Below are 57,671 nucleotides of genomic sequence, written 5' to 3'. Positions count from 1 at the left end.
GCCGCGGCAGCGGCACACCGGATAGGTTCGAGGGCGAGAAGCTCAGCTTCCATCAGGGCCTGCGCGAAGCCTATCGCAAGATCGCGGCGGACGATCCCGCGCGCTGCGTGCTGATCGATGCCAATTCCGATCCTGACACGGTCGCCGGGCGCGTCTGGACGGCGCTGCGCGATCGTCTTCTCCCGACACCTGCATCGGTGGTTTCCAGATGAGCCCGCGTCAGGCCGAACGCGAGTCCGCCATTCCGCATCCGCGCGAGACGAGTCTTCTGTTCGGCCATCGCGAAGCCGAGACGGCGCTGCTCGCGGCCTATCGCAGCGGGCGCATTCCGCATGCCTGGCTGATCGGAGGACCGCAGGGGATCGGCAAGGCGACGCTGGCCTATCGCATGGCGCGCTTCGTGCTTTCCAATGGCCAGCCGCTGGCGCCGTCCGTGCAGCGCGCGGAGACCCTTGCGATCGATCCTGATGACGCCGTGGCGCGTCAGGTTGCGGCCAGCTCGCATGGCGGGCTGCTGACGCTGGAACGCACCGCCAACGACCGCGGCGTGATGCGCACGGTGATCACCGTGGACGAGACGCGGGAGACGATCGGCTTCTTCGGCTCGACTGCTGCGGCAGAAGGCTGGCGCGTCTGCATCGTCGACACCGTCGACGAGCTCAATCCGAACGCCGCGAACGCGCTGCTGAAAATCCTCGAGGAACCGCCGCAGCAATCGCTGTTCCTCCTGGTGAGCCACGCGCCGGCGCGCGTGCTCGCCACGATCCAGTCGCGCTGCCGCAAGTTGCGCCTGCGCCCGCTCGGCACGGAAGACGTGATCGGCGCCGCAGCTTCGGCAGCCGACCTCGATCCGAACGATCCGGCGCTGCGCGAGGCCGCTGAGGCCTCCGAGGGCAGTGTCGCGCGGGCGCTGACGCTGCTCGGCGGCGACGCCCTGAAACTCCAGCAGCGTACGGCGGCGCTGCTGGCGCGCCTGCCGCAGGTCGATCCGCGTGAATTGCACACGCTCGGCGAGTCGCTCGGCACCAGCGACCGCGTGGCGCTCGCGGCCTTCATCGACGGCATCGATCGCTGGATCGCGGAGCGACTGCATGCCGACGAAGCGAACGCCAACCAGAACCTGCCGCGCCTTGCGCGCCTTGCAGAGGTATGGGAAAAGATCGTCCGCGCCGCGCGCGACACCGAAACCTACAATCTGGAGCGAAAGCCCTTGGTTTTCTCGGTGTTCGGCTGGCTGGCGGACGCAACGCGCTAGAGCATGATCCGGAAAGGTGCGGAGCGGATTTCCGACAGGATCATGCTCAAAACAATAACCTAACGCAGGTTCGTTTCCAAATTTCGAGAAGCCGGTAAAGGAATTCGTCGTGGCAACGCGAGCTAAGAAAACCGCCAAGGGCAAGAGCAGCAAGAAGAAGGCTGCCAACAAGGCCGCGAAGAAGGCTGTGAAGGCGCCTGCGCGCAAGGCTGCCAAGAAGGTCAAGAAAACCAAGAAGGCTGCCGCCAAGAAGGGCGTGAAGAAGAGCGCTGCGAAGACGGCAAAGAAGGTCGGCAAGAAGGCTGCGAAGAAGCAGGTCGTCGCCAAGAAGGCGGTGAAGAAAGCGGTCAAGAAGCCAGCCAAGACTCCCTCGAAGACTCCCGCGAAGAAGGCGGCCAAGAAGGCGAAGGTTGCGTCACCTGCCGTGATCGCCGCACCGGCTCCTGTCGCTACGCCGCCCAAGGCCGTGAAGCCCAGGGTGTCGAAGCCCAAGGCGCCGCCGGCGCCGAAGCCTGTTGCGGCTCCGCAATCCGCTGCTCCCGCAGCCGCACCCGCGCGCGACAACGTCTTCTACATCACGACCGCGATCGCCTATCCCAACGGCAGCCCGCATATCGGCCACGCCTATGAGGCGATCGCGACCGACGTGCTGGCGCGATTTGCGCGGCTCGACGGCAAGGAGGTGTTCTTCCTGACCGGTACCGACGAGCACGGTCTGAAGATGATCCAGACCGCGCAGAACGAGGGCCTGACGGTGTCGGCGCTGGCGGCTCGCAATGCCGGCCGCTTCAAGGAGATGGACGAACGCCTCAACGTGTCGTTCGACCGCTTCATCCGCACCACCGAAGAGCAGCACCATCGCTCCAGCCAGGAGATCTGGCGGCGCATGGACGCGAACGGCGACATCTATGCCGACACCTATGCCGGCTGGTACTCCGTGCGCGACGAGGCCTATTACGCCGAGGACGAGACGCGCCTGAACGACGACGGCGTGCGTCTCGGGCCGCAAGGCACGCCGGTCGAGTGGGTCGAGGAGAAGAGCTATTTCTTCCGCCTCTCGGCCTATCAGGACAAGCTGCTGAAGCTCTACGAGACGAAGCCTGATTTCATCGGGCCGGACTCCCGCAAGAACGAGGTGGTGAGCTTCGTCAAGGGCGGCCTGCGCGATCTCTCGATCTCGCGCACCACGTTCGACTGGGGCGTCAAGGTGCCCGGCGACGAAGAGCACGTAATGTATGTCTGGGTCGACGCGCTCACCAACTACATCACCGGCGTCGGCTTCCCCGATGAAAGCGACCAGAACTGGCGTTACTGGCCTGCCGATGTGCACATCATCGGCAAGGACATCATCCGCTTCCATGCGGTGTACTGGCCGGCGTTCCTGATGTCGGCCGGCATTCCCGTGCAAAAGCGGGTCTATGCCCACGGCTTCCTGTTCAACAGGGGCGAGAAGATGTCGAAGTCGATCGGCAACGTCGTCGACCCCTTCAATCTCGCCGACCAGTATGGCGTCGACCAGATGCGCTATTTCTTCCTGCGCGAGGTGCCGTTCGGCCAGGACGGCAACTACAATCACGAAGCCATTGTGGCGCGCATCAACGCCGATCTCGCCAACGATCTCGGCAACCTCGCGCAGCGTTCGCTGTCGATGATCGCCAAGCAACTGGGCGGCGTGCTGCCGGAGCCCGGCGAGTTCAGCGACAACGACAAGGCGATCTTGGCGATGGCCGACGGCATGATCGCCACATCGCGCGAGGCGATGGCGACGCAGCAGATCCATCACTGGCTCAATGCCGTGTGGGCCGTGGTCGCGGAAGCCAACCGCTATTTCGCGGGCGAGGCGCCGTGGGCGCTGGCCAAGACCGATCCTGCGCGGCAGAAGACGGTGCTCTATGTCACCGCCGAAGTCGTGCGCCAGATCGCGATCCTGGCCCAGCCGGCGATGCCGACCGCATCTAGCTTGCTGCTCGACAGCCTTGGCATTCCCGCGGACGAGCGGACCTTCGCGATGCTCGGCGGTGCCAGGCGCATCGCGCCAGGCTCGACGCTGCCGGCGCCGACGCCGGCATTCCCGCGCTACATCGAGCCGGCGGCCTGAGGCGCACGTAGCGATGCTGGTCGACAGCCACTGTCATCTGGATTTTCCGGACTTTGCGGAAGATCTCGACGGGATCGTCTCGCGTGCGCGTGCGGCCGGCATCACGCGCATGGTCACGATCTCGACGCGGGTGCGAAAGCTCAATCAGCTTCTCGCCATCGCCGAGCGCTTCGACGACGTCTATTGCTCGGTCGGCACTCATCCGCATAACGCGGATGAGGAGGACGGCATCGCGCCGGACGAGCTGATCGCGCTGACCGAACATCCCAGGGTCGTCGCGCTCGGCGAGGCCGGGCTCGACTATTTCTACGACAACGGCTCGCCGGAGGCGCAGGCGAGGGGCTTTCGCGCCCACATCGCCGCTGCCCGCGCGACCGGCCTGCCGCTGGTGATCCACACCCGCGAGGCGGACGAGGATTGCGCCCGCATCCTGGAAGAGGAAGCGGCCAGGGGATCGTTTCGCGCCGTGCTGCATTGTTACACCGGCGGGCGCGAGCTGGCGCTGAAGGCGGTGTCGCTCGGGCTCTATATCGGCTTCACGGGCATCCTGACTTTCAAGAAATCGGAGGCCCTGCGCGCGCTTGCCGCTGAACTGCCGTCCGACCGTATTCTGGTTGAAACAGACTCGCCCTATCTTGCGCCCGGCAAGTTCCGGGGCAAACGCAACGAGCCGGCCTATGTCGTCGAGGTCGCCAAGGTGCTCGCCGAGGCGCGCGGCGTGTCGTTTGACGAGATCTCGCGCCAGACAAGCGAAAACTTCTTCCGCTTGTTCTCCAAGGTGAAAGCTTAAGGTTGGGAGCCGCATGACGCTGACGCTGACGATCCTGGGTTGCGGCTCCTCCGCCGGCGTGCCGCGCCCGGCGCTCGGCTGGGGCGCCTGCGATCCCAACAATCCGAAGAACCGCCGCCGCCGCTGCTCCCTGCTGGTCGAACAGACGTCAAGCCACGGCACCACGCGCATCGTGATCGACACCTCGCCGGATCTGCGCGAGCAACTGCTCTCGACCGACGTTGATCACATCGATGCGGTGTTCCTGACGCACGAACATGCCGATCAGACCCATGGCATGGACGATCTGCGCTCCGTGGTGCTTCACATGCGCAAGCGCATTCCGGTCTATTTCAACCTGTCGACCGCGAAAGACATCATGGCGCGGTTCTCCTATTGCTTCATCTCGCCGGAAGGCAGCGACTACCCGCCGATCCTGACGCGGCATTCCATCGAGGCGGGCGAGAGCCAGACCGTCTTGGGGAAGGGCGGGGCGGTGACGATGACCGCCTTCCTGGTGGAGCATGGCAAGATCCCCGCGCTCGGCTATCGCATCGGCAACGCCGCCTACACGCCCGATCTCAACGACATTCCGCGCGAGAGCTGGGGCGCGCTGGAGAACCTCGATCTCTGGATCGTCGACGGCCTGCGCTACACCACCCATTCCAGCCATTTCAGCATCAACGACGCGCTGTCCTGGATCGAGCGCTTCAAGCCGAAGCGTGCCGTCATCACCAACATGACCGCCGACGTGGATTACGAGGTGATCCGGCAATCGCTGCCCGCGGGCGTGGTGCCGGCTTTTGACGGGCTACGGCTGGACACGCACTGAATCTGCGGTGGGAATTCCGGCAACAGCCGGCATACTCCTTGCTTGCGCCGGCCCCATCATGTTGATCTAACGTCTGAAAGACAGGCGCTGGACAGGGCGATATTCAATCAGAACCGGCGGCCGCCGGGCTGGTTGTATCGCCTCGTGTGAGGATGGGGATCGCGTTGGCAGGGGACGATGTAGCGACGAGGGGACCGGTGCGACGCGCTCTGGATCTCCTTTATCTCGGTGCGGGCTACGCCGCGGGCGTCTTCCTGGTTGCGATCTTTGCAATCATGATGATCATGTCGGTCGGGCGCCAGTTTGCGATCAACATTCCCGCCGGCGATGATTTCGCGTCCTGGTGCATGGCCGCGATGGCGTTCCTCGGTCTCGCGCACACCTTCAAGCGCGGCGAGATGATCCGCGTCGGTCTGCTGCTGGAGCGGTTGCAGGGGCGAACCAAGCAGATCGCGGAAATCGTGGCGCTCGGCATTGCGACGGCCTTCATTCTCTACTTCACCCGGCACGCGATTCAGATGACCTACGACTCCTGGCGCTTCAACGACGTGGCGCAGGGCGTGGTCGCGCTTCCGCTCTGGATTCCGCAGCTCGGCTTCGCCGGCGGCCTTGCGATCCTGTCGATCGCGCTGATCGATGAAATGGTCAATGTGATCGGGGGCAACCGGCCGAGCTATGAGAAGGGCTCGCCCGACGAGACGCCGGACGAATTCATCGAGCGCATCTCACAGGGCGGGGGAGGTTGATCATGGCCAATCTCGGCATGATCGAGCTGTCTTTCATCCTGCTCGGCGTCATGATCCTGCTGCTGGGAAGCGGCATCTGGATTGCGGTCTCACTGGGCCTCGTCGGCTTCGTGGCGATGGCGCTGACCACGAGCCTGCCGCTCGGCTCCGTGCTTGCGACCACGACCTGGAGCGCAAGTTCGTCCTGGACACTGGCCGCCTTGCCGCTGTTCATCTGGATGGGCGAGATCCTGTTCCGCACCAAATTGTCGGAGGAGATGTTTCGCGGCCTGTCGCCCTGGGTGCAATGGCTGCCGGGACGGCTGACCCATGTCAACGTGATCGGCTGCGGCATCTTCGCGGCGGTGTCGGGGTCTTCAGCCGCGACCTGCGCGACCATCGGCAAGATCGCGCTGCCCGAACTCGACAAGCGCGGTTACGACAAGGGGCTCAGTCTCGGTTCGCTGGCAGGTTCCGGCACTCTCGGCCTGTTAATTCCACCGTCGATCCCGATGGTCGTTTATGCCGTGACGGCGAATGTGTCCGTGCTTCAGGTGTTCCTCGGCGGCTTCCTTCCGGGCGCACTCGTGATGGTGCTCTATTCGGGCTACATCATCATCTGGTCGCTGCTGAACCCCAGCAAGATTCCGCCGCGAGACCCGCCGATGTCGTTTCGCCGGAAGCTGCAGGAATCCGCCAAGCTCGTTCCGTGCCTGCTGCTGATCCTGGCCGTCTTCCTCTCGCTCGTGTTGGGTTTTGCGACGGCAACAGAGTGTGCTGCCTGGGGCGTCAGCGGCGCGCTTCTGCTGGCATGGTGGAGCGGCACGCTCACGCGCAAGAATTTCCTAGAGAGCATTATGAGCGCGACGCGCCTGACGTGCATGATCATGCTGATCCTCGCAGGCGCCGCCTATACCACGGCTGCGATGGCCTATACCGGCATTCCTGCCGCACTCGCCACCTGGGTTCAGGGGCAGCAGCTGACGCCGGGCATGCTCGCGCTGTATCTGAGCATCATGTACATCATCCTCGGATGCCTGATCGACGGCATCTCGATGATTGTCCTGACCGCCGTCATCGTGCTGCCGATGGTCAGGCAGGCTGGCCTCGACCTGGTCTGGTTCGGCGTCTACCTCATCATCCACGTCGAGATGGCGCAGATCACGCCGCCGGTGGGGTTCAATCTGTTCGTGCTCCAGAACATGAGTGGTCGCGACACCTTCACTGTGGCGCGGGCGGCATTCCCGTTCTTCGTATTGCTGCTGGCCGCGGTGTTCATCATCACGGAGTATCCGCAGATCGTGCTGTTCCTGCCCAAGCTCGCTTTCCCAGACTGATCGCGCCCGGCTTTCAAATTGACTGTGAGGAGAAGTTCGATGATGTCACGTTTATTCCGCGCATCCTTGGTTGCTGGCGTCGTGCTGGCCGCGACGCCGGCTTTGGCTCAGACCAAATGGAATCTGCCGGCAGCGTATCCCGCCGACAATCCGCACTCCGAAAATCTGGTCGCTTTCGCCAAGGATGTCGAAGCCGCCACGTCCGGCAAGCTGCAGATCACGGTTCATCCCGGCGCCTCGTTGTTCAAGGCGCCCGATATCAAGCGCGCGGTCATGACCGGGCAGGCGCAGATGGGTGAGGTCCTGCTGTCGATCCACGAGAACGAGGACCCCGTGTTCGGTGTCGACGTCGTGCCGTTCCTTGCGACCAGCTTTCCGGACGCGATGAAGCTTTATCAGGCCTCCAAGCCCGCGATTACGAAGAAGCTCGAGGCACAGGGCCTCAAGCTGCTGTTCGTCGTGCCGTGGGCGCCGCAGGGCGTCTATGTCAACAAGCCGCTCGCGTCGATCGAAGACATGAAGGGCCTGAAATGGCGGGCCTACAATGTCGGAACCGCGCGCATTGGCGAGTTGGTCGGCGCGCAGTCGGTCACGATCCAAGCCGCCGAACTGCCGCAGGCGCTTGCGACGGGCGTTGTGAACTCCTTCATGTCGTCGGGCGGCACGGGCTACGATGCAAAGGCTTGGGAGTCGCTCAAGTACTTCTATGATGTGCAGGCCTGGATTCCGAAGGACTACACCTTCGTCAACAAGGCCGCGTTCGACGCGCTCGACAAGCCGACCCAGGAGGCCATCCTCAAGGCCGCCGCAACCGCGGAAACCCGCGGCTGGAAGGCTTGGCAAGACAAGAGCACCTGGTACATCGATCAGCTCAAGGCCAAAGGCATGACCGTCGAACCGCCGAGCCCGGCGTTGAAGGCCGGCTTCCAGAAGATCGGCGATCAGCTCACCGCCGATTGGCTCAAGAAGGCAGGGCCCGATGGCGTGGCGCTGATCGACGCCTACAAGAAGATGTAAGGACGGGAGAGGGCTTTCGCTCGCCGCGGTCCGGCGTACGGGCGGACGTCTTTCCCTCGAGCTTGAGGCAGGGTCACCACGCGTAACGCAGGATGGCCTTGCCGGTGTAGGAGCGCACCAGGCTCGACACTTCGCTGTCGAGGTTCGCCGAAGCCGACCAGCCGTTCAGGTCTCTCAGCTCGAGCGCTACGCCTGTCAACGCCGCGTTCGGCGCCAAGGCCGTGCCGCCGACGATGAAGCCCTGACCGGGGAGGGACTGGAACGCTGGCGGGATCGACTGCCCCGCGCTGAAATCATGCGCCCAGGCGAGTCGTCCGCGCAGGTTCATCATGCTTCCGAACAGCGCAAAGGACGTGCTCGTGCGCAGGCCGAGCTCGGCGCGGGTGTCGGTGAAACCGTCGCTACCGGGTGCCGCCGGAGATCGATCGACGGCGTAGGCCGGTTGCGCCGCATTGGAGGGCAGGCGGAAGGTGGTGATCTGCGCGGCCGCATAGGGCGTGATGCCGAGCCAGGGCATGGCAAAGCGATAGCCGCCTTCGAGACGGCCTGAATAGGCATTGGCGTTGACTGCTGCGTTAAGGCCGGAGCCGGCCGGCGTCACCTGATAGTCGCCGGTAATGGCCTGCCAGCCATAAGCGAGCACCGTCGCGACATAGGCCGGTCCGACCGAATGCCTGACGAAGGCGCCGGCCTGGAACAGGTCGGAGCGGCCGCTGGACAAATTGTTGGCAAAGCCAGTGCCGCCGCCGGCGAGCGCAAAGCCCATCCGCGTCTGCGGCGACAGCGAATAATCGGCACCGACGACCGTGCCAAAGCTCCGGCTGGCGGAGCCGCCGCCGGTCGACACCTGCGATCCGCCGAAGCCGGCGGCCCAGACATTCCAGTGCGCAGACGCGAGCGAGGGCTTGCCGTAGATCGCCCCATAGGCTTCGCGTCCGACCCCGCCATGCGTCTGGTCGTTGCCGAGATCGGCGTAGGCCGCGAGCTCTGCGTCAAACTCTGCCGGGCCGATGCTGCGGCCGTCGATGGCGGGATCGAGCAGGGTCTGCATGAATTGCGTCATCGCCAGAAACGTGGCCTGCGCCGTCTCGGGTCGGGAGGCACTATCAGCGCCGCCGCCAAAGGATTGCCGCATGCCGAACCGGGCTTCGCCGGCAAGGCCGGGTGGCTCGCCGTTCCAGCCATAGCCCGGCTGCATGCCGCCACCGCCGCCGCCATTGCCAAACCAGGCGCCAGAGAAAGTCAATGTCTGCGGCCCGCCAAATGGAGCACCGCCGAACGCGGGATTGGCGAAATTGTTGAAGCCATAGCCCGGCATATTCGGCCCGGCAGCCCCAGAGGCCGGCATGCCCGCGAATGCGCCAAACTCGCGCATCGTCTCCGCAGCGGCCGCGCCGGGTAGCAGCAGTCCAGCCGTCAACAGCAGCAGCGACAGACGCGCACGCACGTCCGCGCTCACGACACCAACCGCATGAAGCGCCCCAACAGCGCCGGTCGCCAGCCGCGCAGCCCGCGCGGCGAATCATCTGGAATCAGCGAATCCGACTGGAGCAAAACGTAAATGCGTCTCTAACGTTTTCCAATCTTTTCCTGTCGTGTCCCTGCGTGGTCAAATCCACACAACAGGTTTCGAAGCGACGCGTGATCGCCGCGCGGACACAATCTGTGTTTCCAAATATTTCTGAAGCTGAGACAGGCTCAGGTCGAGATCGCTTTCGCCGAGCCGATCTCGTTACGCAGCAGGAATTTCTGGATCTTGCCCGTGGACGTTTTCGGGATCGGTCCGAACACGACAGCCTTCGGCGTCTTGAAACCGCTCATATGCGAGCGGCAGAAGGCGATGATCTCGGCTTCGCTCGCGCTGGCGCCGTCCTTCAGCTCGACGAAGGCGCAGGGTACCTCGCCCCATTTCGGATCGGGCTTTGCGACGACGGCGGCGAACAGCACGGCCGGATGCTTGTAGAGGATGTCCTCGACCTCGACGGAGGAAATGTTCTCGCCGCCGGAAATGATGATGTCCTTGGAGCGATCCTTGATGATGACGTAACCGTGCTCGTCGAGCACGCCGAGGTCGCCGGTGTGAAACCACCCGCCCGCGAAGGCTTCCTTCGTCGCCTTGTCGTTCTTGAGGTAACCCTTCATCACGATGTTACCGCGGAACATGACTTCGCCGATGGTCTCGCCGTCGCGCGGCACCTGCTGCATCGTCTGCGGATCGATGACGGTGACGCCTTCCTCGAGCGGGTAGGGCACGCCCTGCCGCCGCTTCATGCCGGCGCGCTCGGCGGCGGGCAGATCGTCCCAGCCGGGTTGCTCGGCGCAGACGGAGGCGGGGCCGTAGACTTCGGTCAGGCCGTAGACATGCGTGAGCTTGATACCGATGTTTTCTGCGCCTTCGAGCACCGCGACCGGCGGCGCAGCGCCGGCGATCAGGCCGACGACACGGCGGGCGGCACTGCCCTTCGGCGCATCGGGCGCGTTGATCAGCGTGTTGTAGACGATCGGCGCGCCGCACATGTGGGTGACGCCGTGCTGCTTGATCAGCTCGAAGATCCTGGTCGGCTCGACCTTGCGCAGGCAGACATTGATGCCGGCGGCCGCCGCGATGGTCCAGGGGAAGCACCAGCCGTTGCAATGGAACATCGGCAGCGTCCAGAGATAGACCGGGTGCTGGCCGAGATCGCCGGCGAGGATGTTGCTGACGGCGTTGAGATATGCGCCGCGATGATGGGTGACGACGCCCTTGGGATTGCCGGTGGTGCCCGAGGTGTAGCTCAACGCGATGGCGTCCCATTCGTCGCCCGGAGGGTTCGCCGCGAAATCCGGATCGCCTAGCGCAACCGCCGCCTCATACTCGATCTCGCCGATGCGCTTGCCGCCGTTGAAGGCGGCGTCGTCGACGTCGACGACGAGCGGCTTCGGCCCCTTCATCTGCGCGAGCGCGTCGGTGATGACGCCTGAAAATTCCGGATCGACCAGGATGATCCTCGCGCCGCCATGATCGAGCTGAAACGCGATGGAGGGCGCATCGAGGCGGATGTTGAGCGCGTTGAGAACGGCGCCCGTCATGGGCACGGCGAAGTGCGCCTCGTTCATCGCCGGAATGTTCGGCAGCATCGCCGCGACGGTGTCGCCGACGCCGATGCCCTTGCTCGCGAGCCAGGACGCAAAGCGTTTGCAGCGCTCATGCGTCTCGCGCCACGTGAAGCTGCGGCCCTCGTAGACGGTGCTGACCTGGTTGGGATAGACGGCGGCGCTGCGCGCGAGGAAGCTCAGCGGCGACAGCGGCACGTAGTTGGCGGGGGTCTTGTCGAGGCCGATATTGTACTGGTTCTGCAGCTCGCTCATCGACACCCTCCTTGACGCCGCGCTTACAGGAATCCGATCGAGATCCAGGGGAAGATCGCGACGATGATCAATCCCACCAGCAGCGCCAGCAGATAGCCCCAGATCGGCCTGATGCCCTCGGCCGGATCGACGCGTCCGATGGCGCAGGCGGCATAATAGCCGACGCCGAAGGGCGGAGCGAATAGCCCGATACCCATCGCCAGAATGATCACCATCGCATAGTGCACCTCGTGCACGCCGACGGCACGGGCGATCGGAAACAGCAGCGGCCCGAACAGCACGATGGCCGGAATGCCCTCGAGCACGCTGCCGAGAATGGTGAAGGCCAGGATCGAGACGGCGATGAAGGTCATGGGCCCTCCGGGCAATCCGGTCATGGCCGCCGCCAGCGAGCGCGAGAAGCCCGATTGGGTGAGCCCCCAGGCCATGCCGGTCGCCGTGCCGATGATCAGCAGGATCGCGCCTGACAGCGCCGCGGTCTCGACCAGCATCGGAAACAGCCGCCGCCAGTCGAAACGGCGGTAGACGAGGAGGCCGACCAGGGCGCCGTAGACGATGCCGATGGTGGAGACCTCGGTCGCGGTCGCGATGCCCTCGACCACGGCGTAGCGGATCACGAAAGGCAGCGCGAGCGCGGGCAGGGCGATGATGAAGGTCTTGCCGATCTCGCCGCCCGTGGCGCGGCGGACATGGCTCATGTCCTCGTGGCGGTAGCGCCACCACACCAGCATGCAGAGCGTGATGGCGAGCACGACTCCGGGCAGCAGGCCGCCGGTGAAGAGGGCGGCGATCGACACGCCCGTGACCGAGCCGATCGTGATCAGCACGAGGCTCGGCGGAATGGTCTCGGTCTGGGCACCGGTCGCCGCAAGAAGCGCCACGAGGTCGCCGGGCTTGGCGCCGCGCTGCTTCATCTCCGGGAACAGCACGGGCGCGACAGCGGCCATGTCGGCGGCCTTGGCGCCGGAGATGCCGGAGACGAGGTACATGGCGCCGACCAGCACATAATGCAGGCCGCCGCGGACGTGGCCGAGCAGGCTTGCCAGGAACGCGACCATGGCCCGCGCCATGCCGGTCATCTCGATCAGCAACCCCAGGAACACGAAGAGCGGCACAGAGAGCAGGATGAGGTGGCTCATGCCCTCGTCCATCCGCCCGACCAGCACCATGACAGGCGTGCGCGTGGTCAGCGCCAGATAGCCGTAGATGGCGAGGCCAAACCCGAACGCAATGGGAACGCCGGCAAAGACGCAGAAGCCGGCGACGCCGACGAAGAAGATGATGAGGTTGATGTTGCCGAGCGGCCGCAGGATCGGCTCCGCCAGCCAGAACAGGCCGATCAGGACGGCGACCGACAGGACGGCGGCCGCGACCATCCGGTAGTCGGCCGCACGCAGCAGCCGCAACAGCGCGAACGCCGCCATGAGGCAGATGCCGGCCGGCAGCGCCGCGGCGCGCCACATATTGGAGATCTGGAGCGCCGGCGTGGTGATGTAGCTTTCCTCATAGGCATAGTCGCAGGACGGCCACACGATCAGCACCAGAAACGCCAGCGCCGCGCATGTCGCGACCAGATCGAGCCAGGCCCGCATCGCAGGCCTCGCGCTCGCGACGACCGCGGTCATGCGCATGTGCTCGGAGCGGCGGAACGCGACCGCCGCGCCCAGCATGGCGAGCCACAGGAACAGGATCGAGGCGAGCTCGTCGGACCAGATCAGCGGCCGGTGCAAGCCGTAGCGCGCGACCACGCCGGCAAACAGGATCACGATCTCGGCGACCACGAGGATGGCCGCCGGGATTTCGACGATCAGACCGAGCCCGCGTTCCAGCGAGGCCAGCAACGAAGATCGGCGAGGGGACTGAACAGTCGCCTCGCCCTCCACTCCGGTCGCCTCAACCTCGATATGAGCCATGACGGCCCCAACGCGTTACGACAGCTTGCCGACGGCCTTTTCCAGGAGGTCCCAGGCCTGGTCGCCATACTTGCCCTTCCACTCGGCATAGAAGCCGGCGGTGCGCAGCTTGTCGCGGAACGGCGCTACCGCAGGCTGGTTGAAGGTCAGGCCCTTGGCCGCGAGCTCCTGCTGCAGGTTGGCATTGAGCTTGGCGGTGTCCGCGCGCTCGTTGACGGCGGCGGCGTTGATGTTCTTGGCGACGACGGTGCGCACGTCCTGTGGGAGCTTTTCCCAGGCCCGGCGGTTGGCCAGGAACCAGAAGCCGTCCCACATGTGGTTGGTCAGCGAGCAGTACTTCTGCACCTCGTAGAGCTTGGCGGTCGAGATGATCGCCAGCGGGTTTTCCTGGCCCTCGACGATCTTGGTCTGGAGCGCGGAATAGACCTCGCTGAAATTGATCGAGGCGGGCGCGGCGTCGAACGCCTTGAACATCGAGGTCCACAGCGGCGACACCGGCACGCGGATCTTGAAGCCCTTGAGGTCGTCAGGACCGGTGATCGGCTTGCTCGACGACGTGGTCTGGCGAAAGCCGTTGTCCCAGATCTTGTCCATGACCTCGAGGCCGGCCTTCTTGATCTCGCCGCGGACATGGGCGCCGAGGTCGCCGTCCATGGCCTTCCAGACCGTGTCGTAGTCCGGGAACGCGAAGCCGATGCCGTTGATGGACGCCGCCGGAACCAGGGTCGACAGGATCAGGCCGGACAGCGTGAAGAACTCGACGCCGCCGGACCGGATCTGGCTCAGCATGTCGGTGTCGGACCCGAGCTGGTTGTTCGGGAAGATCTGAAGGTCGAACTTGCCGTTGGTCTCGGCCTTGATCGCCGCCGCCATCTCCTTGGCGCGCACGTTCAGCGGATGGGTGTCCGGCAGGTTATTGGCGTACTTGTAGGTGAACTCGGCGCTCTGGGCGCGGGCCACATGGGGCGCACTGAGACCGCCCAGGACCGCGGTCGCGGCGGAGGCCTTGAGAAGCGTGCGTCGGGAAAAACTCATGGGTCTGCTTCCTCGGAAGGTTTGTTGTTGTTCTGAGATGCAAACCTATACGGACGGAAGGCCTGAAGGTCATCTGCGATCTCGCGAGGTCTCGCTTATTGCAGCCGGACACCGTCGCGGCAATATCGGCTTTCGGAGACATCGGCCGGATTCAAAATCTGAAAAACAACCCCATGCACAGTAGCCGTCAAGAGCTGGGGCGACGGTCGAGGCGCAGATCGAAAATGGACGGCAAGCGAAGGCGTCATGGTAGGAATTCCGCCTAAATATCTGATCTGATTGTATATAAATATATTCCATAATATACCTTATGCGAATCATGGATATGGCTGTCCAGGTTGGATGCCGCCGGGCGTTTGGCCGCCGAAATCCCTCCTCGATGCTCTTGGCGAGCTGGCTGGCAGCCCGAAGCCGTCGCGGCGGATCGCCGCCGCGCGGGACCTCGGCTGGTGTCTTGGTCGACATGCGGAGCGCGCGCGACCGACATCACGGGATCGTCCGGCCGGCTGTCAGGACGGCGCAGCGAAGTCGTACGAGATGCGTCCGGCCGGCAGATAGAACAGCGCGATGACGGCGCCGCCACGGACCTCAGGATAGTGCCGGCTGCCGGGGTCGGGTGCGGTCCAGCCGGGTCCCTGCCAGCCCTGGAGCCCCTTCAGTTCGGCGCCCTTGTCCAGGGGCACGACCAGGTTCAGCTCGCCGTATGGGTGCCCGTGATACTGCCCGCGCAGCACGTCGTGGTCGTCCTCGTCCTTGAAGCGGCGCGGATCGGTGCTGTTCATGTAGACGGCCGTGATGCTGAACTGGAACGTCTCGGGGACCGGCTCCTGGATGCGGCTGCGCCGGTAGTTCGGACCGTCGACCTCCTGGTTCGCGGCCCAGCCTTCTTCGACCCCGCGCTTAATCAGGCGCGCCAGGTCCTGGTAGAGCGGGCTGCCCTCGCCGTATTTGTCATTGAGCCAGCGCTCCATCTCCGCGCCGGGCGTCATGTCCTTGACCTCGCGGAGAAACGGAATGCTGCACTGAATCAGCTCGTCTCGGCTTCCCATGGCCTTGTCCTTTCCATTTGGGTTGCACTTTGTTCTTCGAAGCCTGCGAAAGATGCGAACTCCGCGACGTCTGCGCGCGGCATCAGCCTTCGCTTGGTGCCGTCCTTGGCGACGTCTCTGGCGCGGCCAATCGAGATGCCGCACACCACCATTTGTTCCGCCGGGATCGACAGCAGCGGACGCAGGATCCGGTGGTATTTCGAGAATGTCTCCTGCGGACAGGACTGGAGCCCATGGCCTGCCGCGGCCAGCAGTACGTTCTGGACGAACATGCCGAGGTCGAGCCAGCTGCCGACCTGAAGGCGCCGGTCGATCGTGACGATCAGCCCGACCGGGGCGCCAAAGAACGCATAGTTCTTGGCGGTTTGGCCGCTCCTCGCTTCGATATCGGTCTGGGCGATGCCGAGCGAGCCGTAGAACAATCGGCCGAACTCCTGCCGTCGTTGCAGATATGGGGCAGGCAGGTCGCTGGCGTAATAACTGTATTCCGACACGTGCTCGTCGCGGGCGGTCTCGTGCGCCTCGCGCAGCGCCGCTGACACCTTGTCCTTGGCAGCGCCCGCCAGCACGTAGACGCGCCAGGGCTGGATGTTGGCGCCGCTTGGCGCAAACCGCGCCACGCGGAGAATCTGCTCGATGGTCCCTCGCCCGACCGGCGCGTCCGAGAAGTCGCGGCACGCAAAACGGCCTGCGATGATCTCGTCGATGCCGCTCTGTGCGGTTACGCCTGCGCCGGTCATGGCTTCTTCAGGAGCGGACATCCACCCTGCTCCATCGGCCGGAAAGCTTCTTCGCCCGGGATCGTCGCCAGCAGCTCGTAATAGTCGAACTTGTACCTGGACTGCTCGGGCGACTTGACGCGGAACAGATACATGTCGCGGACCAGCCGGCCGTCGTCGCGAATCCGGCCATCCTTGGTCATGAAGTCGTTCACGGGCATGTCGCGCATCCTGGCGGCGACGGTCGGCCCATCCAGCGTGCCTGCCGCTTGAACCGCTTTGAGGTAGTGCATCACCGCGCCATAGGTACCGGCGTGGATCATCGTCGGCACCTTCTGGGTCTTGGCGATGAAGCGCTTCGACCACGTCCGCGTGTCCTCGTTGAGGTCCCAATAGAACGCCGAGCTCAGCATCAGGCCCTGGGCGCTCTGGAGCCCGAGGCTGTGAATGTCGGCAATGAAGACGAGCAGCCCGACCAGCTTCTGCCGCTGCGTGATGCCGAATTCGCCGGCCTGCTTGACGACGTTGATGAAGTCGCCGCCGGTGTCGGCGAGCGCGATCACGTCCGCCTTCGAGGACTGTGCCTGGAGCAGAAAGGAGGAGAAATCCGGCGTGTTGAGCGGGTGCTTCACCGCCCCGGTCACCTTGCCGCCCATGGCGTCGATGACCTTGCGGCTGTCGGCCTCGAGTTGGGCGCCGAGGGAATAGTCGACCGAGACAAAATACCAGGACTTCGCGCCAAGACGCGACATCGCCCGCGTCGTTCCCTGCGACAGTGCATAGGTGTCGTAAGTCCAGTGAATCCCGGTCGGCGAGCATTCGTCGCCGGTCAGGCGCGAGGTGGCGGCGCCGGTGGCGAGGAAGAGCTTCTTCTTGTCGCGCGTGATGCCCTGTACGGCCAGCGCGACCGCGGAGTTCGGCACGTCGAGAATGGCCTCGACGTTTTCGTTTTCGAGCCAGCGCCGCGCGATGGTCGCTCCCACATCGGCCTTGTTCTGATGGTCTCCCGCGACGATCTGGATGGGGCGCCCGAGCACCTGGCCGCCAAAGTCGTCGACGGCCATCTGCGCCGCGACCACCGAGCCCTGCCCGCCATTGTCGGCGTAAAGCGAGGACATGTCGGTGAGGACGCCGAGCTTCACCGGACCATCCTGCGCAAGGACCGGCGCCGTGAGCAGCGCCAGTGCGACTCCAAAAACTCCGATCGACATCCCGCAGGATTTCATTGTCCGTCTCCTCCAAATCCGGCGCCGGGATCATGACGGGATCGCGCGATTGCGGAAGTGAAACTCTTGCAGAGTGATCCTGAACGGCCTTCAGATTGGTGAGGCGAACGGCCGGGCCTCGCGATCCGGGGGCCCTGCTCGGTTGCGTCCGCTGCGCGGTTGCCCTTAACTGGACGCGATCGCAGGTACGCAACGGGCGCGCGATCCGCCTTGAGACGGTGTCTGCGCGTGGCTGTTTCCTTCAAGACCCTGGACCTGAACCTGCTCAAGGTCTTCGACGCCGTGATGGAGGAGCGCAGTGTGCTGCGGGCCAGCCAGAGGGTTGCCCTCAGTCAATCTGCCGTCAGCCATTCGCTCGCCCGGCTTCGCGAGATGTTGGAAGACGATCTGTTCGTGCGCACGGCGACCGGCATGCAACCGACGGCGCGCGCATTGACGATGGCGCCGCAGGTTCGCGAAGCGCTGCGTTCGCTCGAAGCTGCGGTTGAGTTGCCGGGCTTCGTCCCGGCGGCGTCCACCCGGCAGTTCACCCTCGCCGCCAACGACTTCACCACGATGGTGCTGGCCTCACCGCTCCTGAAGATCCTCGGGCTCGAGGCGCCGGCGATCGACCTGATCATCAAGCCGGTGACGCGGATCGACCTCGCCGAACAGATCGACCTTGGTCGGATCGACGTTGCGATCGGCGTCTTCTCGGACCCGCCGAGCCGATTCCGGACGTCGCTGCTGTTCGAATATGACGACGTGCTGATCGTGGGCGGCAAGCGCAAGCTCGGCCGGATCGACAACGCGGCCCTGGCCCGCATGCCGCTGGTCGTCGTCTCCTTCGGCGGCGAGCAGGAGGGTGCGATCGGTGGTTTCATCTCCGAGCGCGGCCTCGCCCGGCGATCGGAGATGTACGACCGCGCGGCGCTCGAACGGGCGCTCTCCGAAAGCGACCGGCCGCCACGGATAGCTGTGTCGCTGCCGCATTTCCTTGCCCTGCCCGCCCTGCTCGCGGACTCCGAATTGGCGGCCATCGTTCCGCGTCCGTTGGCGCGGGCGTTCGAACGCGCGCATGCCGTCACGACGTACGAACTGCCTTATGCCACGACCCCGGTCGAGGTCCGCTTGTTGTGGCACGAGCGCATCGAGGGCGAACCGTCGCACGACTGGCTTCACGACGTCCTCAGGCGCGCGACCGAGGAGCTCAGGCGCGGACGCTAGGTGATCGAGCCGGTCTAGCGGCCGATCCAGACTTGCAGCGTGTTGGCGCCGACGCGCGGCTGCCATTCGCGGGATCTCGGAGCCTCCTCACCAGCGGTAGGTCAAGAGCCCCGACAGCGCCGGTCCGCGCTCACGGCCAGTCGGCAAAATTCAGCGCCGGCCTCGATTGTCCGGCTCTCGCGCGGGCCGCAACGCGGCGGCGCCACACGCCAGGTGCCTCGCCGGTGTGCTTGCGGAAGAAGCGGCTGAAATACGCGGTGTCCTTGAAGCCGAGGGCGAATGCGATCTGCTTGACGGCGACGGTGCCGGCCTCGAGCCGTGTCGCGGCTTCCTTGACGACACGCTGCTGGATCAGCTCGCTCGGTGAGCGCTTCAGCTCGCGACTACAGAGTGCGTGCAGGCGATCCGGCGTCATGCCGAGGAGCTTGGCGTAATCGCCGACGCGTAGATGCTGCTGATAGCGTTCCTCGAGCAGCCTGCGGAAGCGGCTCAGAATCTCGGCACTGCTGCCCTCCTCGTACCGGTCGTTGTCGCCGGCGAACAGGCGCCAGAAGCGCAGCACGCACAGCGTTAGCTCGGCCGACATGATCGATGCCGCGCCGCTGCGCGCGGGCGTTGCGATCTCGGCGGCGATCGCCGCGATGGAGCGCGCCATCGTGGTCACGAGATCAGGTTCGACCGGCAGCGCCATGATGCCGCCGGCGCCTTCGAGCGCGAGATAGGCCGGCTCGGCCGACGGCGGCAGATAGCGATGCCACACGCCCGTGCGCAGTTGCAGCAGCTCCGCGGACGCTCCGGCCGACAGCTCCAGATATTCGGCCGATCCCGCCGGGAGCCAGATGATCGCGGGCCCGGCCAACGCCATCATCCTTCCGCCCTGACCGACCTCGGCGGCGGCTCCCTGGTGAAGGCAGAGCAGATGAATGAACGTCCGGGCGGCTTTCGACGTCAGCATCCAGCGCCGCGCAACATAGTGCGATCCGATCAGCTCGGCGCCGACGGGCGCAGCTGCGCTCGCAGCGACGGCCGGCGCCGGACTGGCGCCCGCGACGCCTCGACGCACTTGCCCGTTGGGGCCGGAAACGTCCAATCTTTCGCCGGATCTGTCCATTGTGCGAACAAACCTTGGGGTGCTTGCTAGGTCAAGTCCTGTCGGGGCCGGCTCCAAGAAGCCGCGCCGAAAAGAAATCGGGACCAAGAGGAAACGACCCACTCACATCGTTGCGAACCATCGCTTGAGTGAAACACGAGGGAGGATCGACATGTTTTCGGCGAACCGTCGAACGTTGCTGCGCGTCACCGGCCTGGTGGCTTTCGCCACGGCGCTGGGGACCTTTGCGTCCACGGCCGATGCGCAGGAGAAGATCCGGATCGGCTATGCCATTTCCAAGACCGGTCCCTATGCCGGCGGAGCCGGCATCACCACCCTGCCCAACTACGAACTGTGGGTGAAGGACGTGAATGCCGCCGGCGGCATCAAGCTAGGGGACAAGAAGCTCCCGATCGAAATTGTCGAATACGACGATCGCAGCAGCTCGGAAGAAGCAGTCAAGGCGATCGAGCGCCTCGCCAACCAGGACAAGGTCGATTTCATTCTGTCGCCCTGGAGCACGGGCCTCAACCTTGCGGTCGGTCCGACCCTGAACCGCCTCGGCTACCCTCACCTCGCGGTAACTTCGGTGACCGACAAGGCGCCGGAGCTCGCCAAGCGCTGGTCGAACGCGACGTTCTGGCTCGGCACGTCGGCGCAGATCTCCGAGGGGCTGGCCGATCTGCTCGGCAAGCTGAAGAGCGAAGGCAAGATCGGCGCGAACGTCGCGATGGTCAGCGTTGCCGACCAGTTCGGCATCGAGCTATCCGCCGCCGGCCGCGAGGCGTTCAAGAAGCACGGTTTCACGCTCACCTATGACAAGACCTATCCGATGGGGGCGCAGGATCTTCAGCCCCTGCTGAAGGACGCGATCGCGTCCAACCCGGACACGTTCGTCGCCTTCAGCTATCCGCCGGATACGATCGCGCTGACCGAGCAGGCGCAGCTCCTGAAGTTCAATCCAAAAGTCTTCTACGTCGGCGTCGGCACCGCCTTCCCCCTCTACAAGGGCAAGTTCGCCGCCAACAGCGACGGCGTGATGGGCATCGGCGGCTGGAACGCGGACTCGCCAGAGCTGAAGGACTATCTTGCGCGCCACAAGGCCGCGACCGGCAAGGAGCCGGATCGCTGGGCGAGCTCGATCACCTATGCGAGCCTCCAGGTGCTCCAGCAGGCGATCGAGAAGGTCGGCAAGGTGGACCGCGCCGCGGTCGCAGCCGAAATCCGCTCGGGCACGTTCGACACCATCATCGGCAAGGTCAAGCTGAAGGATGGGCTGCTTCAGGAGGTGTGGAGCGTCGGCCAGTGGCAGAACGGCGAGTTCTACGCACTTGCGCCCGCCTCGCTTCCGGGGGCGCGCGCGCCGGTCGTACCCAAGGCGCAGTGGCAGTAGGTTTGGCAGGCAGGCCTTGCGCTGCGAGGCCTGCCCGTCGTCCGGTCCAGGGGACGCCGTTTCATGCTGCTTGTCGACATCGTCCTGCCGGGCCTCGTGCTTGGCGGCATGTACGCGCTGATCGCGCTCGGGCTGACGCTGCAATATGGCGTGGCGCGGATCATGAACCTCTCCTATGGGGAGTCGTTGGTCGCGGCTGCCTTCGGCGCGTTCTCGCTCTACAGCGGTCTCGGCCTCAGCCCGCTGGCCGCGCTGCTGCTCGCGGTTCCGGTCGCGATGGTGTTGAACTGGCTGCTCTATCGTTTCCTGCTCGAACGGCTGATGCGGCGGGGCAAGGACAGGGGCGCGCAGGAGATCGACAGCATCCTCGTCACCTTCGGCGTGTTGTTCGTGATCCAGGGCGCCATGCTGGTTGCCTTCGGCGGCCAGTATTACAGCTATAGCTACCTCTCGATTCCGCTGACGATCATGGGATCGACCCTTGCGGTCAATCGGCTCGTCGCGCTGCTGTTTGCGGCCCTGGTCGGCGGCGCCGTGTATCTCGCCCTCACCCGCACGCGGATCGGCACCGCCGTCCGCGCCATCGCGGTGGACGCGAATGCCGCGCGCCTTGTCGGGATCGACGTGGCGGCATTGTCAGGATTTGCGTTTGCCTTCGGCGGCGGCCTCGTGGCCGTCGGCGGCGTGCTCGTCAGCATGTTCCTCACCTTCAATGCCGCGATGGGCGTAGTCTTCACCATGAAGGCGCTCGTCGTCGTGATCATGGGCGGCGTCGGCAATGTGATGGGCGCGCTGGTGGCGGGACTGCTGCTCGGCGTGGTCGAGACCGCGGTGGCGCGGCTGGTCGATCCCGGCCTGACGCTGGCTGCGACCTATGCACTGTTTCTCGGCGTGCTGCTGATCAGGCCAACGGGCCTGTTCGGGAGGACAGCGTCGTGACTGAGCCTCTCCGCCTTCTGCTGTGGTGTGTTGCCCCCCTCCTGGCGGGGGCCGTCATCGCCTATCCGCTTTACGTCAACGGCTACTATCTCGCGCTCGGCATCAGCGTTCTCTATTTCACGATCCTCGCAACCGCGTGGGCGATGTTCTCAGGTCCCACCCGCTACGTCTCGCTCGCGACCGTCGCCTTCTTCGGCCTCGGCGCCTACACCGCCGCGGTGCTCGGCGAGACCATGCCCTGGCCCGTCGTGCTGCTGGCCGCGGCGGGCGTGGGCGCGCTCACCGCCGCCATCACCGGGCTTTCGACGCTGAGGCTATCAGGCATCTATTTCGTGATCTTCTCCTTCGGCCTTGCCGAGCTGATCCGGCAGCTCGTGATCTGGTACGAGGTCAACATTCACAAATCGGTCGGCCGCTATCTCTTCAGTGCGGTGACGCAGGACATTCTCTACTGGCAGCTTCTCGCGCTCACCGCGCTCGTTTTCCTGGTGGGATGGCTGCTCGGGCGCTCGCGCTATGGGCTGGCCCTGCGCGCCATCGGCGCCGACGAGACTGCGGCGAGCCATTCCGGCATCGATGCCACGCGGGTCAAGCTCGGCGTGTTCGTTCTGAGCGCGACATTCATGGCGGTGACCGGTGCGGTGATGGCGCCACGCTGGACTTATATCGATCCTGCGATTGCCTTCAATCCAACGATTTCGTTCCAGGTCGTGATCATGGCCTTGCTGGGCGGCGCGGGTTCGCTGTTCGGCCCCGTGCTGGGCGTCATTCCGCTGGTGCTGCTGTTCGAGGTGCTGACCGCGACGCTGCCCAACCATTTCAGCATCGTGCTCGGCATCATCTTCGTCCTCATCGTCATGGTGCTGCCGAACGGCGTGATCGGACTGTTTGGGGCCGGACGCTGGCGTGTTCCGGCCGGAGGGCCCGCCGCTGCTTCCGCCCGCAAGATGGTTTCCCCGCTCCTCGCGGTCGACGGCGTTAGCAAGTCATTCAGCGGGCTGCGTGCGGTCGACGGCGTCAGCTTCACGGTCGCGCCGGGCGAGATCATCGGCATTATCGGACCCAATGGATCCGGCAAGACGACGCTCCTGAATACGTTGTCTGGGGCCTTGCGGCCCTCGTCAGGCACGATCCGGTTCAGCGGCACCATGCTCAATGGCCTGCGCGCGCACCAGATCGCGCGTCTCGGCCTCGCCCGCACCTTCCAACTGGTGCGCGTGATGCCGGATCTGACCGCCGCTGAGAACGTCGCGGCCGCGCGGCTGTTCTCCACGTCGAGCGGTTCGGACGCAACGGGAGGCGAATTGCTCGATCTGGTTGGGCTCGCCGCGATGCACGATGCGCCTGCGGGCGAGCTGACCTATATCGACCAGAAGCGGCTGGAGCTCGCCCGCGCGCTGGCGCTGCAGCCGCGCCTCGTGCTGCTCGACGAATGGCTGGCGGGGCTCAATCCGAGCGAACTCGAGACCGGCATCGCCCTGATCGCAAAGCTACGCGACCGTGGCCTCACCATCATCATGGTCGAGCATGTCATGGATGCGATCCGGGCGCTGTGCGGGCATTGCATCGTCATGAACGCCGGCAGCGTGATCGCGCGCGGCGCGCCGGACGAGGTTTTGGCCGATCCGAAGGTCGTCGCCGCCTATCTCGGAGGCGAAGATGCTTGAGGTCGCCGCCCTCTCCCACTTCTATGGCAAGCACCAGGCTCTGGCCGACGTCGCGCTCAACATTGTGCAAGGCGAGATCGTCGCCATCCTCGGTGCCAACGGCGCCGGCAAGTCGACGCTGCTCAAGAGTATCGCGGGTCTGGTGAAGCCCGCGCCGGGCGCGACGATGCGCTTCGACGGACAGAGCATCGGCGAGCTGCCGGCTCATCTGATCGTGGAGCGCGGCATCGCCCTGGTGCCGGAAGGCCGCGGCGTCTTCGGCGAGTTGACGGTTGCTGAGAATTTGCAGCTTGGCGCCTATCCAGCCCGTGCGCGCGCGGGTGAAGCGGACCGGCTCGCAAAAATCCTGAACCTGTTCCCGCGCCTTGCCGAGCGCATGAGCCAGGCTGTCCGCACCATGAGCGGCGGCGAGCAGCAGATGGTCGCGATCGGCCGCGCGCTGATGTCGAACCCGCTGCTGCTCCTGCTCGACGAGCCCTCGCTCGGCCTGTCGCCTTTGCTCAGCCGCGAGGTGTTTCGCGCGCTGACGCAGATCCGCGCGGACCGCGTCGGCGTGCTGCTGGTCGAGCAGAATGCGCGGGCCAGCCTCGACATCGCCGACCGCGTCTACCTGATCGAGTCCGGCCGCAACGCCGGCAACGGTCCAGCTGCCGCGATGAAGAACGATCCCGAGATCCAGCGCGCCTATCTCGGCAAGGCGCGCGCCGCATCGCCCCCCACAACATAACCCCCGAGCAACCCATGGAGAGCTCCATGAACGCAATCGACCTTCTCATCGGCGGCAAGGACCAGTCGGCCAGCAATCAGCGCACGTTCCAACGCCACAACCCGATCTCCGGCGAGGTTGCGACAACAGTGGCGGCAGCCTCGATCGACGATGCGATGCGCGCTGCCGACGCTGCGGCCGCTGCCTTCCCGGCCTGGTCACAGCTCGGCCCGTCCGAGCGACGCAAGCGGCTCAGCGCGGCTGCCGACATTCTCGCGCGCCGAGCGGCGGAGTTCACCGCGCTGATGGTGGCCGAGACCGGCGCCACCGCCGGCTGGGCCGGCTTCAACGTGCACCTCGCCGAAGGCATGCTGCGCGAGGCCGCCGCCATGACGACTCAGATTTCGGGCGAGGTCATTCCGACCGACAAGCCCGACAATCTCGCCATGGCCTACCGCCAGCCGGTCGGCGTCGTGCTCGGCATTGCACCGTGGAATGCACCGGTGATCCTCGGCGTGCGCTCCGTCGCGATGCCCCTCGCCTGCGGCAACACGGTGGTGCTGAAGGCCTCCGAGATGAGCCCTGGCGTCCATCGCCTGATCGGAAGCTGCCTCACTGAGGCCGGCCTTGGCGACGGCGTCGTCAATGTCGTGACCAATGCGCCGGAGGATGCGCAGGCCGTGGTTGAGGCGCTGATTGCCCATCCCGCGATCCGGCGCGTCAACTTCACCGGCTCGACCCGGGTCGGCCGCCTCATTGCACTGGCTTGCGCGAAGCATCTGAAGCGCGCGCTGCTGGAGCTTGGCGGCAAGGCGCCGCTGGTCATCCTCGACGATGCCGACCTCGACGCCGCCGTGAACGCCGCCGCCTTCGGCGCTTTCATGAACCAGGGCCAGATCTGCATGTCGACCGAGCGTATCGTCGTCGACGACAACGTCGCGGACGCTTTCATCGCCAAGTTTGCCGCGAAGGCGAAGAGCCTGCCCCACGGCGATCCCGGCAAGGGCAATGTCGTGCTCGGCTCGCTTGTCAGCGCTGCTGCCTGCGACCGTGTCAGAGGGCTGATCGACGATGCCGTCGCCAAGGGCGCCGTGGTCGCGGCGGGCGGACATGGCAGCGGCACCATCATGCCAGCCACCATCGTCGATCACGTAACCCCTGCGATGCGCATCTATGGCGAGGAGAGTTTTGGCCCCGTCGTGACCGTCGTCCGCGTCAGCGGCGTCGACGAGGCCGTGCGCGTGGCCAACGACACCGAATACGGTCTCTCCTCGGCCGTGTTCGGCCGCGACATCGCGCGCGCCCTCGGCGTTGCCAAGCGGATCGAGGCCGGCATCTGCCATGTCAATGCGCCCACCGTGCACGATGAGCCGCAGATGCCGTTCGGCGGCACCAAGGCGTCAGGCTACGGTCGCTTCGGCGGAAGAGCGGCCATCGACGAGTTCACCGAGCTGCGCTGGATCACCGTGCAGACCGGACCTCGCCATTATCCGTTCTGAACCGCGGCCTGCGCTCGCGCTGACCTGCGCCCGGCGATCATCCGACTGTTCATCGGACGGTCGTCGGCAGGCGGCCGCGGCCCGAATCTCGGCGGCAGTTTGCCTCAGCGCAGCGGCAGCAACTCCAGCTGGCTCTGCGCCTTCTTCACCGCTGCCGCGAACCAGCTCTGGCTCGGTGCTTCCTTGGCGAAACACTTTGTATAGGCGTCCATCGCCTGGTCCTCTTTGGCCATGGCGTCCTGCGGAGTCTTCCTGGCCATCATCTGCTTCCAGACTTTCTCGCAGGCCGGGATCTCAGCCGTCTTCGCGGCGTCGGTTGCGGCGAGGAAGTAGACCTTGTCGCCCTGGATTGCGACCACGTCGATTTCATGCGGCGGTCCCTTCAGGTCGCCATTGCCGCGCACGCCGAGCACGGCGACGGCGGCACTTGCGCCTGCGGGCTTGGTGACTGGCAGCTCGGCATATTTGGCGAATGCCGCATCCTGGATCGCCTGATAGTAGAAGCGGTCCGACGTGAAGGCCGCGCCGATCTCCTGCGGCATGCCGTCCCCGCGGTGCTCGGCAAGCCAATGCCTGAGGAGCGCAGTCGTGGTCACGACGGCCTGCATCTTGTCGCCTTCGGAGGCGAAGCCGAGCCCGTCGAGATGGCCGAAGCCGATGTCGCCCTTGAAGAGCGTATCGGCGTTCGACTTGCCTTCTGCCGGCAGGCCCTTGATCGTGACGGGCCCGACCAGGCCGCGCAGCACGCCTGTCAGCTCCTTCAATGCCGCATCGTGCTGCTTAGAGGTTTCGTCGTTCTCCTTGGCCTTGGAGAATTTTGCGATGTAGCGGTCGCGCAGGTCGAGATAATGCTGCTCGGGGCCGGCCGCACGGGCGCTTGCGGCGAAGACGAGCAGGCAGAGCAAGGCGAGCGATCTCATGGCAAGTTCCGGCTGGGAGCGATCTCCAGTCTTTGTGACGGTGCCGGGCGTGAAGGTTCATGGGCTGCAGGCCGCCGCCGATCCGACGACGCTGGGCCGCCGAATGGCCTCCTGACGCCTATGACTGGCTATCCCTGAGCAGGATGCAAACCGGGCTTCCGACCTTCACGACCTTGTCCGTGGCGACGAGGCGGCCATCCCCGGTGCGCGTGAACATGGTCACGGTGTCGCTGTCCTCGTTGGCGGCAAACAGGAACTTGTCGGACACGCCGAGCGCGAAGAATCGCGGCGTCCTGCCGCCGCTCAATGTCCAGCCCGCCGGCGTTAGCCGGCCGCTCGCGGCGTCGATCGCAAACATTGCGATGCTGTCGTTGCCGCGGTTGGAAGCATAGACGAACCGGCCGTCGTCCGACACGGCGATCTCCGCCGCACGGCTGTTACCGGTGAAAGTGTCGGGTACGGCGGAGACGACCTGGAACGGCGTCAACGCACCGTTACCCGGATCGAAGCGATAGCCTGTCACCGTCGAATCCAGTTCGTTGACGACATAGGCGAGCCGCCCTGCCGGATGAAACGCGACGTGGCGGGGACCGGCGCCCTCACGGGCCTGCACCGGCGGGCCGGCTTGCACCAGCTTTCCCTTCTCCGCGTCGATCCGGTAGGTGAAGACGGCGTCCAGCCCCTTGTCCGGTACGATGACGAAGGCGCCGGACGGATCGAATTCCACCTGGTGCGGCTTTGCAAAGGGCTGCTCCACCCGGTGCGGCCCGAGCTTACCCTCCAGCTTGACCAGATCGATCACCGCACCGAGCGAGCCGTCTTCCTGACGCGGCAGCAGCGCGAGCGTCGAGGTGATGTGGTTGGCGACCACGACGAAGCGGTTGCTCGGGTCGATCGCGAGATGGACAGGATTCTTGCCTTCCGTGCTCTGCCGGTTGATCACCCGGAGCCGGCCGGTCGCTGGGTCAATCGCCATCGCGGTGATGTCGCTGAGATCGCCATGCACGGTGTAGAGGAATCGCCGGGTGCGGTCGAAGGCCAGGAACGAGGGATTGACGAGATCGCCGAGCAGCTGGAGGTGGGTCCAGGCGCCGCTCGCATGGTCCATGCGATAGACGTTGAGACCGTCGCCGCGGGCGTTGCGCTCCTTCGTGGTGCGCGCACCGACATAGACGTACGAGGCTGATCCTTCGGACATGGTCTGCTCTCCCATTGCCTGGCGCGGCTGCGCGCGCGATTGAGATGGCGCGGCGGCAGCCAGCACGCCGCCGATCGTCAGATGCGCCAGGCCCCGCCGGGAAATTTCGGCCCGCCGGGAAATCTCGCCCCGCCGGGACAGTTCGCCCCGCCGGGCCGGCCCGGCCGGCAATTTCGTTAGCGACATCGCCCGCTCCCTATATTGCTTTTTATCATTTAAAACACAATTATGGGGTAGGTACAATGGCGATGCCGCCGCTTGTGCCGATCCGGCCGCTCGGCCAATGATCCCTGCTCTGGACCCTCTTTGAGTCGTTCGCATGCCCCGCCCCAACCTCGCCGCCCAGATGACCGCGCGGATCCTCGACTACATCCGCCTCAACGATCTCGAGGCCGATCAGCATCTGCCGAGCCAGGCGCTTGCGGACGCGCTCCGCGTCTCGCGCGCGCCGATCAACGCCGCGCTGCAAATGCTGGAGGACATGAACGTCGTGCGTTCGGAGCCGAACCGCGGCTTCTTCCTGGTCAAGAGTGCACGCGAGCTGCCTGAAACCGCCGATACCGGCGCGGAACAGGAGGACGAATGGTATTTTGCGATCGCCGAAGACCGCCTGTCCGGCAAGCTGCCCGAACGCGTCAGCGAAAGCGAGCTGATGCGCCGCTATGGCCTGTCGCGCACCCGCCTGTTGAAGGTCCTCACCAAGATCGCCGATGAAGGCTGGATCGAGCGCCTGCCCGGCAATGGCTGGGCCTTCGGGCCACTGCTGACCTCGCGCGAGAGCTATCAGCAGGGCTATCAGTTGCGCATTGCGCTGGAGCCGCAGGCGCTCCTGTTGCCGAGCTTTCAGGTCGACCGCACGGCCTTTGCGGCGGCGCGCGAAAAACAGCAATGGCTGCTCGACGGTGGTTACAAGCGGGCCTCACGCGCGGAGGTTTTCGCCGCCAACAACGAGTTCCACGAGATGCTGATGATCTGCAGCGGCAATCCGTTCTTCCTCGACGCGGTCAAGCGCGTCAACCGGCTGCGCCGCCTCGTCGAATATCGCATCACGGTCGATCGCAGCCGCCTGCCCCAGCAATGCCGGGAGCACCTCAACATCCTGGATTTGCTGGAGAATGGCCTGCGCCAGGAGGCTGCCGACTTCCTCCGGGTCCATATCTCCGGCGCAGGGTTGATCAAGATCCCCCGCGTCTAGGTCACCACTGAGTATTTGTATTTTATAATTTAAAATGCAATAAGGCTTCCCAGGGCGGCTGCCGGAGGGACGGACAAGCGCGCCAAAACCACAAGCCCCGAGGAAGCGCCGCCATGTCCACGACGTCAGTCGAGCAGTCCGCAACGCGCAAGGTGTTTTGGCGCATCGTGCCCTACTGCTTCGTGCTCTACGTGATCTCCTATCTCGACCGCGCGAATATCGGCTACGCGGCGCTGCAAATGAACAAGGAGCTGGCGCTGACCAGCGAGGCCTTCGGCTTTGCCGCCGGCATCTTCTTCATCGGCTATTTCCTGTTCGAGGTCCCGAGCAACGTTGCGCTCAACAAATACGGCGCGCGCATCTGGATTTCGCGCATCCTGATCACTTGGGGAATCGTCGCGACCGCCACCGCCTTCGTGCAGAGCGCGACCCAGCTTTACGTGCTGCGCTTCCTGCTCGGCGTCGCCGAGGCCGGTTTCTTTCCCGGCATCATCATCTACCTGACCTATTGGTTCCGCGCCAAGGAGCAGGCCACCACGGTCGCACTGTTCACCGCGGCGATCCCGGTGTCGTATCTCCTCGGCGCGCCGCTCAGCACCTGGATCATGGATCACGTCTCCGGCTTCGGCCTCAGCGGCTGGCGCTGGATGCTGCTGCTCGAGGGCGGCCCTGCCGTGATCGCCGGCATCGTCAATTACTTCATCATGACCGACAGTCCCGAGCAGGCGCGCTGGCTCACGGCGGAAGAGCGTGACTGGCTCTCCGGGGAGCTGCGCAAGGATCACGCCGCGCGTCCCGATGTCGAGCATCTCGGCGTCATCGCCGCGATCACCAATCCGAAGGTGCTGTTCCTGTCGGTGATCTATTTCATCTACCAGGTCGGCAATCTTGGCATCGGCCTGTGGATGCCGCAGATCATCAAAGGCCTCTCGTCATCCCTGACCAATTTCGAGATCGGCCTCGTCGCCATGCTGCCTTATGCGTTTGCGACGGTCATGATGGTGCTGTGGTCGCGCAATTCCGACCGCACTGGCGAGCGGCAGAAGCATTCGGCGCTGCCGCTCCTGCTCGGCGCGGTCGCGCTAGGTTGCACCGGCCTCGTCGTGCAGCCGGCGATCGCGATGGCGCTGATCTCGCTGGCGCTGGCCGGCATCTACGCCTTCAAGTCGCCATTCTGGTCGCTGCCGGGGCTGTTCCTCAGCCGATCGACCGCGGCGGTCTCGATCGCCGCGATTAACTCGATCGGCAATCTAGGTGGTTTTGCAGGCCCCTACGCGATCGGCGCCATCAAGGACTGGACCGGCAGCACCTATGGCGGGTTGCTGTTCCTGAGCGGCCTGCTGTTCGTCTCCTTCCTGATGACTTGGTTTGCCCGGATGGAAAGCACCGGTGTTGCGCGCGCCAGACCGGCCGAGCAGCACGCCTGAGGAGTTGATATGACCGAGCCCACGACCCTTTCCGTCGCGGACAAGACCTACCGCATCGCGGATATCGCAGGCGTACTGGGCGACGATCTGACGCGCCTGCCGGTGATCCTGCGCGTCCTCCTCGAAAACGTGCTCCGCAACGCCGGCGAGGAGCGCGAGGAGGCTGTCGCCGCGATCCGAGGCTGGCTTGCGCATGGCACCAGCGAGCGCGAGATCGCCTTCCAGCCTGCGCGCATCCTGATGCACGACACGACGTGCGGCCCTGCGCTGGTCGATATCGCAGGCCTGCGCGCCTCGCTGGCGGAAGCCGGCGGCGATCCCAACAGGCTCAACCCGGTGCTGCCGGTGGACGTCTCGACCGATCACTCGATCGGCGTCGACGCGTTCGCGCGCAAGGGGGCGCTCAGGCACAACATGCAACTGGAGCTGAAGCGAAATGCCGAGCGCTATCGCTTCATGAAGTGGGCGACCTCGGCCCTGTCAGGGGTCCGCGTGCACCCGCCCGGCACCGGCATCATGCATACGTTGAACCTCGAACGCCTGGCGAGCGTCGTCTCCGCTTTCGATCGTGACGGCACGCTATGGGCCGCACCCGACACGCTGATCGGCACCGACAGCCACACGCCGATGATCAACGGCATCGGCGTACTGGCCTGGGGTGTCGGCGGCCTGGAAGCCGAAAGCGTGATGTTCGGCATGCCTGTGATGCTGCGCGTGCCCGACGTGGTCGGCGTGCGTCTTACAGGCGCCTTGCGCGAGGGCGTGCTCGCCACGGATCTCGCACTCACAGTCACCGAACGCCTGCGCCGCATCGATCTCGCCGACCGCTTCGTCGAATTCTACGGCCCCGGCGTCTCCACACTGTCCGCCGGCGACCGCGCCGTCGTCGCCAACATGACGCCGGAGTTCGGCGCCAATTCCGGCTACTTCCCGATCGACCGGCACACACTCGACTATCTCGCGCAGACCGGCCGTTCGCCCGAGCAGGTCGCCTTGGTGGAAGCCTACGCCCGCCGGCAGCGTCTGTGGTTCGATCCGGAATGCAGCCCGCGCTACACCGACACCCTCACCATCGATCTCGGCGAGGTCGAGGTCAGTCTTGCCGGCCCGCGCCGCCCTCAGGATCGCATCGCGGCGAGCCGCAGCGCCGAGGCGCTCGGGCTCAACGCCACCGCCTCTCCCGCCAATGCGCCGGCCAACGGCTCGGTCGCGATCGCCGCGATCACGAGCTGCACCAATACTTCCGATCCGCGCCTGCTGATCGCCGCGGGCCTCCTCGCCCGCAAGGCCCGGCAGTTCGGCCTCACGCCGCCCGCCTGGGTGAAGACCTCGCTTGCGCCGGGGTCGCCTACTGCCGAAGCCTATCTGCGCCGCGCCGGTCTGATGGACGATCTCGAAGCGCTCGGCTTTGGCATCGTCGGCTATGGCTGCACCACCTGCATCGGCAATTCCGGCCCGCTCGCGCCTGTCATGGCCGAGGCCGTGACATCGCAGAAGATCGCGCCGGTCGCCGTGCTCTCCGGCAACCGCAATTTCCCCGGCCGCGTCCACGCCCAGGTCGAGAACGGCTTCCTCGCCTCGCCGCCCCTGGTGGTCGCCTTTGCGCTTGCCGGCGACGCGCGGCGCGACATCCTGCAAGATCCGATCGCGCCCAGCGCCGATGGGCGCGACGTCCACCTCGCCGATCTCTGGCCGACGGGCGCCGAGATCGACGCTGCCTTGGCACAGGCGCGCGATGCAAGCGACTATGCGACCGCCTATGAGGCCGCCGGGGCCAGCGCCGATTGGGCCGCGCTCGATGCGTCCCGCGCGGCGCTGTTTCCTTGGGATGAGGCGTCGACCTATATCCGTCGCCCGCCCTTCGCGAGCCTTGGCAAGGGCACGCGGCTCGGCCGCTATGCCGCGACGCCGCTGCTCGTGCTCGGCGACGACATCACGACCGACCACATCTCGCCCGCGGGCGCGATTCCGGCGACCGGCAATGCCGGCGACTATCTGGTGAACCGCGGCGAGGCTTCCGACGATCTCAACGTCTTTGCCTCGCGCCGCGGCAATTGGGAGGTGATGCTGCGCGGCCTCTTCACCAACAAGAGCGTGCGCAATTGGCTGGCCGGCGATCTGCGTCCGGGCAGCACGGTTCATGCCGGCTCGGGCGAGCAACTGGCGCTGTGGCGTGCGGCCGACCGCTACGCCGAAGAAGGACGTTCCGTTGTGGTGCTCGCCGGCGAACGCTACGGCATGGGCTCCTCACGCGACTGGGCCGCCAAGGGCGTGGCCCTGCTCGGCGTGCGCGCGGTGCTGGCGCTCAGCTTCGAGCGCATCCACCGCTCCAATCTGATCGGCATGGGTGTCCTGCCGCTTCGCCTGCCCGCCGATCGCCGGCCGCAGGATTTTGGCCTTCGCCCGACCGACGAGATCGAGATCGATGCGCCGATCGAGGCGATCCGCCCACGCGGTCGCGTGCCCATTCGCATTCGTCGCGATGGCAAAGATGTCGATACGTTCGAGGCGATCGCCGCGATCGAGACCAATCTCGAATGCGAGATCTTGCGGGCCGGCGGCCTGCTGCCCCTGATCCTGCGCGGTGCGCTGAGCCCTATTCCGCCGGCGTGAGTTGCTGCCGGCTCAGCCGCACCGCGGCGGTCTCGCGTACGCGGACGCGGGCGCGGCGCTTGCGCCACCAGATCACGACGCCGGTCACCGAGAGCGCGGCCACGACGAGGCCCATGATCGAGATCAGGATGCGGCCGAACAGCCCGACGATGCGGCCCGAATGCAGCGGGAACTGCGCCTGCACGAAGATGTCGGCGGCGGTCCCGACCCAGGGCAGCCGTTCGCCGATCGGACGGCCGTCCTCGCTGTCGTAATAGAGCTGCGCCGGTCCGACGCCGCCGGCGCCGTGATCGTCGCCGGGATGGAAGAACGCCGCGGCATAGACGCCATGGGCCGGGCCGTAACTGATCGAGCCGACCGGGATGCTCCACCCTCGCGCCTTGCCGTCGGCCGCCGCGCGCGCGGCGATGTCGGCGAAGGTCACCCTGGGCTCGATGGGATCGTCGAGATCGCGATAGGGCCGCTGCTCATAGGGCGTCGGCGTGTAGTTCGACACCATCTTCATCATCGGCGAGAACACCTCGAAATAGAGGTTCAGCGAGAACGCGGTGAAGGCGATGATGAACAGCACGCCCCAGGTCCAGAGGCTGAAGGCGCGATGGATGTCGAAATTGATCCGGTAGGCACTGCCTGAGGTCTTGATGGTCCAGGCCGGAGCCCAGCGCGCCCAGAAGCCGCGTTCGAGCTGCCGCGTCACCTGCGGCGCGCGCGCGGCCTTGGCGCGCCGCCGCGAGGGCAGCGTCAGATAGAAGCCGACGAAGCAATCGATGGTCCAGATGATGGCGATCACGCCGAGCACGCGCATGCCCCAGCGGTCGCTGCCCCAGAACTCCGGAATGTGCATCGTGTAATGGAGCTTGTAGAGGAACGAGACGAAATTCTCCCGCGTCACCGGCCACACCGCGCCCCAATAGCGCCGGCCCAGCTCCGCGCCGGTGTTGGGATCGAGGAAGATCTGATTGTAGTCCATCGCAAACCGCTTACCGGTCGAAGGATCGATCCGCGGCATGGTAAAGAACCACAGCGAGTGCCCCTCCTCCGGCGTCATGAAGAGGTAGACGACGCGTGCGCGCGGATCGCGCTGCTCGATCATCTTCGCAAGTTCGATCGAGGGAATGGCCGGGCCCTTGCTGGTGACGTCGAACAAATGGCTGTTCAGGACGTCGTCGATCTCGTGGTCCCAGGAGATGATCGCCCCGGTGATGCCGGAGAAGAACAGGAAGCCGGCCGTCAGCAGTCCCGCCCAGCGATGCAGTTTGCCGAATATCGCTCTCATCGTCTTCTCTCATCAAGCGGGACCGGCTGCCATGGCCGGACCGTCCTCACAACTCACCAGCGATAGGTCAGCTTGCCGATCGCCTTGCGCCCCTCCGCGTAGAAGCAGCCGGACAGGCTGTAGCAGGCGGCGACATAGCGCGTGTCGGCGAGATTGGTAACGTTCAGCGACAGACGCCAATTGTCGCGGGTGTAGGCGAGCAGCGCGTCCAGCACGGTGGACGATCCCACCTTGAAGGTGTTGGCGTCGTCACCCCAGGTCGCGCCGACGTAGCGGATGCCCCCGCCGAATTGAAGGCCGGCGAGCGGGCCGTTCTGGAGCGTGTAGTCGCTCCACAGCGAAGCGCGGTTGAGCGGCACCGTGGGCGGCGCCTTGCCGAGATTGACGGGATCCCGCGAGAGCTCGGCGTCGACATAGGCGTAGGCGGCGCGCAGGTTCCAGCCGTCGGCGAGCGACATCGTGCCTTCGAGCTCGATGCCGCGCGATTTTACCTGCCCGATCTGCTCGGCGAGATAGCTCGGCGGCGCAAAGACGACGACGTTGTCGCGCGTCAGGTCGAAGGCGGCAAACGTGAACAGCGCGTTCCAGCCGAGCGGCTGGTACTTGACGCCGACCTCGTACTGGACGCCGGTCTCGGGATTGAGCATCTGTCCGGACGGCCCGGTCGCGAGCACCGGCAGGAACGACTCGGAATAGCTGAAATAGGGCGCGATGCCGTTGTCGAAATTGTACATCACGGCAGCACGGCCGGTGAAGGCCGAAGCATCCTTCGAGACCGACGTGTTGGCAGCGGGGAGATTGCTGTCGACCTGCGTCGTCACGAAATCCTGGCGGCCGCCGAGCTGGAACGACAGCCGGCCGAACTTGATCTGGTCCTGCGCGTAGAGGCCGACCTGCGACTGCTTGACGCCGGTATTGTCGTTCATGGCGCCGATCGTCCAGTCGTAGCTGTAGACCGGGTTGAAGACATTGATCTCGGGTGCCGAGGTCGTGACGCCGAAGGCGGTGTCGCGGAACGTGGTGTTGCGATAGTCGATCCCGACCAGCGTGGTGTGGCTGAGGAAGCCGGTGGTGAATTTGCCCTGGAGCTGATTGTCCACCGCGAAGGAGTTGATGTACGTGTTGCTATAGCTGCCGAAACGCGCGAGCTGCCCCGCGGCCTCGTTGGTGTAGCCTCCGCCGTAAAACACCTTCTCCTCGTTGTGCTGATAGGCGTAGCGCAGGTTCTGCCGGAACGTGATGTTGTCGGTGAAATTGTGCGAGAGCTGGTAGCCGGCGGTCGCGATCTCGGTGTTGAACGCGTTGAAGCTCGGCACGCCCGCGAAGAACGAGACCGGGATGGAGCGGCCGTTGTTGGGCCATACCGTGCCGGAGGCCGGCAGGAACTGGAGGCCCCACCCTGCCCGATCCCTCTGATAGTCGGCGAGGATCGTGATGGTGGTGTCCTCGTTCGGCTTGAACGTGACGGCGGGCGCGATGAAGACGCGGTTGTCCTTGGTGAAGTCGACTTGGGTTTCGCCGTCGCGGACGACGCCGGTGAGGCGCCACAGCACGGTACCTTCCTTGTTGGCGGGGCCGCCCATGTCGAACTGGCCCTGATAGCGGTTGAAGCTGCCGCCGGAGATCGAGACCTCGCCGAACTGCTGCGCGGTCGGCAGCTTGGTGACGTAGTTGAGGATTCCGCCGGTGCCGCTGCCGCCATACATCGCCGAGGACGGGCCCTTGAGGACCTCCAGGCGTTCGGCACCGTAGGGATCGAGGCCGTTGAAATGCACGTAGTTGCTGGAGGGAACCCGCAAGCCGTCGATGTAGAGGCCTGACATGGTCGTGTCAAAGCCCCGGATCTGGAGGGCGCCGAAGCGGGTGTCCGAGCCGCCATTGACGTCGCCGCTGACGCCGGCGGTATAGCGCAAGGCCTCGCCGATCGAGACCGCGCCCTGATTCCTGATCTGGTCGGTGGTGACGACGGAGACCGACTGCGGCGTCTCGATCAGGGGCGTGTCGGTTTTGGTGGCCGTACCGCTCCGAGCCGCTACGAAGCCGCGCACCGGACCATTGGCGCGTTCGCCCGTGTTGGAATTCGATGAGGCCGACTGCGTTGGCGTGGCTTGCTGCGCGGGAGAACGCCGGTCGGCGCGTGCGGCACGTGTCGTCACGGATCGCCGCGTTGAGGTCACCGTCGCAGAACGCGCGCGCTGGGCCGGCGCTTCCACCGAGACCGCAGGAATCTGGGTCTGGGCCATGACGGATGTGAAGGGAATGCTGAGAGCGGATGTGCTGACGGCGGCGAAGAAAAGCACTTGAAGCTGTCGAACACGCGTATTGGAACAAGAACGAAGTTGGAAGTTTGGCACGTCTATTGAAGCCCCACGCACGGCCGGCTTTGCCGGAATGATTTTTGGAGTCTCGCCCTAACGCAGGGGCATTTTCAGTGCGAGAGATCGGGCGTTAGAATTTATCGAGACTGGGGAATAAACCGTGCGGCGAATGCGCCTATGGCCGGATTTAGGTGCATCGCTCGCTTCTGCGAGCGCTCTGATATGGAATGCTTCTAGAGTGGGAGCATTCGCCGCTTGTCCGCAACCGCCTGGAAAGCGGCGGCCTTGCTCCCTCGCGAACGAATCGCCGCGACGACGATCACTCCGACTGCTGACCGCGGGCGAGCCACCCAGAACAATCCCGGCAACTCAACCTTGCGAAGCAATCATCGTGTTGAGCGCTTTGACGCTTGGCGCAAACAGCACCGCGACGCCCTTGTAGCGAATGAACTGCTTCATTTGGAACGTCAGGGAAGAGTTCCCTGCGAGCGCAACCTGGAACCGGGTCTCGGCCTTCGGATCGGCACGGTTTCCGGTCAAGGCATCCTGCGCGCTGGTTCCGTTCGGAAGTTGCTTGTAGGCGTCGGCAAAGTCCGTCAGATGCATCCACCGCAGGATGGTATAGAATTGCTCGTTGATCCTGGCGAAGTAGAAGAGCCCTACGATGCCGCGGTCCTTCCCGTCGTCCACCGTGCCGTCCAGATGAGGACCGTAGGAAAATCCGCGGCGTATGACGCGCGGCGGCCCCTTGGGGAAACGAATCTGATTGGCAAATTTCAGCGGCTGGTCGCGGCAATTGACCACTCGAATGTGAGCCCCGAGCGGGCATTTGACGCCGTTTGGATCGTCGCCATAGCCGAACGCGTCGTTCAGTTGCGGGGTGGACGGTGGTGCATCCGGAAAACGTGACAGCGGCGAACCATGCCGCCAGCGTCCCATGATCTTGGCCGCGATCCATTCCTCGGCCAATCCCGGGCCGACATGCGGCGCCACCTGCGGTGCGTTGTCCTTCAGGAATGTGTTGAAGCCCGCGACGTCCTGATAAAGCCACGATAGCCCGACGAATGATCCGTCGCGCGCGAACTCCTGCCATGGACCGGGCTTGAACGGTGCCGTGGGAAAATCGCTGTTCGGATAGCCGACGACGATCTCGCGACAATCGACGGCGTCGGAAGCCCTCGCAGCCGGCACGTCCTGCCAGTCGATGTTTGGCGCAGTGATACCGTCACGGTAACCGAAATGCAGACGGCCGTCGGCCGGCCGACAGCCGGACAGAGCACCGTCGTCCCAGCTGTCGAGCACCAATTCCTGAACAGCGAAGCCTATCGCCGACTGCCGGATTTGCGCGAGGCAATCGGCTTTCTGCTCGGGCGTATCGAACCCGATGTGGATGGCGAGATCGATATCGCCCGATTTGAACTTGCCGTCCCACCATCCGGCGGGAGCGCTGGCGTCGAAGAACCCGAGCTGTGTTGCAATGCCGCCATCCGGCGCCTGCGCCGGATCCACGAAAGCCGCCTCGAACTGCCGACGGCCCTGCGCGACGTCGAGGTCGGTGTGGCCCGACAACAATGTCGCGATGCCGTTCCAACTGAACAGGAAGTGGAACGCGGGACCATCGGCATCCGGCCCCGCCCCCACGGCCGTCCGCGGTATCCATTGCCGCAAGAACGATTTGGCGCCGCTGGCGTCGCCAAACTTGAACAGCAGAACCGCCAGCAGCGGCTTGGCGGAGCTTCGCGCAACGATCGCCTGCAAATTGCCGAGATCCACCATGGCGCCTGTCCTGCAAGAACGGTCAGCCGATAGGTGCAGCTTCAAGGCTGACCTATCTCGAAAGAGCAAATCGGCCCTGAATGCTATTTCCCGAGCTTTTTCAGGATTTCTTCGACCGTCATGTGGTCGTAAGCCGAGAACAGCCAGCCGGACGGGTTACCATTGATGTCTGTTGAACCGTCGGTGGCCTTGCCCAGCGAGAGCGCGTTGGCGTTCTTCGAGAATTCGAAGAACGAGGCAGGATCGTTGATGTCGAGGCCTTTGGTATCTGCCAGGGAAAATATCGCGGCAAATACCGGCGTAAGCGCACGCCGGAAGAACTCCGTGTATTCCTGGTGCGATCCCTCATATTCGGTGATGACCTGAATGTATTTGTCGTCGATGACGACGACGCGCGCGAAATGAACGATCCGGGACTGCTTCAACGCAGCCGCGATTTTGGACTGGACCTCGTCGGCGAAGACGGCCTTGAGGTGCTGCAGCTTGGCCAGGGTCTCGGCATCCTGCTTGATCGGCAGCGTGAGATTGAGCGCATGGGTCATGGGAAATCTCCTTACAAAATACAACTTTAAGATGGTATCATTTCGGCAAGCGATTGAAAGCAGACTTTTCGACGCGTCCCCTTGATCGCGGCCGCACAGCTTCGTCAGAACGCAGAAATGACGTTTCGCTATCGAAGCAGGATGGAAAGGGGCCGACCGCCTGCATTTGAATGCCCCGGACGATCAGCAGGGCTTACATACTCATTGAACCTAAAATTGAAGCGTAAGCCGAGAACACGTCGCTGTCGAGAGCGCTCACGGAGGAGATGCACTCGTTTGGGACGCGCACGTCGTCGGCCCCGAAACGACAATGATACTCCCTCGTCCGGACAGTTCGATGACAAGCGCAGTCGGCTGACGAAGCCAGGTTGGTCAGCCTGTTGCGAACGTGACGCAGTGCGACCTATGCGTCTCTGGCGTGACAGCACTCCCCTCCGCCCGCGCCGCTCGGCTCGCCCGCCAGCACACTGCGGCTGTTGCGCTCCGGCGGGATGTCACCGGCGGCATTGGCGGCGAAGAAGCCGGTCGGCTTCAGGACGAAGCCGGCATATTCGACCGGCATGATCGGGAAATCTTCGGGCTTGCAGATATGGGTGTGGCCGAAGGAGTGCCACAGCACGATGTCGGTATTTTCGATGTTGCGGTTCTGCGCGGCATAGCGCGGCAGGCCGTCGCCGCCGGCATGGACGTTTGGATAGTCGCCGCTGGCGTATTTTTCGCTCGCGTCGAAGGCGGTCACCCAGACGTGTTTTGTGGCAAAGCCGCCCCGCTTGCGCACATAGCTGCCGTCCTGCGCCAGCATCAACGGGCTCGGATTGACGACGAGCTTGTAGGCCGGCGATCCGCCGACCGAATTGGTCTCGTTGGGATTGCTGATCTTCCAGAACCGGCCGGTCTCTCCGTTTGCAATCGCCGCCGCGTCGCGCTCGCGCGACAGCACGCGCGTGGTGGTGTCGAACACGTTGCCATGCGGATTGTCGCGGCCCCAGGGCCGCGGTACGAACTCGTGCTCGGTGACGGTGTTGCCGCCGCCGTCGAGATCCATGTGCAGGCGCACGTTGAAGAAGTGCTGGTGCGTCGGTCCGCCCAGATTGTCGTCGACCATCCCGCCCCATTTGTACGCCTCGCCTGATGGCACGGCGGCGGTCTGGATAATGCCGGTGAGCTTCGTCTCCAGCTGGATCGTGCCGTCCTGGTAGAGATACCAGTAGAAGCCGTAATCGTAATTGCCGACGGTCGCAAAGAACGAGATGACGAGGCGCCGCGAACGGCGGACCTCGAACAGGCCGTTGCGGAATTCGTAGTGTTTCCAGGCAATTCCATAGTCTTCTTCATGCATGCAGATCGCGTTCTGCATGACGAAGGGCTCGCCCTTGTTGTCGGCCGCCGGCACGTCGAAATAGTGGATGTTGCCGAGGCAGTCGCAGCCGAGCTCGAGCGCGTTGGCGAGCATGCCGAGCCCGTATTCGCCGGCATCGAACGCCGACTTCCAGAAATGGTTGGCGGTCGGATCGGCATAGGGCACGACCATCTCGGTGACGCTGGCGCGATGGATCAGCGAACGCCTGCGATCGCCGTCCCGATAGCCGAGCTGATGCAGCACCAGGCCCTCGCGCGGCGTGAAGCCGACCCGAAAGCTCCATTTCTGCCAGTCGACTTTCCAGCCATCGACCTTGAAGCTCGGACCGTCCGGCTGCTCGATGTGCAGCGGCTTGATGTCGGTGCGCGGGTTTTGGACCTCATGCGCGCCGTAGTTCCGCTTCTTGCGCGGGATCGGCACGATCGGGTCCGCGTCGGTGAGGTCAATGATCTTGCCGTCGATGAGGTCGACGACCGCGACCACGCCCTCGATCGGATGGGCATAGCCGTTGTCCTGGAGATGCTCGCGGAAGAAGCTGACTGCGCGAACGATGCGCGCGCCGCGCTCATACTCGAAATCGAAGAAGCCCGAGGAGAACGGGTCCACCTGGACCAGCTCGATGTCCTTGTCGGTGAGCCCGCGCCGGTACATCGCCGCGCGCCACCTGGGGTCGGCCTTCACCACGGCCTCGCACTTGAAAAACTCCTCCAGCATCACCGGCGGCTGTCCGTACGGTGCCTCCCGGGTCGGAACGACTTTTCGCCCGACGATCTCGTTGCGGGCGAGATCGACGATGTGCTCGATGGCTTCGCCAGTCATTATATCCAGCGTCAGCGCGAAGGCGCGGCGCCCCGCTCCGCCCGCGGCGAGCTCCTGCTTGGTCGGCTCTTCCAGCCGCACCGTCGGAAAGCGGCAGTTCTCGGGTGATGTCGCGGCGGCGCGCACCAGCGTGCAGGCCGCGGTGATCTCTTCAGCGGTCAGCGGATCGAGCGGATGTAGCGTTGCGATCTGCGGCGATGATTTGGCTTTGACGGTCTCGAGCATGGGAATGTCCGGAGATCAGCGCGGAGCGAGATGGGTCGTGATGGCGCGGAAGGCCGCGAACCAGAGTTGGTCGATCGGGACGTCCATCGCCTTGGGCTGCGTCGCGAGCTTGACGATGACGGTGTCCGAGTCGAGATCGACATAGAGATGCTGGCCGTGAATGCCGATTCCGGTCAGCGCATTGCGGGATGGATCGATTGTGAACCATTTGCTGCGATAGCGCGCGCCCGGAAAGAACTCGGCGAGGTCGCCGTCCGCCCAGGCCTTGGCATCGCCGTTCTCGCGGATGTCGTCGATCCACCAGCCCGGCACCACTTGCCGCCCCTCCACAACGCCGCGGTTACGCATCATCTCACCAAACCGCAGCAGATCGCGCGCGGTCACGGAGATGCCGCCCGCAATGCGGCCCATGCCGTGGCTGTCGAGCGTCAACGAGCCGTCCTCCTCGGCGCCCAACGGCTGCCAGAGATATTCGGAGAGGATGCGGTGGTAGGGCATGCCGCAGGCGCGCTCATAGACCCAGCCGAGCACCTCGGTGTTGGTCGACACGTAGTGAAACACCTTGCCATGCGGTTTGCCGGTGCCGCGCAGCGTGGCGAGATAGGCGCGCTGATGGCCGGGCTCGACGCCGGGTGGCGGCACATCCCAGCCCGATGAGAAGCGGTACCGGGCGACGTCGCCGGCGGGGTCTTCGTAGTCTTCCTCAAATTGGATCGCGACGGCCATGTCCAGGAGGTTGCGCACGGTGCAGGTGCCGTAAACCGAACTCTCGAGCTCCGGCACGTAGCGCACCACCCTCGCCTCCGGATCGACCAGGCCACGTGCCGCCAGCACGCCGCCGAGCGTGCCGGCGACCGCCTTGCTGATCGAGCAGATCAGATGCGGCGTGGTCACGCTCATGCCGTCGCCATACCATTCGTGAATCAGCGTGCCCCGATGCATGACGAGGAGAGTATCGGCAAAGGTCTCGCGCAGCGTCGCCTCGATCGTGGTGGGCTGGCCGTCGGGCGCTGTAAAGGCGAGCTTTGATAGCTCGCGCGGTGCGCTCGGCATCGATGTCGGCTGCGCCGAACGCCGGATCTCCGCGGTCGGCAGCACTTCGCGGGTGTGGGTAAAGCCCCAGCGGATGGCGGGGAAGCTGCGCCAGTTGGCGCGCGTCACCTGGGCCTCGGGTGCAGGCGGGCTGCCGCGCATGATGTCCGTCGGTCGCATCTCGATCCCTCCGCAAGGCCATTCCAACCCCGGTGTCGGGAACGGCAAGGAGGCAGACTGCGCGGAAGGCTGTCTCGGGCGTTATCGAGATCCGGCAATATTTTGCTGGACACGGGCGTGGGGCGTGCCAGTCTGGTGTGGTTCTTGCTGGCGGTCGGGTGGTGAATTTCGACGTGCTGTCATGGTCTTAAGCGCAACTCCTCCGATTCAAGACTCGGCTGCTAACCTGCTTCAGGCCAGCAGTACAGATGTCGACGAGCACTGCGCCACGCTCGGCCGCTGGCGGCTCAGCTACGACCAGATCAGCGCCGGTGCCTTCAGGGGCAGTTTCACCCAGCTCTCTTTGCCCCGGTTGGAAGTGTTCCGCGAGATCACCAGCCAGCAGGTCCGGCAATATGGCCAACTCGGCGCCGGCAGTTTCGGCATTGGCCTGCCCTGGTGTGGCGAGGGCGAGGTCAATTGCAACGGCGCCGCCGTTGCGGGCGCCCAGGTCATCGCCTGCATCGACGCCGAGGTCGACATGTGCACGCCGAAGGCGTTCGAGCTGCGCGGTGTCGTCGCCAGCGCGGCGCTGATCGAGGAGCTGGCCGCCCGGCTTGATATCGAGCTGCCACGCAGCGTCTGGCACCAGTTGCGGGTGATCGAGATGGCGGCGGCGCCGGTTGCGCGACTGCGCGCCCATCTCGCCACCATTTACGAGACCATCACGGCCGTACCCGAACAGTTCGACGATCCGGCCGCGCGGCAGGCGCTGGAGGACGCCCTTCTCGTCGAGATCATGGACATGCTGCCGACCGCACGAACCAGCGATCCCGGCCGCAGCTCTGCGGCGCGCAAGCGGACCGTGGACCGCGCCCGCGAACTGATGCATGGCAGCGGCGAGCGCACGCTCTCGCTGCTGGAAGTCTGCAAGGCGGTCGGCGCGAGCCCGCGCAAGCTCGGCTATTGCTTCCAGGAAGTCGTGGGCACGAGCCCGATGCATTATTGGCGCGCGATGCGGCTGAACCGGGTGCGGCGCGACCTCAAGCGCGGCGCCGAGACGTCCGTCTACGATGTCGCGGCGCAGCACGGCTTCTGGCACTTCAGTCAGTTCTCGCTCGACTACAAGCGCCACTTCTCCGAGCTGCCCTCGCAGACGTTGCGGCGCGCCAGGCTGGCTGCCTGACGCGCGGTTCGCCGCTTACCAGGTCGGCAGATAGGTGCCCTTGAAGCGCGTCTCCAGAAACGCCTTCACGGGGTCGGAGTGATAGACCTCGATCAGCTGCTTCACCCACGGCTTGTCCTTGTCCTCCTCGCGGACGGCGAGGATGTTGACCCAGGGTCCGTCAGGGTTTTCGCGGGCGATCGCATCGGTCGCCGGGTTGAGGCCGGCCTGCACGGCGTAATTGTTGTTGATCGAGACGACGTCGACGTCCTGCAGCGCGCGCGGAAGCTGGGCAGCATCGAGCTCGACGAAGCGGAGCTTCTTCGGGTTCTCGGTGATATCAGCGATGGTCGAAGAGACGTTGTTCGGATCCTTCAGCTTGATCACGCCGTGCAGCGCCAGGATCATCAGGCCGCGGGCCCCGTTGGAGGGATCGTTGGCGATCGCGACGCGGGCGCCTTCCGGCAGATCGGCGAGTTTCTTGTACTTCTGCGAATAGACGCCCTGGGGCGAGCCGATCGTGTTCGCGACCTTGACGATCTTCCAGCCGGTCTTGGAGATCTGGTTCTTCAGGTACGGCTCGTGCTGGAACGAGTTGGCCTCCAGGTCCTTCAGCGCCAGCGCCTGGTTCGGGATCACGTAGTCGGTGAACTCGACCACCTTGATGTCGAGGCCGCGCTCGGCACCGACCTTCTTCACGACGTCCAGGATCTCGGCATGGGGACCGGCGGTCACGCCGACCCGGATGGTTTCGCCGTTAGCCGTGGTCGCGAGCAAGGCTGCAGCCGCAAGGGTTGCGAGAAAACGCATTGATGTCTCCAGTTTCAGAAAGATTGCCTCAGCGCTGCCGCAGCCGGCGGTTGACCCGGCGCGCCAGATAGTCGCCCGCGCTCTGGACGAGCTGCACCAGCGCGATCAGCACGACGACGACGGCCAGCATCATCTCCGGCATGAAGCGCTGATAGCCGTAGCGGATGCCGAGATCGCCGAGCCCGCCGCCTCCGACCGCGCCGACCATGGCGGAATAGCCGAGCAGGCTGACCACGGCGAGCGTCAACGCCAGCAGAAGGCCCGGCAGCGCCTCGGGGATCAGCACCTTGAGCACGATCTGGATTGGGGATGCCCCGAACGAGGACGCGGTCTCGATCAGGCCGCCATCGACCTCGCGGATCGCGGCTTCGACCAGACGCGCGATGAACGGCGTCGACGCGATGACCAGTGGCACGATCGCCGCGGTCGAGCCGATCGAGGTGCCGGCGATGAGCCGGGTGAACGGGATGATGGCGACGACCAGGATGATGAAGGGCGTCGAGCGCGTCGCATTGACGACGATGCCAAGCACGCGATTGATGAAGGGAGCCGAGAACAGCTCGCCCTTGCGGCTGGTCGCGAGGAAGACGCCGAGCGGCAGGCCAAAGGCGGTGCCGAGCAGCGCGGCGATGCCGACCATGTACAGGCTTTCGCCGGTGGCCTGGACGATGAGGTTGATGAGTTCAGGCGACATAGCCGAGACGCTCCGCCGAGAATTGATACTGAGAGAGCCAGGCCAGCGACCGCGTCACCGCGTCTTCGCCGCCGGAAATGCCGAGAGGTATACCGAGGGTCAGCGAGCCCACATGCTGGCCGCCGATCTCGTCGATGCGGGCCGACAAGAGCGAGACGTCGAGACCGAGCTCGCGGGCGAGCCGCGCCACCAACGTGTCTCCGGCCCCTGCCCCGCGCACCTGAACGCGGATCACGGCCTGCCCGCCGCCAGACGGCTCCGGCACGATCCGGCTCGCCAGCGACACCGGCAGGCTGTCGCCGATCACTTCGGCGAGGAAAGACTGCGTGATCGGATGCTTCGGATGGGTGAAGATATCGGCGACATGGCCGCTCTCGACGACATGGCCGGCATCGAGCACCACGACTTCCTTGGCGAGCTGGCGCACCACGGACATCTCATGGGTGATCAGCACGATGGTCACGCCGAGCTCGCGGTTGATGTTGGCGAGCAGATCGAGGATCGCGCGTGTGGTTTGCGGGTCGAGCGCGGAGGTCGCCTCGTCCGACAGCAGCACGCTTGGCCGCGTCGCCAGCGCACGGGCGATGCCGACGCGCTGCTTCTGGCCGCCCGAGAGTTCCGAGGGATAGCGGTCGTGCTTGTCGGCGATGCCGACCAGCGCCAGCAGCTCGGCGACGCGGGCCTTGATGTCGGCCTTGGCCCAGCCGGCAATTTCGAGCGGCAGCGCGATATTCTCGGCGGCCGTGCGCGACGACAGCAAGTTGAAATGCTGGAAGATCATGCCGATCGAGCGCTGCGCCAGCCGCAATTCGCGGCCGGCCAGCGCCGAGATATCGCTGTTATCGACGATCACGCGGCCCGTAGTCGGCTTCTCCAGACCGTTGATCAGCCGGACCAGGCTCGATTTGCCGGCGCCGGAGCGGCCGATGATTCCGGTGATCGAGCCACGCGGAATCGCGAAGTCGATATCCTGCAGTGCGTTGACGCCGGGCTTGCCACGATAGGCCGGGTAGATTTTCGAGATGCCAGCGAAACGGACCATTGCGTCCGCTTCGGCTGCGGCGGGTGAAATCGCGTCAAGCGTTTCGAGCGGTTGTCCGATCGCGAGCGATTGGTGGGCGTTCATGGAGGCGGCCTTCATGCACAATAGTTCGCTTGCCCGCACGCCCCCTGGGCATACGGGAACCAGGTCGCATCGAGCGACAGGGGTGAAAAACGATGACGGCTCGGGTCGAGCGCGCTGCACCGCAGCACGCACCATCGCCCTTTCCGGACTTTCTTGCAATGTCAGATATTTGCGGGGAGTTGGACGAAGTTTTCCAAATCCCTCCCCCGGGAAGAAAAATCATCTGCCGCGGGTATCAGCCTCCGGCTCAGTACACCCACAACCAGGGCAGCACTATCAGCAGCAGGCCGGCGAAATAGACCACGCCGAACAGCAGCCCAAAGCCCCAGAACTGGCCCTTCCCGATATAGCCGCTGCCGAAATACATCGGCGCGGGCCCCGTCGCGTAAGGCGAGATGACGCCCATCAGGCCGAGCGAATACATGCAGAGCATGGCGAGCGTGACGACCGGCAGGCCGGGAATGCCCGATCCGACCGCGAGCACCACCGGCAGCACGGCGGCGGCATGCGAGGTGATGCTCGAGAAGAAATAGTGGATCCAGAAGAACAGCGCGACCAGGAGAAGCATGGCGGTCGACGGCGACAGCCCCGCAAGCGGCTTTGCGTATTCGGTTGCGAACCATTTGATGAAACCGATCTCGTTGAGGCCCGAGGCCAGCGTCAGCAGCGAGGTGAAATAGAAGAACACCTCCCAGGCGCTCTTCTCGCTGACGATGTCGGCAAACTCGATCACGCCCGTCACCAGCATCAATGAGATCACGATGAATACGACGGTGGTGGCGTTGACGAAGTTGGAGCCGATCCCGGGCACGTGGATGTCCGGGCTCGAGCCCGCGATCCAGAGGAACATCGCGAGCAGGATCAGGCCGAGCATAATCCACTCGTTGCGCGACATCGGGCCCATCGTGCCGAGCTCCTTCGCCGCCCAATCGGAGATCTCCGGGCTGCGCTTCACCTCGGGACGGCAGACCGCGTAGCTGAGCAGCGGCACGAGGACCATCAGGAGGATGCCAAGCGGCGCAAAGCCCATGAACCACTGCGCCCAGCTCACCTCGACCCCGGCAGTCTTCTTGGCGATCGCAAGCGCCGCAGCATTGGGCGCAAGCGCGGTGAAGAATAGCGAACTGGTGACCGCGGTCGCCGCAAACGCCGTCCACATCACATAGGTTCCGATCTTGCCGGCAGTCGGCCCCGGCTCGGAGCCGTAGATGCGGGGGATGTTGCTGATGATGGGATAGACGATGCCGCCGCTGCGCGCGGTGTTGGACGGCGTCGCCGGCGCGAGCAGGAGGTCTGACATCGCGACCGCATAGCCGAGACCGAGTGTATTGCTGCCGAGTCGCTGCACCAGCACCAGCGCGATGCGCCGGCCGAGCTGGCTCTTGCGATAGCCGATCGAGAACACGAAGGCACCGACGATCAGCCACACCGTGCTCTCGGCAAATCCCGCCAGCATCCAGCGCAGCGATTTGCCGGGATCAGGATCGATATAGCCGGCGACGCCCGCGACCGTCAGGCCGATAAAGCCGACAGCGCCGACCGGCATCGATTCCAGGATGAGCCCGGTGATCACGGCCGCGAACACGGCAAAATAGTGCCACTGGTTGACGTTGAGCCCTGGCGGCACCGGCCACAGATAGATCGCCAGCCACACCACCAGCGGCGCGATCAGCTTCCAGCGAAACCCCGTCGCTTCAGGCGCCTGAGAACTGGCGGTCATGGATCCTCCCCTCGATTGTCGTCGCATCGTGCGGCTCGTTGGTCGAGCCTGCTCTTGTCCCAGCGCGGCGTATACGGATTGTCCGCGGCGCTATCAATGGCCTGTCTCGAGTTCTATCCTGGCTTGAGTTTCAGCGCCCCCTGAACCGTGGCTTGCGGCGCGTCAGGAACGCCTCGACCCCCTCCTTGTGGTCCTCGCTGAGGCCGGCGAGCGCGAACTGGTCGACGTCCATGTGGCTGGCGAGATCGTCCAGCGCATGCGCGAGCCGGTTGACCGTCAGCTTCGTCATCGCGACCGAGAGCGGCGGCTGCGCGGCGACCTTGCGCGCGAGATCCATCGCGGCATCGAACGCATGGCCGGGATCGACCACCTGCTCCACCAGGCGCCATTCATAGGCCTCATCGGCCGAGATACGTTCATCGGCCAAGATCACCGCCTGCTTGGTGCGGGCCGGCCCCATCAGATGCAGCATGCGCGGGATGCTCTGCCAGCTCATGTTCATGCCGAGCCCGATCTCGGGCACGCGCAGATGCGCATCGCGGCCCATGACGCGGAAGTCGAGCGCCACGGCGAGCGCGACGCCGCCTCCGACACAGAAGCCCTCGATCGCCGCGATCGTGATCTGCTCCATCTCCTGCCAGGCGTGGGTCAGGCGCGGCCCGAGCTTGAGATGCCGCCGCAGCGTGCCGAGATCCATGTCCTTGCGCGAGCGTCCTTCGGCGTCCTTGAGGTCGAAGCCGGCGCTGAATGCAGCGGCGCTGCCGGTCAGGACAACGACGGAGGTTGCGGCGTCATCCTCGAAGCTGCGGGCTGCCGCCGTGAGCTGGCGCAACGCCTCCGGCGACAGCGCATTGAGTCCGTCGCCACGGTCGAAGCGTACGACCGCAATCCGTCCCTCGGGCCCGAGGCCCTTCTCGATCTTCACGTAGTCTGTCACCAACGTCTCCCAATCTGCTTTGCCGCAACGCCAGCCTACACCCGGCCTCACGAATATGGGACCCGGTTGCGCCGCAACGCATACTCGACAGGCGGGGATCATTGCGCCTATCTTTGATGCCATGAGCCATGATCACGACCACCACCATCACCACGATCACGATCATTCGGAATTGTCCGAGACCGAGCTGCGCGTGCGCGCGCTCGAGACGATCCTGACCGAAAAAGGCTATGTCGAGCCGGCCGCGCTCGATGCCATCATCCAGGCCTATGAGACCAAGATCGGCCCGCATAACGGCGCACGCGTCGTCGCCAAGGCCTGGATCGATCCGGCGTTCAAGAAGGCGCTGCTGGAAGACGGCTCCAAGGCCATCGGCACGCTCGGCCATGTCAGCCGCGTCGGCGACCATCTCGTCGTCGTCGAGAACACGCCTGAGCGCCACAACATGGTCGTGTGCACGCTGTGTTCCTGCTACCCTTGGGAAATGCTCGGGCTGCCGCCGGTCTGGTACAAGGCCTCGCCCTACCGTTCCCGCGCGGTGAAGGACCCGCGCGGTGTGCTCGCCGACTTCGACGTCAGTCTGCCAAAGGACATGGAGATCCGTGTCTGGGATTCCACGGCCGAGACACGCTTCCTGGTGCTGCCGATGCGGCCCGCGGGCACTGAGGGCTGGAGCGAGGAGCAACTCGCCGCGCTCGTCACGCGCGATTCCATGATCGGCACCGGCTTTCCCAAGACGCCGGGAGCGCCCTCATGAACGGCGTGCACGACATGGGCGGCATGGACGGGTTCGGCAAGGTCGAACCCGAGCCGAACGAGCCGATGTTTCACGCAGACTGGGAATCCCGCGTGCTGGCGATGGTGCGCGCGATGGGGGCTGCCGGGGCCTTCAACATCGACACCTCGCGCTTCTATCGCGAGACGCTGCCGCCGCATGTTTATCTCTCGAGCTCCTATTACAAGAAATGGTTCCTCGGGCTCGAGGAGATGCTGATCGAGAAGGGGTACCTTACCCGGGAGGAAGTTGCCGCCGGCCACGCGATGCAGCCTGCAAAGACGCTCAAGCACGGCAAGTTCGACCTCGCCAATGTCGAGCGCGTGATGGTGCGCGGCAAGTTCGCCCGCCCTGCCCCGGCGCCGGCGAAATTCAACATCGGCGACCGCGTCCGCGCGAAAAACATTCATCCGACCACGCATACGCGGCTGCCGCGCTATGTGCGCGGCCATGTCGGTGTCGTCGAATTGAACCACGGCTGCCATGTTTTTCCGGATTCGGCGGCGATGGAGCTCGGCGAGAACCCGCAATGGCTCTACACCGTGGTGTTCGAAGGCAACGATCTCTGGGGCGCGGATGGTGATCCGACCCTGAAGGTGTCGATCGATGCGTTCGAGCCGTATCTGGACCCGGCGTGATGAGCAGCACGGCTGCGGCCGCCGCGACGGCGGCGATTCCAAGCATCCCGCGTGATGACGATGGCCCGGTGTTCCGCGCGCCCTGGGAAGCGCATGCGTTCGCGATGGCCTTGAGCCTGCATGATCGCGGCGTGTTCACCTGGCCGGAATGGGCCGCAGCCTTGGCCTCGGAGATCAAGCGCGCGCAGGCCGCCGGTGATCCGGATACGGGCGAGACGTACTATCTGCATTGGCTCGCCACGCTGGAAGGGCTGGTCGCACGCAAAGGCGTGGCCTCGGCGGAGACGCTGCACCGCTACCGCGACGCTTGGGACCATGCCGCCGACCGCACGCCGCACGGCAAGCCGATCGAGCTTAGGCCGGAGGATTTTGCGGGATAGTCGCTGAGCGCCGCGTTGTGTAGTGGACGCTGTTACTTCAACGAACACTGTCATTCCCCGCGAAGGCGGGGAATCCAGTACGCCGCGGCTTTCTCGGCTCAAGCGCGGTCTCTGGAATACTGGATCACCCGCTTTCGCGGGTGATGACACCGAACATGCGGCGCCCTCAGCGTCCTGCCGCAAACTCCCGCCATCCCTTCGCCCGCAGGCTGCACGCCGGACACTCGCCGCAGCCATAACCCCAATCGTGCTGCGCGCCGCGTTCGCCGAGATAGCAGGTGTGCGAGTGCTCGCGGATGAGGTCGACCAGCCCATCGCCGCCGAGGTCGTGCGCGAGCTTCCACGTCGCCGCCTTGTCGATCCACATCAGCGGCGTGTGCAGCTCGAAGGACCGCGCCATGCCGAGCGAGAGCGCGGCCTGCATGGCGCGGATGGTGTCGTCGCGGCAATCGGGGTAGCCGGAATAGTCGGTCTCGCACATGCCGCCGACGATGTGGGTGATGCCGCGCCGGTAGGCCAGCGCCGCGGCAAACGTCAGGAACACCAGATTGCGGCCGGGCACGAACGTGTTCGGCAGGCCGTCGGCGCCCATCGCAATCGCGACATCGCGGGTCAGCGCTGTCTCGGACACCGCCGCCAGCGTCGGGATCGACAGCGTGTGGCTCTCGCCGAGTTTTGCGGCCCAGTCGGGGCGAAGGCCCTTGATGCCGTCGAACAGGCGGTCGCGGCAGTCAAGCTCGACGGCATGGCGCTGGCCGTAGTCGAACCCCAGCATCTCCACACGCGCGAAGCGATCCAGCGCCCATGCGAGGCAGGTGGTGGAATCCTGGCCGCCGGAAAACAGCACCAGGGCGGTTTGTGATGAAAATGCGTCACTCATGGCCCGCGCTTTAGCATTGCGGGCGCGGTTCGCCAATCTTCCGCCAACCGGTGGAAATCACCCCGTTCCTCCGCGCCCCGCTGGGAACGGCGGCCCGCTTTTGGCATAAGGCTTTGGACCCAGGAGACTGCCCTGCAATGACCCCTTCCCGCGACATTTCCCGCCTGATCGAGATCATGGCGGCGCTGCGCACGCCCGTGACCGGCTGCCCCTGGGACCTCGAGCAGGATTTTTCGACGATCGCGCCCTACACGATCGAGGAAGCCTATGAGGTGGTCGAGGCTATCAGCCGCGGCGACCTCGACGATCTCAGAGAGGAGCTTGGCGACCTCCTGCTCCAGGTCGTGTTCCACGCCCAGATGGCGTCCGAGCAGAACGCCTTCGCGTTCGGAGACGTCGTCGAGGCCATCACGCGAAAAATGATCCGCCGCCATCCCCATGTCTTCGCCGACAAGGACGGCAATCTCGCCTCGCACCACGTCAAGGAAGTCTGGGACCGCATCAAGACCGAGGAGAAGGCCGAGCGCGCGGCGCGCCGGCCGCCGGAGGCCGCGCCGTCGCACAAATCGTTGCTGTCGGGCGTCAAGGCCGGCCAGCCGGCGCTGACGCGTGCCATGGAGCTGCAGCGCAAGGCCTCCACGGTCGGCTTCGACTGGAACGACCCGCGTGCGGTCCTGCAAAAGATCCGCGAGGAAGCCGACGAGATCGAGGCCGCGCTCGATCGCAACGACAAGCAGGAGATCGCGGAGGAGACCGGCGACCTGATGTTCGCCCTCGTCAACCTCGCCCGCCATGTCGACGCCGATCCGGAAGCCGCGTTGCGGGCGACCAACGCGAAATTCGAGCGGCGATTTGCCTATATCGAACGGGCGCTGGAGGCGCAGGGCCGCACGCTGGAGCAGGCGTCGCTGGCGGAGATGGATGCGCTGTGGAACGCGGCGAAGACGGCCACCTGATACGAGGACACAAGAGTGGACATCAGGCAGGACGATCCGACGGCGCCCTATGTCGCCGATTTGCTGGCCTATCATCTGGAAGAGCTGCGCAACGTCATGGGTGAACACGCGCAGGCGCTCGACGCGAGCGGTCTTTCGGACCCGGCCGTGACGTTTTGGACTATCTGGCAGGGCAATGCGCTGGTGGGATTTGGCGCCCTCAAGCAACTGGATGACGCGCATGCGGAGGTGAAGTCGATGCGTGTCGCGCCTGCTGCGCGCGGGACCGGCGTTGGCCGCGCCATCCTGCACCACATCATTGCCGAAGCCTGCAAACGTGGCTATGCGCGTCTCAGCCTGGAGACCGGCACAGCGCCGCTGCACGTTCCGGCCGTCGCGCTCTACCGCAGCGCGGGCTTCGTCTCCTGCGCGCCGTTTGCCGACTATCAGGCGAGCCCGCACAACCAGTTCATGCACCTTGATCTATCCAGGTGATGTTCGACCCAAGACCAATGCGACCACCACCAATGCGGCCACCGGCCGGGCGGATTGATTTCACTCTACGTATGTGATCCGGATTTAGGTCAGCACCTTTTCCGGAAATGCAGCGAGGCGGTCTTGCCAAAGCGTGAGGTGCACCTCAGCCATGAAATCGTCATGACCGGCAGTCTAAAGTTGAGCAACGGAGCCCGCGCAGCCGAAACCCAACGCAGGTAAGTGCGATGCCACTGAAACACTATTCGGTCCTCAAGGGACGCCCGATCGCGATGCGTTTCGGCACCGGCCAGTCGCCGCACTATCAAGTCCATGTCGTAGCCGACAACGCGGATTTCCGCATCGCCGTCAATGTGCAGTCAGCCGACGGAAGCGAAGTCGCGTTCCTGGTGCGATCGCACTTTGTCCATCCGATCACCGATCATCTCGCGGCGCTGCCGGTGGGCTTGCACCCACAGCCGCCGAAGCCGGCCAGCATCGCGCTGGATTTCATTCGCGGCAATCTGATGCAGCCGCAGGAGATGATCCCGCTGCCGCTGTCAGTGCCCGGACCGGACAATGACCTCAACGAGAAGCTCGACCAGTTCGTCCAGCGCGCACTCTCAAACGAAAGCGCGATGGTCTACGCATTCGGTGAGACATGGGGGCCGGAGACGAAAGCGGACAATTATTTCGGCTTCCGGCCGGGGCGCGGCATTCACGACATCCACATGAATCAGGGAAATCCAAGGGGAAAATTCTCGGGCGACAACGGGCCGTGGCAGGACGGCGGGCTCGTGTTCGAATTCCCGGATCAGAAGCTATGGACGGCGGTCTTCCTCAAATTCCAGACGCAGGCCTGGCACACCGACGACAAGACCGGTGACCCCATCGGCGGAGGCACGCCGACAGATCCGACGACTCCTCCGACGGGAGAAATGCCTGATGGTCTCGTGCGCATCATTGCGGCACTCGTCAACGCCGTGAAGACGCCCGAACGGGAAGTCGTCACGCTGCTCAATACGGCCGATCGCGACATCGATCTCACCGGCTGGATGCTGGCCGACAAGCAGAAGAACAAAATGGTCCTGTCAGGGAAGATCGCGACGGGCGGCACGCTCGCTGTCGTCGTGCAGAAGCCGATGGAATTATCGAACCAAGGCGGCATCATTTCGCTGCTGGACGAGCGCGGGATCAAGATCCACGGCGTCGCCTATACCAAGGCGCAAGCGAAAAATCCGGGCCTGACCATTCCATTCTAGGCCGTGTACCCATAAACCCGGCGGCGTGATGCGAAGGCAATGCCTGCTTTGCTCCTATAACGGCCGGAGTTGTGTGGCAGCGCAAGATGTCGCAATGGGCCATAAACTGCCATTGAAGATGAAGGCACGATTTTTTACTCGATCCTGACCTGCTTTCTTCCCGATGTCCCAAAGTCTATCTTGGCTGAAAAGACACGAGAGGCAGCGAAATGCTACCGGCACCAATCACTTATTGCTTCTACCGTTGTCGCGGGCTCTGCCCTCACACTTGGGTCGTCGCGACTTTCGCAATCATGATGGCCTCCGCTCCTCTGCAGGCTTCAACAGCACCAAAAACGTCGGCGTGCGGATACCTCGCTGGTCTAATTGATAAGGCACCGCCATCAGGGCCGTTGTTCCTGCCCAGCTATCCGACCGTCGAATCGGGGCCTCTGCATGGCGCCGCCTACCTCTATGACAATGCGGTAGCCGCCATCGCATTGGTCGGTTGCGGTGAGCAAGATAAAGCGTATCGGATTGGCTCGGCGATTCTCTGGGCCATCGACAACGACCGCACCTGGCATGATGGACGGCTCAGGAACGCCTACGCCGCGGGTGTGGTGGCGAATGGCCCCGTCAAACTTCCAGGGTGGTGGGACAAGACTCAGAACAAATGGTTAGAGGATCGATATCAGGTGGGCAGCGATGTTGGTAACATGGCATGGGCCATGTTGGCGTTGCTGTCGATTGATGATGTGAACACCGGCTCTCGGTTCCGCGATGGTGCAGCACGGCTTGGCGCCTGGGTCGCGCAATGGGCCGATAAGCGCGGTACTGGCGGTTTCACGGGTGGTACGTTTGGGCACGAACCGTCGCCGGAAGTGCGGACGTGGAAATCGACTGAACATAATACTGACCTCGCCGCCGCGTTTGGCCTTCTTGCGATCCGTACAGGCGATTCGCGCTGGCGCGATAAGGCAACGGTTGCTGAGTACTTCGTAAATACGATGTGGGATCCGGCATGCGCCTGTTTCGCCGCAGGTACCGCTGAAGACGGCGTCACGCACAATCCGATTTTGGCTCTGGATGCTCAGATCTGGCCTTTAACAGCGCTTCACGGAGCGGCCGGGAAATTTGCATCAGCAATGACGACCGCCGAACAGCGAATGAGTGTCGGCGGGGGCTTTTCTTACGGTGAAGACCGGGACGGTGTGTGGACCGAAGGGACGGGCCAAATGGCTCTCTTGATGAAATTGCTCGGCAGGACTGAGAGGGCAGAGTCGTTGATCGCTGTAATCGAATCCAAGAGGTCGCCCGATGGTGGGTTCTATGCCACGACTGTCCGCGAGTTACCGACCGGGTTCGTGTTGGACACCGACCCGACCAAGCCGCGACTCTATTTCCGATTGTCACATCTTGGCGCAGCTTCTTGGGCTTCCCTCGCGGAACGTGGGTTCAATCCCTTTACGATGACAAGAGGACTTCCGTAGTTGAGCGCGCAGCGCTTTGCCTTCGTTCAACTTGCGTCGATTAGGCTGTGGCTGCGCGTTGATGGGTCCGCGTCCTAGTGTCCTGCGTCACTCCGCGTCGGAGGCACGCAAGGAAGCCCGCCGCCAACTCGCTGTCGCCGGCTTGCACGGAAAGTGCGTAGCCCGGATGGAGCGCAGCGCAATGACATCCCGGATTACGCTTCGCTTCATCCGGGCTACGAGGGCGTCTTACGCCGACAGACGCGGCACCGCGTCGAACCGGTTCACCACGATATCGCGTTTGGTCTCGTCCACCCGCACCGTCATGTCGAAGCGGCCGTCGTGCAGCTCCTTGGCCAGCACCTCGGAATTGCGGTGCAGCCAGCTGATGCCGGCGCCGTCGGCGGCGTCGATGGAGAGATCGAGCGTGGTGCGTTTTGCCGCCAACCGCTCCTCGATCGCGGCCAGCAGCGTATCGATGCCCTCGCCCGATACGGCCGAGACCAGCATCGCCGGATGATCTTCCGGCCTGCGCGCGGCGATGTTCAAGAGCTCTTCGCGCTGTTCGGCATCGTAGCGGTCGATCTTGTTCCAGACCTCGATGATGCGGCCGCTGTCGTCAGGATTGATACCGAGCTGGCGCAGCACGGCGTCGACGTCGCTCTGCTGGGCCTCGGCATCCTCGTGCGAGATGTCGCGCACATGCAGGATGACGTCCGCTTCCAGCACCTCTTCCAGCGTGGCGCGGAAGGCAGCGACGAGCTGCGTCGGCAGGTTGGAGATGAAGCCGACGGTGTCGGACAGCATCGCCTTGCCGCCATGCGGCAGGGTGAGCGCGCGCAGGGTCGGATCGAGCGTCGCGAACAGCATGTCGGCAGCTTGGACGTCGGCGCGGGTCAGGCGGTTGAACAGTGTCGACTTGCCGGCGTTGGTGTAGCCGACCAGAGCGACGACGCGATACGGCACGCGCTGGCGTCCCGCGCGATGCAGGCGCCGCGTCGCCTGCACCTTCTTCAGTTCGCCCTCGAGCTTGGAGATACGCTCCTGGATCAGGCGGCGGTCGGCCTCGATCTGCGTCTCGCCGGGACCGCCCATGAATCCGAAACCGCCGCGCTGGCGCTCCAGATGGGTCCACGACCGCACCAGGCGCGAGCGCTGGTAGTTGAGATGCGCAAGCTCGACCTGAAGCGAGCCTTCCCTGGTCTTGGCGCGGCGGCCGAAGATTTCCAGGATGAGCCCGGTGCGGTCGAGCACCTTGGCGTGCAACTCCTTCTCGAGATTGCGCTGCTGGATCGGCGCCAGCGCGCAATCCATCACCACGAGCTCGACGTCGAGGGTCTTGATCAGCCCCGCGATCTCCTCGACCTTGCCTTTGCCAATATAGGTCGCGGGCCTGATCTGGCTGATGGGCGCGATGATGGCCTCGGCTATGACGAGATCGATCGCACGCGCGAGGCCTGCGGCTTCGTCGAGCCGGGCCTCGGCGTCTCGCTGGACATGGCTTTCCGATTGCGCGTCGGCGCTTCCCGCACGCACCCGCAAGTAGGGGCCGATGACAAGCACCCGCCCGGTCTGCTTAGCCCCGGCCGCCCGCGGACGGTCGGCCTCCCCGTCGAAATTCCGGGGTTCCAATCAGATCACTCTCAAGCCGGCTGATCCTCGCCGCCTTCGAACAGCTGGATCGGAGCGCCCGGCATGATGGTCGAGATCGCATGCTTGTACACGAGCTGCGAGTGACCGTCGC

Annotated in this window: 49 protein-coding genes (2 of these 49 only partly in view); 25 read left to right on the top strand and 24 right to left on the bottom strand. The window is 64.7% G+C overall.

Annotated elements, in window-relative coordinates; translation table 11 throughout:
- From tmk to NLM25_RS23515, 8 genes are all read left to right on the top strand, one after another.
- On the top strand, window positions 1-212 hold the 3' portion of the coding sequence (gene tmk, locus NLM25_RS23550) for a dTMP kinase (RefSeq protein WP_254119492.1). The gene continues 475 nt to the left of window position 1, outside the view; 212 of the gene's 687 nt are visible here — the last part of the coding sequence; its start codon lies off the left edge, out of view; the stop codon is at window positions 210-212.
- A complete protein-coding gene (locus NLM25_RS23545; RefSeq protein ID WP_254138583.1) occupies window positions 209-1,255 on the top strand; it encodes a DNA polymerase III subunit delta' in 1,047 nt (348 codons plus the stop codon). Before tmk ends, NLM25_RS23545 begins: the two co-directional genes overlap by 4 nt.
- 109 nt (window positions 1,256-1,364) lie before the next feature.
- Window positions 1,365-3,353 (top strand): methionine--tRNA ligase, encoded by a 1,989-nt coding sequence (gene metG, locus NLM25_RS23540; RefSeq protein WP_254138582.1) that lies wholly within the window; start codon window positions 1,365-1,367, stop codon window positions 3,351-3,353.
- A 13-nt stretch (window positions 3,354-3,366) separates the two neighbouring features.
- Complete coding sequence (locus tag NLM25_RS23535; RefSeq protein ID WP_254138581.1) at window positions 3,367-4,143, top strand: TatD family hydrolase; 777 nt, start codon at window positions 3,367-3,369, stop codon at window positions 4,141-4,143.
- Window positions 4,144-4,156: 13 nt separating this feature from the next.
- On the top strand, window positions 4,157-4,954 hold the full coding sequence (locus NLM25_RS23530) for an MBL fold metallo-hydrolase (protein ID WP_254119484.1): 798 nt from the start codon (window positions 4,157-4,159) through the stop codon (window positions 4,952-4,954).
- A gap of 152 nt (window positions 4,955-5,106) precedes the next feature.
- Complete coding sequence (locus NLM25_RS23525) at window positions 5,107-5,700, top strand: TRAP transporter small permease (RefSeq protein WP_254138580.1); 594 nt, start codon at window positions 5,107-5,109, stop codon at window positions 5,698-5,700.
- A gap of 2 nt (window positions 5,701-5,702) precedes the next feature.
- Window positions 5,703-7,016 (top strand): TRAP transporter large permease, encoded by a 1,314-nt coding sequence (locus tag NLM25_RS23520; RefSeq protein WP_254119481.1) that lies wholly within the window; start codon window positions 5,703-5,705, stop codon window positions 7,014-7,016.
- Between the two features lie 39 nt (window positions 7,017-7,055).
- A complete protein-coding gene (locus NLM25_RS23515) occupies window positions 7,056-8,033 on the top strand; it encodes a TRAP transporter substrate-binding protein (protein ID WP_254138579.1) in 978 nt (325 codons plus the stop codon).
- A gap of 73 nt (window positions 8,034-8,106) precedes the next feature.
- Here the strand turns inward: NLM25_RS23515 and NLM25_RS23510 are convergent, their stop codons facing one another.
- The 7 genes from NLM25_RS23510 to NLM25_RS23480 all read right to left on the bottom strand — a co-directional run bounded on the left by NLM25_RS23510 (window position 8,107) and on the right by NLM25_RS23480 (window position 17,323).
- A complete protein-coding gene (locus NLM25_RS23510; RefSeq protein WP_254138578.1) occupies window positions 8,107-9,480 on the bottom strand; it encodes an autotransporter outer membrane beta-barrel domain-containing protein in 1,374 nt (457 codons plus the stop codon).
- Between the two features lie 251 nt (window positions 9,481-9,731).
- Window positions 9,732-11,381 carry an acyl-CoA synthetase gene (locus tag NLM25_RS23505; RefSeq protein WP_254138577.1) on the bottom strand — a complete coding sequence of 550 codons (1,650 nt, stop codon included), beginning with the start codon at window positions 11,379-11,381 and terminating at the stop codon, window positions 9,732-9,734.
- Between the two features lie 23 nt (window positions 11,382-11,404).
- The gene (locus NLM25_RS23500) at window positions 11,405-13,294 is read right to left on the bottom strand and encodes a TRAP transporter large permease subunit (RefSeq protein ID WP_254138576.1); all 1,890 of its coding nucleotides are present in this window, start codon (window positions 13,292-13,294) and stop codon (window positions 11,405-11,407) included.
- Between the two features lie 15 nt (window positions 13,295-13,309).
- On the bottom strand, window positions 13,310-14,329 hold the full coding sequence (locus tag NLM25_RS23495; RefSeq protein ID WP_254138575.1) for a TRAP transporter substrate-binding protein: 1,020 nt from the start codon (window positions 14,327-14,329) through the stop codon (window positions 13,310-13,312).
- Window positions 14,330-14,838: 509 nt separating this feature from the next.
- Window positions 14,839-15,378 carry a DUF4863 family protein gene (locus NLM25_RS23490; RefSeq protein ID WP_254119456.1) on the bottom strand — a complete coding sequence of 180 codons (540 nt, stop codon included), beginning with the start codon at window positions 15,376-15,378 and terminating at the stop codon, window positions 14,839-14,841.
- The gene (locus NLM25_RS23485; RefSeq protein WP_254138574.1) at window positions 15,357-16,139 is read right to left on the bottom strand and encodes a nitroreductase; all 783 of its coding nucleotides are present in this window, start codon (window positions 16,137-16,139) and stop codon (window positions 15,357-15,359) included. Before NLM25_RS23485 ends, NLM25_RS23490 begins: the two co-directional genes overlap by 22 nt.
- Window positions 16,115-17,323 carry an ABC transporter substrate-binding protein gene (locus tag NLM25_RS23480; RefSeq protein ID WP_254138573.1) on the bottom strand — a complete coding sequence of 403 codons (1,209 nt, stop codon included), beginning with the start codon at window positions 17,321-17,323 and terminating at the stop codon, window positions 16,115-16,117. The genes NLM25_RS23485 and NLM25_RS23480 overlap by 25 nt, the downstream gene beginning before the upstream one ends.
- 228 nt (window positions 17,324-17,551) lie before the next feature.
- Between NLM25_RS23480 and NLM25_RS23475 the strand changes: the two genes are divergently transcribed.
- Window positions 17,552-18,529, top strand: a complete 978-nt coding sequence (locus NLM25_RS23475; RefSeq protein WP_254138572.1) for a LysR family transcriptional regulator — start codon at window positions 17,552-17,554, stop codon at window positions 18,527-18,529.
- A gap of 130 nt (window positions 18,530-18,659) precedes the next feature.
- Here the strand turns inward: NLM25_RS23475 and NLM25_RS23470 are convergent, their stop codons facing one another.
- On the bottom strand, window positions 18,660-19,592 hold the full coding sequence (locus NLM25_RS23470) for a helix-turn-helix domain-containing protein (RefSeq protein ID WP_254138571.1): 933 nt from the start codon (window positions 19,590-19,592) through the stop codon (window positions 18,660-18,662).
- Between the two features lie 199 nt (window positions 19,593-19,791).
- Between NLM25_RS23470 and NLM25_RS23465 the strand changes: the two genes are divergently transcribed.
- From NLM25_RS23465 to NLM25_RS23445, 5 genes are all read left to right on the top strand, one after another.
- Complete coding sequence (locus NLM25_RS23465) at window positions 19,792-21,012, top strand: amino acid ABC transporter substrate-binding protein (protein WP_254138570.1); 1,221 nt, start codon at window positions 19,792-19,794, stop codon at window positions 21,010-21,012.
- 63 nt (window positions 21,013-21,075) lie between these two features.
- Complete coding sequence (locus NLM25_RS23460) at window positions 21,076-21,951, top strand: branched-chain amino acid ABC transporter permease (RefSeq protein ID WP_254119445.1); 876 nt, start codon at window positions 21,076-21,078, stop codon at window positions 21,949-21,951.
- On the top strand, window positions 21,948-23,618 hold the full coding sequence (locus NLM25_RS23455) for an ATP-binding cassette domain-containing protein (protein ID WP_254138569.1): 1,671 nt from the start codon (window positions 21,948-21,950) through the stop codon (window positions 23,616-23,618). The genes NLM25_RS23460 and NLM25_RS23455 overlap by 4 nt, the downstream gene beginning before the upstream one ends.
- A complete protein-coding gene (locus NLM25_RS23450; protein ID WP_254138568.1) occupies window positions 23,611-24,345 on the top strand; it encodes an ABC transporter ATP-binding protein in 735 nt (244 codons plus the stop codon). Before NLM25_RS23455 ends, NLM25_RS23450 begins: the two co-directional genes overlap by 8 nt.
- A 26-nt stretch (window positions 24,346-24,371) precedes the next feature.
- Window positions 24,372-25,823, top strand: a complete 1,452-nt coding sequence (locus tag NLM25_RS23445) for an aldehyde dehydrogenase (protein WP_254138567.1) — start codon at window positions 24,372-24,374, stop codon at window positions 25,821-25,823.
- A gap of 104 nt (window positions 25,824-25,927) precedes the next feature.
- Here the strand turns inward: NLM25_RS23445 and NLM25_RS23440 are convergent, their stop codons facing one another.
- Window positions 25,928-26,743, bottom strand: coding sequence for a hypothetical protein (locus tag NLM25_RS23440; protein WP_254138566.1), 816 nt, complete (start codon window positions 26,741-26,743; stop codon window positions 25,928-25,930).
- 118 nt (window positions 26,744-26,861) lie between these two features.
- Window positions 26,862-27,941, bottom strand: coding sequence for a lactonase family protein (locus NLM25_RS23435; RefSeq protein WP_254138565.1), 1,080 nt, complete (start codon window positions 27,939-27,941; stop codon window positions 26,862-26,864).
- A 319-nt stretch (window positions 27,942-28,260) separates the two neighbouring features.
- Between NLM25_RS23435 and NLM25_RS23430 the strand changes: the two genes are divergently transcribed.
- The 3 genes from NLM25_RS23430 (at window position 28,261) to acnA (ending at window position 33,176) form a co-directional block, all read left to right on the top strand.
- Window positions 28,261-29,136: a GntR family transcriptional regulator gene (locus NLM25_RS23430; RefSeq protein WP_254138564.1), complete on the top strand. Its 876-nt coding sequence runs from the start codon at window positions 28,261-28,263 to the stop codon at window positions 29,134-29,136.
- Between the two features lie 113 nt (window positions 29,137-29,249).
- Window positions 29,250-30,563 (top strand): MFS transporter, encoded by a 1,314-nt coding sequence (locus NLM25_RS23425; protein WP_254119432.1) that lies wholly within the window; start codon window positions 29,250-29,252, stop codon window positions 30,561-30,563.
- Between the two features lie 9 nt (window positions 30,564-30,572).
- Window positions 30,573-33,176, top strand: coding sequence for an aconitate hydratase AcnA (gene acnA / locus NLM25_RS23420; protein WP_254138563.1), 2,604 nt, complete (start codon window positions 30,573-30,575; stop codon window positions 33,174-33,176).
- On the opposite strand, the gene fsrB is transcribed toward acnA, so the two are convergent.
- The 6 genes from fsrB to NLM25_RS23390 form a co-directional block, all read right to left on the bottom strand.
- Complete coding sequence (fsrB, locus tag NLM25_RS23415) at window positions 33,160-34,452, bottom strand: siderophore utilization protein FsrB (protein WP_254138562.1); 1,293 nt, start codon at window positions 34,450-34,452, stop codon at window positions 33,160-33,162. The genes acnA and fsrB overlap by 17 nt on opposite strands.
- A gap of 53 nt (window positions 34,453-34,505) precedes the next feature.
- Window positions 34,506-36,500: a TonB-dependent siderophore receptor gene (locus tag NLM25_RS23410; RefSeq protein ID WP_254141245.1), complete on the bottom strand. Its 1,995-nt coding sequence runs from the start codon at window positions 36,498-36,500 to the stop codon at window positions 34,506-34,508.
- A gap of 639 nt (window positions 36,501-37,139) precedes the next feature.
- Window positions 37,140-38,546, bottom strand: coding sequence for a hypothetical protein (locus NLM25_RS23405; protein ID WP_254138561.1), 1,407 nt, complete (start codon window positions 38,544-38,546; stop codon window positions 37,140-37,142).
- A gap of 83 nt (window positions 38,547-38,629) precedes the next feature.
- On the bottom strand, window positions 38,630-39,088 hold the full coding sequence (locus NLM25_RS23400) for a hypothetical protein (RefSeq protein WP_254119424.1): 459 nt from the start codon (window positions 39,086-39,088) through the stop codon (window positions 38,630-38,632).
- 403 nt (window positions 39,089-39,491) lie between these two features.
- A complete protein-coding gene (locus NLM25_RS23395) occupies window positions 39,492-41,492 on the bottom strand; it encodes a primary-amine oxidase (RefSeq protein WP_254138560.1) in 2,001 nt (666 codons plus the stop codon).
- Between the two features lie 15 nt (window positions 41,493-41,507).
- Window positions 41,508-42,704, bottom strand: coding sequence for a serine hydrolase (locus NLM25_RS23390; RefSeq protein WP_254138559.1), 1,197 nt, complete (start codon window positions 42,702-42,704; stop codon window positions 41,508-41,510).
- Window positions 42,705-42,885: 181 nt separating this feature from the next.
- Between NLM25_RS23390 and NLM25_RS23385 the strand changes: the two genes are divergently transcribed.
- Window positions 42,886-43,869: a helix-turn-helix domain-containing protein gene (locus NLM25_RS23385; protein ID WP_254138558.1), complete on the top strand. Its 984-nt coding sequence runs from the start codon at window positions 42,886-42,888 to the stop codon at window positions 43,867-43,869.
- A gap of 15 nt (window positions 43,870-43,884) precedes the next feature.
- Here NLM25_RS23385 and NLM25_RS23380 read toward each other — a convergent pair whose 3' ends face one another.
- The 5 genes from NLM25_RS23380 to NLM25_RS23360 form a co-directional block, all read right to left on the bottom strand.
- Window positions 43,885-44,658, bottom strand: coding sequence for a MetQ/NlpA family ABC transporter substrate-binding protein (locus NLM25_RS23380; protein ID WP_254138557.1), 774 nt, complete (start codon window positions 44,656-44,658; stop codon window positions 43,885-43,887).
- Window positions 44,659-44,686: 28 nt separating this feature from the next.
- Window positions 44,687-45,352, bottom strand: coding sequence for a methionine ABC transporter permease (locus tag NLM25_RS23375; RefSeq protein ID WP_254119414.1), 666 nt, complete (start codon window positions 45,350-45,352; stop codon window positions 44,687-44,689).
- Entirely contained in the window at window positions 45,342-46,493 is a 1,152-nt protein-coding gene (locus tag NLM25_RS23370) for a methionine ABC transporter ATP-binding protein (RefSeq protein WP_254138556.1), read from the bottom strand. The genes NLM25_RS23375 and NLM25_RS23370 overlap by 11 nt, the downstream gene beginning before the upstream one ends.
- 232 nt (window positions 46,494-46,725) lie before the next feature.
- Window positions 46,726-48,198 carry a DASS family sodium-coupled anion symporter gene (locus tag NLM25_RS23365; RefSeq protein WP_254138555.1) on the bottom strand — a complete coding sequence of 491 codons (1,473 nt, stop codon included), beginning with the start codon at window positions 48,196-48,198 and terminating at the stop codon, window positions 46,726-46,728.
- A 130-nt stretch (window positions 48,199-48,328) separates the two neighbouring features.
- Complete coding sequence (locus tag NLM25_RS23360) at window positions 48,329-49,135, bottom strand: enoyl-CoA hydratase/isomerase family protein (protein WP_254138554.1); 807 nt, start codon at window positions 49,133-49,135, stop codon at window positions 48,329-48,331.
- Window positions 49,136-49,256: 121 nt separating this feature from the next.
- On the opposite strand from NLM25_RS23360, the gene nthA reads away from it, so the two are divergent.
- From nthA to NLM25_RS23345, 3 genes are read left to right on the top strand one after another with little or no spacing between them, the layout of a single operon-like run.
- Window positions 49,257-49,892, top strand: a complete 636-nt coding sequence (nthA, locus tag NLM25_RS23355) for a nitrile hydratase subunit alpha (RefSeq protein ID WP_254138553.1) — start codon at window positions 49,257-49,259, stop codon at window positions 49,890-49,892.
- On the top strand, window positions 49,889-50,548 hold the full coding sequence (gene nthB / locus NLM25_RS23350; RefSeq protein ID WP_254138552.1) for a nitrile hydratase subunit beta: 660 nt from the start codon (window positions 49,889-49,891) through the stop codon (window positions 50,546-50,548). The genes nthA and nthB overlap by 4 nt, the downstream gene beginning before the upstream one ends.
- Window positions 50,548-50,928 carry a nitrile hydratase accessory protein gene (locus NLM25_RS23345; RefSeq protein WP_254138551.1) on the top strand — a complete coding sequence of 127 codons (381 nt, stop codon included), beginning with the start codon at window positions 50,548-50,550 and terminating at the stop codon, window positions 50,926-50,928. The genes nthB and NLM25_RS23345 overlap by 1 nt, the downstream gene beginning before the upstream one ends.
- 166 nt (window positions 50,929-51,094) lie before the next feature.
- Here NLM25_RS23345 and queC read toward each other — a convergent pair whose 3' ends face one another.
- A complete protein-coding gene (gene queC, locus NLM25_RS23340; protein ID WP_254138550.1) occupies window positions 51,095-51,808 on the bottom strand; it encodes a 7-cyano-7-deazaguanine synthase QueC in 714 nt (237 codons plus the stop codon).
- A gap of 137 nt (window positions 51,809-51,945) precedes the next feature.
- On the opposite strand from queC, the gene mazG reads away from it, so the two are divergent.
- The 4 genes from mazG (at window position 51,946) to NLM25_RS23320 (ending at window position 55,948) form a co-directional block, all read left to right on the top strand.
- Window positions 51,946-52,764 carry a nucleoside triphosphate pyrophosphohydrolase gene (mazG, locus tag NLM25_RS23335; RefSeq protein ID WP_254138549.1) on the top strand — a complete coding sequence of 273 codons (819 nt, stop codon included), beginning with the start codon at window positions 51,946-51,948 and terminating at the stop codon, window positions 52,762-52,764.
- Window positions 52,765-52,779: 15 nt separating this feature from the next.
- The gene (locus tag NLM25_RS23330) at window positions 52,780-53,238 is read left to right on the top strand and encodes a GNAT family N-acetyltransferase (protein WP_254138548.1); all 459 of its coding nucleotides are present in this window, start codon (window positions 52,780-52,782) and stop codon (window positions 53,236-53,238) included.
- A 227-nt stretch (window positions 53,239-53,465) separates the two neighbouring features.
- Window positions 53,466-54,479 (top strand): DUF2278 family protein, encoded by a 1,014-nt coding sequence (locus tag NLM25_RS23325; protein ID WP_254138547.1) that lies wholly within the window; start codon window positions 53,466-53,468, stop codon window positions 54,477-54,479.
- A gap of 392 nt (window positions 54,480-54,871) precedes the next feature.
- Window positions 54,872-55,948 (top strand): hypothetical protein, encoded by a 1,077-nt coding sequence (locus tag NLM25_RS23320; protein ID WP_254138546.1) that lies wholly within the window; start codon window positions 54,872-54,874, stop codon window positions 55,946-55,948.
- Window positions 55,949-56,176: 228 nt separating this feature from the next.
- Here the strand turns inward: NLM25_RS23320 and hflX are convergent, their stop codons facing one another.
- The gene (gene hflX / locus NLM25_RS23315) at window positions 56,177-57,559 is read right to left on the bottom strand and encodes a GTPase HflX (protein WP_254138545.1); all 1,383 of its coding nucleotides are present in this window, start codon (window positions 57,557-57,559) and stop codon (window positions 56,177-56,179) included.
- 11 nt (window positions 57,560-57,570) lie between these two features.
- A protein-coding gene (gene hfq, locus NLM25_RS23310; RefSeq protein ID WP_007591126.1) for an RNA chaperone Hfq crosses the window boundary here: on the bottom strand, window positions 57,571-57,671 show its 3' end. The gene runs 148 nt beyond the window's last position; the window shows 101 of its 249 coding nt (coding positions 149-249); the start codon falls outside the window, past its right edge; the stop codon is at window positions 57,571-57,573.

This window comes from Bradyrhizobium sp. CCGB01, assembly GCF_024199795.1.
Classification (GTDB): domain Bacteria; phylum Pseudomonadota; class Alphaproteobacteria; order Rhizobiales; family Xanthobacteraceae; genus Bradyrhizobium.
This window is presented reverse-complemented; position numbering and strand designations above follow the sequence as displayed.

What these genes read in the sequence shown, in the direction of transcription:
- NLM25_RS23520 (WP_254119481.1), top strand. Translation starts at nt 5,703, where the DNA reads ATGGCCAATCTCGGCATGATCGAGCTGTCTTTCATCCTGCTCGGCGTC.
- NLM25_RS23375 (WP_254119414.1), bottom strand. Translation starts at nt 45,352, where the DNA reads ATGTCGCCTGAACTCATCAACCTCATCGTCCAGGCCACCGGCGAAAGC.
- mazG (WP_254138549.1), top strand. Translation starts at nt 51,946, where the DNA reads ATGACCCCTTCCCGCGACATTTCCCGCCTGATCGAGATCATGGCGGCG.
- acnA (WP_254138563.1), top strand. Translation starts at nt 30,573, where the DNA reads ATGACCGAGCCCACGACCCTTTCCGTCGCGGACAAGACCTACCGCATC.
- NLM25_RS23460 (WP_254119445.1), top strand. Translation starts at nt 21,076, where the DNA reads ATGCTGCTTGTCGACATCGTCCTGCCGGGCCTCGTGCTTGGCGGCATG.
- queC (WP_254138550.1), bottom strand. Translation starts at nt 51,808, where the DNA reads ATGAGTGACGCATTTTCATCACAAACCGCCCTGGTGCTGTTTTCCGGC.
- NLM25_RS23500 (WP_254138576.1), bottom strand. Translation starts at nt 13,294, where the DNA reads ATGGCTCATATCGAGGTTGAGGCGACCGGAGTGGAGGGCGAGGCGACT.
- NLM25_RS23490 (WP_254119456.1), bottom strand. Translation starts at nt 15,378, where the DNA reads ATGGGAAGCCGAGACGAGCTGATTCAGTGCAGCATTCCGTTTCTCCGC.
- NLM25_RS23530 (WP_254119484.1), top strand. Translation starts at nt 4,157, where the DNA reads ATGACGCTGACGCTGACGATCCTGGGTTGCGGCTCCTCCGCCGGCGTG.
- NLM25_RS23535 (WP_254138581.1), top strand. Translation starts at nt 3,367, where the DNA reads ATGCTGGTCGACAGCCACTGTCATCTGGATTTTCCGGACTTTGCGGAA.
- NLM25_RS23345 (WP_254138551.1), top strand. Translation starts at nt 50,548, where the DNA reads ATGAGCAGCACGGCTGCGGCCGCCGCGACGGCGGCGATTCCAAGCATC.
- NLM25_RS23450 (WP_254138568.1), top strand. Translation starts at nt 23,611, where the DNA reads ATGCTTGAGGTCGCCGCCCTCTCCCACTTCTATGGCAAGCACCAGGCT.
- NLM25_RS23370 (WP_254138556.1), bottom strand. Translation starts at nt 46,493, where the DNA reads ATGAAGGCCGCCTCCATGAACGCCCACCAATCGCTCGCGATCGGACAA.
- NLM25_RS23505 (WP_254138577.1), bottom strand. Translation starts at nt 11,381, where the DNA reads ATGAGCGAGCTGCAGAACCAGTACAATATCGGCCTCGACAAGACCCCC.
- NLM25_RS23395 (WP_254138560.1), bottom strand. Translation starts at nt 41,492, where the DNA reads ATGCTCGAGACCGTCAAAGCCAAATCATCGCCGCAGATCGCAACGCTA.
- NLM25_RS23385 (WP_254138558.1), top strand. Translation starts at nt 42,886, where the DNA reads ATGGTCTTAAGCGCAACTCCTCCGATTCAAGACTCGGCTGCTAACCTG.
- NLM25_RS23445 (WP_254138567.1), top strand. Translation starts at nt 24,372, where the DNA reads ATGAACGCAATCGACCTTCTCATCGGCGGCAAGGACCAGTCGGCCAGC.
- NLM25_RS23380 (WP_254138557.1), bottom strand. Translation starts at nt 44,658, where the DNA reads ATGCGTTTTCTCGCAACCCTTGCGGCTGCAGCCTTGCTCGCGACCACG.
- NLM25_RS23365 (WP_254138555.1), bottom strand. Translation starts at nt 48,198, where the DNA reads ATGACCGCCAGTTCTCAGGCGCCTGAAGCGACGGGGTTTCGCTGGAAG.
- NLM25_RS23435 (WP_254138565.1), bottom strand. Translation starts at nt 27,941, where the DNA reads ATGTCCGAAGGATCAGCCTCGTACGTCTATGTCGGTGCGCGCACCACG.
- NLM25_RS23440 (WP_254138566.1), bottom strand. Translation starts at nt 26,743, where the DNA reads ATGAGATCGCTCGCCTTGCTCTGCCTGCTCGTCTTCGCCGCAAGCGCC.
- NLM25_RS23525 (WP_254138580.1), top strand. Translation starts at nt 5,107, where the DNA reads ATGGGGATCGCGTTGGCAGGGGACGATGTAGCGACGAGGGGACCGGTG.
- NLM25_RS23390 (WP_254138559.1), bottom strand. Translation starts at nt 42,704, where the DNA reads ATGCGACCGACGGACATCATGCGCGGCAGCCCGCCTGCACCCGAGGCC.
- NLM25_RS23400 (WP_254119424.1), bottom strand. Translation starts at nt 39,088, where the DNA reads ATGACCCATGCGCTCAATCTCACGCTGCCGATCAAGCAGGATGCCGAG.
- NLM25_RS23485 (WP_254138574.1), bottom strand. Translation starts at nt 16,139, where the DNA reads ATGTCCGCTCCTGAAGAAGCCATGACCGGCGCAGGCGTAACCGCACAG.
- NLM25_RS23480 (WP_254138573.1), bottom strand. Translation starts at nt 17,323, where the DNA reads ATGAAATCCTGCGGGATGTCGATCGGAGTTTTTGGAGTCGCACTGGCG.
- nthB (WP_254138552.1), top strand. Translation starts at nt 49,889, where the DNA reads ATGAACGGCGTGCACGACATGGGCGGCATGGACGGGTTCGGCAAGGTC.
- NLM25_RS23405 (WP_254138561.1), bottom strand. Translation starts at nt 38,546, where the DNA reads ATGGTGGATCTCGGCAATTTGCAGGCGATCGTTGCGCGAAGCTCCGCC.
- NLM25_RS23545 (WP_254138583.1), top strand. Translation starts at nt 209, where the DNA reads ATGAGCCCGCGTCAGGCCGAACGCGAGTCCGCCATTCCGCATCCGCGC.
- NLM25_RS23325 (WP_254138547.1), top strand. Translation starts at nt 53,466, where the DNA reads ATGCCACTGAAACACTATTCGGTCCTCAAGGGACGCCCGATCGCGATG.
- NLM25_RS23465 (WP_254138570.1), top strand. Translation starts at nt 19,792, where the DNA reads ATGTTTTCGGCGAACCGTCGAACGTTGCTGCGCGTCACCGGCCTGGTG.
- NLM25_RS23515 (WP_254138579.1), top strand. Translation starts at nt 7,056, where the DNA reads ATGATGTCACGTTTATTCCGCGCATCCTTGGTTGCTGGCGTCGTGCTG.
- fsrB (WP_254138562.1), bottom strand. Translation starts at nt 34,452, where the DNA reads ATGAGAGCGATATTCGGCAAACTGCATCGCTGGGCGGGACTGCTGACG.
- NLM25_RS23495 (WP_254138575.1), bottom strand. Translation starts at nt 14,329, where the DNA reads ATGAGTTTTTCCCGACGCACGCTTCTCAAGGCCTCCGCCGCGACCGCG.
- nthA (WP_254138553.1), top strand. Translation starts at nt 49,257, where the DNA reads ATGAGCCATGATCACGACCACCACCATCACCACGATCACGATCATTCG.
- NLM25_RS23430 (WP_254138564.1), top strand. Translation starts at nt 28,261, where the DNA reads ATGCCCCGCCCCAACCTCGCCGCCCAGATGACCGCGCGGATCCTCGAC.
- NLM25_RS23425 (WP_254119432.1), top strand. Translation starts at nt 29,250, where the DNA reads ATGTCCACGACGTCAGTCGAGCAGTCCGCAACGCGCAAGGTGTTTTGG.